We start from the raw sequence: 57671 nt of genomic DNA on the forward strand, positions 1-57671 counted from the left end.
AGCCTTCTAGTCCCAATTTTTTTTGCCAATTTAGAGAGGATTGGGGTGAGGCAGATTGGTACACCCCAGATATTGTCATTTTGAGATCAGCCTAGACAATTGCTGGTAGCGACGACAGATGTGTTGCTGGATGAGTAGATTTTAGCGATCGCGTTTCTTCTAGCCGCTAAACTATCAGACACTGAATAGTTTAGATGCATGAAAATTCGAGATATTGGAGAACAAGGTTTATTAGAAAGATTGCAGCGCTTTTGTCCGCCGGAAGTTGTGGGGGATGATGCGGCGGTGATGACCATTCAGCCCGGTCAAGAATTGGTAGTGACGACAGATTTACTGGTAGATGGAACTCATTTTAGCGATCGCACCACTTCCCCAGAAGACGCTGGTTGGCGTGCCGCAGCTGCCAATTTATCCGATCTAGCCGCAATGGGGGCACTTCCTCTAGGCATTACTGTAGGTTTGAGCGTCACTGGTGATACACCTGTCACCTGGGTTGAGCGACTCTATCAGGGACTCACCGAATGCCTGCAACAATACAACACAGCCATCGTCGGCGGCGATATTTGCCGCTCATCGGTGATTACCGTCGCGATTACCGCCTTTGGTCAAGTTTCCCCAACTCAGATCCTTCGGCGCTCAAATGCTCAGGTAGGGGATGCCATTGTCGTCACTGGCGTTCACGGAGCCTCACGAGCTGGTCTAGAATTACTGCTTCACCCAGAGTTGGGTCAACACCTCAGTGACACTGAGAAAGCATCTTTAATCGAAGCTCACCAGCGTCCCAAGCCCAGGCTAGATGTGTTGCCGCTTTTGTGGGAAATTTTAGATTCCCCATCCAAAATCCAAAATCCAAAATCTAAAATGCTAGTGGCTGGCATGGACAGCAGCGACGGTCTAGCAGACGCCATTGTGCAAATCTGCCGGTGTAGTCGAGTGGGCGCCTATGTCGAGCGCGGTGAGATTCCCCTGACTCATGCCCTTACTCAGCTCGTGCCTGCCGAACAAGCTCTGAACTGGGCTTTATACGGTGGTGAAGACTTTGAACTGGTGCTGTGCTTACCTCTAGAAAAAGCCCAGGCGTTAATAAAACGACTGGGCAAAGGAGCAGCTGTGGTCGGCAAAATTACTACCGGCTCAAACGTCTTATTAGTAGACTCCACCGGCGTCTATCCCGACCAACAACTCACCCTAAGCCAAGGATTTCAGCATTTTTAAGCTTTCCACTTCTGACCCATCAGTTCAGCCAAGTCTACAACCCGCTGACTGTAACCCCACTCGTTGTCGTACCAAGCGATAACTTTAACCAGGTCTCCGCCCATAACCATCGTCAGACTGGCATCCACAATGGAAGAAGCATCGCTACCCCGATAATCGCTGGAGACTAGCTCCAGTTCGTTGTATTCCAGAATGCCTTTCATCGGGCCTTCAGCAGCAGCTTTCAGCGCTTGGTTCACTTCATCAGTGAAGGTCTGCTTCTCGACTTGAATCACCAAATCCACTACGGAAACGTTTGGAGTTGGCACCCGCAAAGCAATCCCATTCAGCTTGCCCTTCAGCTCTGGCAACACCAAAGCTACTGCTTTGGCGGCACCCGTTGAGGTGGGAACAATGTTGAGCGCTGCCGCCCGTGCCCGCCGCAAATCCCGGTGAGAAGCATCCAGTAAACGCTGGTCGCCGGTATAGCTGTGGGTGGTGGTCATCGTGCCTTTGATAATGCCGAACTGTTCGTGCAGCACTTTGGCAACGGGCGCTAGGCAGTTGGTGGTGCAGCTGGCATTGCTGATCACAACATGCTTGTCGTGGTCATAGTCTTTATCGTTGACGCCTACCACAAAGGTGCCGTCATCGTTTTTACCGGGAGCGGTAATCAGAACTTTCTTAGCTCCAGCGTTTAAATGCTTGGATGCCCCTTCCTTGCTGGTAAAGACGCCAGTTGATTCGATAATTAGGTCAATTTCCCAATCTTTCCAAGGCAAGTTTTCTGGGTTGCGATCCGATGTGCATTTGATCGTTTTGCCGTTAACAGTGATGGAGTTGTCATCGTAACTGATATCAGCGTTAAACTTCCCCAGCATGGAATCATATTTCAGCAAGTGGGAGTTGGTTCTTGGGTCAGAAGTGTCATTGATAGCGACGACTTCTATATTGCTATTTTCCCGACCCAGCCAGCATCGCATAAAGTTACGTCCGATGCGTCCAAAACCGTTGATCGCTACTCTAATCACAGCGTCTTGCCCTCTGTCTGGTGACCTACAGTATTTTCCTGTTAATGACCCCAATCATATCGCAAAGGCTGAACAATTCTACCTAGTGGTTTGCAGCGATTCTCCTCAATCGAATTTGGTTGGGATCTCGCAAAGGAGCGTTTTTACCGGGGAGAGGACAAAAGTTGGGGCAAGAGGGCGACGAGCAGCGTGTTACATAGCATCTCGATCGCATACAATTTTGCGGCAGTTCTGAAATCCCATCGCCAGAGATTAGGGGAAGCGTAGCAAGTCGAGGCTCAAATTAACCTATTCAGAAGCTTTTGCAGATTAAATTTTGGTCAAAACTATTATTTTGTTAGTTTTTTCTCGCATTTAAGCGATTAAGCTTTTAATTTCATTGCGTATTTTCTTGTTAGTCTCTACAAAAATTCGTAGCTATTTTTAGAATGAATAGCACCTAAAAGCATACGATGAAGAATTTCAATTTTTTGCTGGCGGTAGCATTAGGAACTCTGATAAGTACAGAAATGGCAAGCAATCGGGCGCTGGCTTAGATGCCAAAATCTAATATTACCCGCCGTTCAACACCTACCGCGAAACTTGTTACTTAAGGTAGAGGTGCTGATGAGTTGTTTAAGCTACCTAGCAAGTTGCGGCGACTAGGTAAGTATAAACAAGCGAATGCGAGTAGAGCGCACGCTTCGCTATCGCAGCTTTTGACTAGGGGCTAAAACTAAAGCCAGATTATTCGCTAGGTATTTGTGAGGCTACACGCTTAGTAGCTTAGGACAGTATCCAGAAGCGATCGCCTCCCTGCTATGACGAAACCATATAGCTCCAGCCTAATTACCCGATCTTGAAGCACGATTGGTGAGTAATCCGATTCCGATGCAGATGGCGAATGTGCTATCAAATCATTTGAAATGATATCAAGAAGCGATCGCCTTCTATGACTTAGTGCTTAAAAGTGAAACTCAATGACCATCAAGTTGAATTCGCCAAATAAATAACAAAAAACGGGTTTCGGCAGAAGATCTACGGGCAATGTAAGCCCAGTATTGTGGAATGCAAGAAGAGCTGAGTGCAATGGAGGTAAGAGTTCGCCCATTCAGAGGGACGCGACAGGCATCAGACACTGTTCAGCATTGTCTATGCAATAAAAATAAAAAATAATTCATTCTTAATTTTTAATTCTTAACTCCTCCGTAGAGGTTGTGGGTGGAAATATATACTCTGACGGCTTCTGGGACTAAATAACGAATTGAGTGTCCTTGGCGACAGTAGTGGCGAATCAAACTCGATGAGATGCCCACTTTTGGCATTTTCAACAACTGCCAGCGAATAGTCAACCCTTGGGCGGCAAGCTGCTCTTGCACCTGGTGGCACAAATTCTCCTGAGGATCATCCATTGAGGCAAGTGATTTTGAACGCGGTGCTACTAACCATTCACAAGCTGGTACAAGTTCCTGACGCCGATACCAACGGGGTAAGTTTCCAAAAGCGTCCATGCCAATAATCCAGTACCAGTGGGTACTGGAGTAGAGATTTTGTAGGTCAAGCAGTGTATGAATGGCATAATCTGGACGGGTACAATTTGGCTCCACAGGCAAGAGGACAAAGGCTGGATGGTCTGCGATCGCCTGTTGCACCATTTGAGCGCGATGCTCAAATTCCACCGCCACTTTGTAGGGAGGACAACGACTCGGTACCCAAATGACCTGGTTCAGAGACGCTTGAGATAAGGCAGTTTCCGCCATCAACAGGTGTCCCCAGTGAATGGGATCAAAGGTGCCACCCAAAATTCCCAAGTTTTGCATACAAGATCCGTTGTGGCTTGTCTCCTATTCTCCAGCTTAAGCAGTAAAAATGCGGATGATCTGCTACTGTCTTGGTGTTAGTCTTTGCAAGAAGTTTCCGGACTGAAATGCATTTTGACGTGTAAAGATAAAAACCATCCCATGATAGAAGCCGCTCTTTTTAGAAATGACCTAAAGTGCAGTTAAGCGAAGAAAAGTGCATTCTGCGATCGCGCTTTTGGGATTGTGCTGTAAATCTTGACAAGGTTGTATCAGGAAAAATCAATTCTTGATATGATAGCGCGTGTTATCCGTGCAGCCTGGTGTGTGTGGTGTGTAAGGAGTTAAGATGCCGAATACTGTTGATTTTACCGGGAGGCCATTTCATTTCATCGGCATTGGTGGAATTGGAATGTCAGCTCTCGCCTACGTTCTAGCCAAGCGTAAGCTGCCTGTATCTGGATCGGATATTCATTCCAGCCATATTACTAAACGTTTGCAGGCCGTTGGCACTCATGTTTTTGGAAGTCAAGACGCCTCAAACTTGGAATTTTTTCAACCAACCGAGGACTCAGTCTACGAAGCATTACCAACGGCAGTTATTGGTATAAGCGATCGCCAGGAACCATCCTGGGAACCTGTAGAAACTGGAGCTACCCGGTCTAGTCGAGGGTCATCTGCAAAACTTAGAGCAATGGCTCTACCCCAAGTGATTTGTTCAACCGCAATCAATCCGGCAAACTCTGAATATCGGGCAGCCATTGAATTAGGCTGTCCGATTTTTCATCGTTCGGATTTATTAGCAGCTTTGATCCAGCATTACCAAAGTATTGCTGTCGCTGGTACTCATGGGAAAACCACAACCAGTAGTTTGATTGGGTATTTACTGCTACAAGCAGGATTAGACCCAACAATCGTGGTCGGCGGTGAAGTGAATGCCTGGGGAGGCAACGCGCGGTTGGGAGACGGCCCCTATCTGGTCGCGGAAGCGGATGAATCAGATGGGTCTTTATCGAGACTCTCAGCCACAATTGGCGTGGTTACAAACATTGAACTGGATCATCCAGATCACTATGAATCGCTCGAAGAGGTGATTACCACCTTCCAGATATTTGCCAAACGCTGTAAAACCTTGGTGGGGTGCATTGATTGTGCTGTAGTCAGAGATTGTCTGCAACCCACGATCGGCTACAGCTTGCGGCGAGATTCTGGGGCTGATTATACAGTCGATGAGGTGGATTATCGGGCTGATGGCACAGAGGCACAAGTCTGGGAACGGGGAGAAATTTTGGGGAAGCTCTCCTTAAAGTTGCTAGGAAAGCACAATCTCAGCAATGCCCTAGCAGCCGTGGCTGTGGGTCGTCAGCTGGGGATGGATTTTGAGGTAATTGCAGAGGCGATCGCTACTTTCGAGGGTGCCCGCCGCCGATTTGAGCTGCGGGGCGAGCGCAATGGTATCTACTTTGTGGATGATTATGCTCACCATCCCAGCGAACTTCTGGCAACACTGTCAGCGGCGCGCTTGCAAGTGTTGCCGCCGCGACGGCTTGTCGCTATTTTCCAACCGCACCGCTACAGCCGGACGCTCGCTTTTTTACCGGAATTTGCTCAATCTTTTAAAGATGCCGACATTGTGGTTCTGTGCGATATTTATAGCGCCGGAGAACCCAATTTGGGGCAAATTAGCGGTGAACAGGTCGCGGAATTAGTTGCGGCTAATCATCCGAACGTGCATTACCAACCGTCTCTGCCGTCAATCTGTAAGTTACTTACAGAAATCCTCCGACCGGGCGACTTGGCTCTGTTTTTGGGGGCGGGGAACCTCAATCAGATTATTCCTGAGGTCATGGCGTTCTATCAAAAAACTGACGAAGCCAGCCTCAAGTAATCGGTGATGACTGAATCCGTTAGCTGAATTGAAGTCGTACTTGTGAGTAAAGTAAGTTCCCAGCTAACAGATTCATTCAAAATTACTCAAAACTCATGTTGTGGCCTCAGATGTCTCGGCATTCAAAATTGTGATATTGATATGACTCTCTCTTATGATCCACCCAGCGTTGTAGACGCTTCTTCCCCCCAGAAAAAATCCCCCAAGTCTTCTTCACCCCTTTACCTACCTGGAACCGATTGTATTGTGCGATCGCAAGCTCCCCTCTCTAGCTTGACCTCTTTTCGGGTCGGAGGCCCAGCCGAATGGTATGTAGCTCCCCGCCGCACCGAAGAACTGCAAGCCAGTTTTGAGTGGGCGCGGTATCAAGAATTGTCGATCACTCTCTTGGGAGCCGGTTCAAATTTACTGGTGAGCGACAAAGGTCTTCCCGGTTTAGCAATCTGTACTCGCCATCTCCGCCACACCCACTTCGATCCGGAAACGGGTCAGGTGAGTGCAGGTGCCGGAGAACCCATTGCCCGCCTCGCATGGCAGGCAGCAGAACGCGGCTGGCAAGGGTTGGAATGGGCAGTTGGCATCCCCGGCACAGTCGGCGGCGCAGTGGTGATGAATGCAGGCGCTCACACCAGCTGTACCGCTGATATTTTAGTCAACGTCCAAGTCCTCTCACCCAGCAGAAAAGCTGAGATTTTGACACCCCAACAACTGGGATTTGCCTACCGCACCTCAATCCTGCAAGGAGGCGATCGCTTGGTGACGCAGGCAACCTTCCAACTCCAACCGGGAGCCGACCCAGCCCAAGTTATGGCAACAACCGCCAAACATCTAGAGCAACGGCGAACCACTCAGCCCTACCATTTGCCAAGTTGCGGCAGCGTTTTCCGCAATCCTGATTCCCACAAAGCCGCCTGGTTGATTGAACAAACTGGACTCAAAGGCTACCAGATTGGCGGTGCCCAAGTCGCCCAGCGCCATGCCAACTTTATTCTCAACTGCGGCGGTGCTACAGCTAGCGATATTTTCCATCTGATTCGCTATGTTCAGCAGCAAGTGGAACAGCATTGGTCTCTGTGCTTAGAACCAGAAGTGAAAATCTTAGGTGAGTTTCAGCCTGCTTAAAGGTGTCGCCAGACGCCAAGGATACTAAGATTGAAATTGGCTTGCAAGTCTATCGCATACGGCATTAATAGTTATGACACAAAAAGGATTTGGCTTTGGCTTAGGCAAAATGAAAGAACTAGCCGAAGCTTTTAAAAAAGCGCAGCAGGTTCAAGAAGGTGCCAAAAGGCTTCAAGAAGAATTGGAGCAAATGGAGATTGGGGGAGAGAGCAGCGGTGGAAGCGTTAAGGTGTTCCTCAGCGGCAATCAAGAACCTCTGCGAGTGGAAATTTCAGCAGACGCCTACAATCAGGGAGCAGATGCTCTGGCTGAACTTGTAACAGCGGCAATGAAAGATGCCTACGAAAAGTCCACTGCAACAATGCGATCGCGCATGGAAGACCTCACCAGCGGACTCGATCTGCCACTGTAACCCCTAAAGGATTTCCCAAGAATCAATCGAACGATCTTGTAAGGCAGGCGTCTCGCCTGCCACCCAGTTAATCGTAGGCAAAACGGCGATAAATAGTTCTTGGGTTGGCAATCTTTTAAGATAGGCAGAGAAGCTTCAGGAGCAGAGGAGAATTTGGCTCTACACTCTTGTTTTCTCCCCCGTTCCCTTGCTTATTGCGGTGGCTTTGCGGGCTTTATCTGTAGCTGCGGTAACTCCAAAAACGTTTTGTAGAGTCGATCTGCCAGCACCGTATTGGCTTCATCCGTCAAGTGAATGGCGTCTGAAAAAGCCTGACCGGGAAAATTCTGGTAAAGCTTGTAAAAATTCAGCACTTTCACATTTTGCGGAAAACTTCGCTGTAACTGCCCAGTCGTTGTTTCTAATTGTCCATAACCGGCTTGCACTCGCTGAGTATAGGTTGAACCGAGTTCGTTTAAAAGCTCTCGTTCTCTTAGGGAAAGATTATTCGTTGAGCGCCCGGTGATTTCTGGCTGAACTACCAAAACCAAAGGCATCTGTGCCGCTGCTGTCAGACGAATCATCTGTGTCTGGTGATTTTGATAGCGCTTAACTCGACGCTCCAGCTCAGTTGTGTTAGCTGCCAGACGTTGTGCTAAAGGGACGCTTTCCTCACTCACTGCCATACTAAGCCGCTCCACAGACGGTTGCGGCTTTAACAGCCAATATTGTGTTGCTTTCACTAAATAGGTTTGATTGAGCCAGCGCTTCATGTCCTGATTCAGCTCAAACCATAGATGCCCTGCTGCGTTGTTCAGAAAGTTTTCTACATGAGGGATATTTGTTTCGTTTTCAGTGCTGGGTAGCATTAAATCTGCATACCCATTCAAAACCACAATCGCATCGGGCTGGTAAGGCAAAATCTGGAGGGCAAACTCAGCCAGTTCGTTCCCGGAAGTATAGCCGGGAACCGCCGCATTAATGACACGATAGTTGCCTTCCCGAATCCGTAGTGGCAAGGCAAGTGCTTTCACCCGTTCTGGTTTGTAGTAGGGCAAGAAATCCGGGCGAAATTTCTCTGGGGAAGCTTTCTGCTGCTTTACCCGGATATTGAGGCTACCTTCCAGTTTATTGGCAAACGTGGTGGGGTTATTGGAACTCATTTGACCAAAAGCTGTGGAACCGCCCAAAATGAAAACCCGAATTTCATCTTTGGGTTTCGCTTTGGAAACCGGCTGGTCATCACGAAAACCCTGTTCGTTAATGCGCCAGAATTTGCTCTGCTGATTTCCTGCCAGCTGATATCCCACTGATAAACGCCGTTTGGCAACCAGACGCCCGTCATTCGGTAACCCCCCGTAGGGTTGCTGGTTTTGATCGAGGAATTTAAGACCGTAGGCGGTAACTTCTGCTGGCTCACCTTCATAGGCTGTCAATTCAGCATTTTTGCCCGCAACGCCCACAACAATCCGTGCAAGCAGTTCCAAGAGAATCAAAATCAGGGGCAGAGCCAGGAGTAGGATCAGAAGCGAAGGCGGCTGGCGGCGTTTTTGGTAAGGTTTGTAGCGGGACTTCTTAAACATTAAGTAATGAACCTCAAATGACCAACGAACAAAGGAAGTAAAAGGCGAAAAAGGGATGATTAAATGTTTGCCTTTCGCTTTCATGAGTTGCCGGTGGAGTAAGGCGGAATAACAAAGCCAAAGATTAGCTCGATCCCGGCATCCGTTATTCCACCGCGATCGCAGTATGCAACAATTTCGTTGCTAAACTTAACACCGGGGTAGATGACCACTTATGATGAATGGGTTATACCGATTGACTTTTCCCTAAATGCTGGTGCGGAATTAGGGACTTGTGAGTGGGGAAGTGTATCAATCATTAAACGTACAAAACTAGACATCTTATCATCAAATGTCCTACAAGTTATTATTCGTTTGCCTGGGTAATATCTGCCGGTCGCCTGCGGCAGAGAACATCATGAACCATTTAATTGAGCAAGCAAACTTAGAAGAACGCATTGTCTGCGATTCTGCCGGTACCGCAGGTTATCACATTGGTCGTTCCCCCGACCGACGCATGACAGTAGCCGCAGGACATACAGGAATTAAACTCCAAGGTCGGGCGCGGCAGTTTCAAAAGTCTGACTTTGAGGATTTTGACTTGATTGTGGCAATGGATCGGGAGAATTACCGCGATATCCTCTCCCTTGACCCATCTGGGAAGTATCGGGACAAGGTGCGGCTGATGTGTGACTTTTGCACCCGCCATACTGCGACTGAGGTGCCTGACCCCTACTACGGTGGCCCGGAGGGGTTTAACCAAGTCATCGATTTACTTTTAGATGCCTGTGAGGGTCTGCTACAACACGTTAGTCATGTTAATAACTAATGCCTAATCAAATTCAACAATTAGCGATTAGCGATTGACTATTCCACTAGATGATGCTCTAAGGCAAAACGCACTAGTTCGGCTCGGTTGCTAGTTTCCGTTTTTCTCAGCAGGTTGCTGACGTGCTTTTCCACTGTCCGAGGACTGAGGTGCAGCTCGTTGCCGATGTCGGCGTTAGATAAACCCTTGGTGAGTAAATCTAGAACTTCCTGTTCTCGCGGAGTCAAGTTGAATGAGTTTGAAGGAGTATGTTGGGGAAGCCGAGGAGCTTCAACTTCCTTCTCTGGTGTGGCAACAGCATGAATAAGCGATCGCCATTCGACTTGAATCATCTGCGATCGCTCTAAAAGATTGCGAATCACTGCCCCTAACTCATCCAACTCAAACGGCTTGGGCAGATATAGATCGCAGCCTAATTGGTAGCCCCGAATCCGTTCTGAGGTACTCGCACGCTCCGTTAAGAAAATCACTGGCAATAAACGAAACGCTGGGCGTTGACGGAGACGCCGCACCAGTTCATAGCCATCCATCCGGGGCATCATAATGTCTGTTACCAGCAAATGAGGATGATATGACTCAACTAAACTGAGAGCTGCTTGACCATCCTCAGCTGTAATGACTGAGTAGCCAGACATTTCCAGATAATCGCATATAGAAAGCCGAATTCCTGGATCGTCATCGGCAACCACGATGAGCAAAGGCATGGGCACAGAGGAAGAGCGTACATAACCCCTAGAATAGGTCAAGTCCATCCTAAAAGTGGGAACACTGTTCTGCCTCTTAAGGTGAAAACTGACCAATGCGTGAAAACCAACTAAAACGAAAACTCAAGCGAGGTGAGGTCGTCCTCGGCCCGTTCATCAACTGCGCCTATCCAGCGTTTATAGAAATCTGCGGACACGCAGGATTTGACTTTGCCGTGATTGACATGGAACACGGTGCCCTCAACACACTGGTTGCCGAAGACCTGTGCCGTGCAGCCGACTGCGTGGGATTGGCACCGATTGTACGCATCCGCAAGAACGACACACCGCAAATTCAACGGGCACTGGACATCGGCAGTGCCGGTGTCCAAGTGCCTCAGATAGAAACTCAGTCCGACGCGGCGGATGTTGTGCGTGGTGCCAAATATAGCCCTCTTGGTTCGCGTGGACTTTCATTTTACACCCGTGCTGGCGTGTACGCAGCAGCAGGGACGCAAATTACAAATCAGCTCAACGAAGAGTCTCTGATTGTCATTCACGTCGAAGGGATTCGCGGCGTCGAAAATATCGAAGAAATTGTCAGCGTGCCCCACATTGATGTCATTTTTCTCGGTCCCTATGACTTGTCGCAGTCCTTGGGCATTCCGGGGCAAGTGCAAGACTCGCGGGTGCTTGAGCTGATGCAAAAATGCGTCACCACTATTCGCAATGCTGGGAAATCTGCGGGCACATTTGCCGATAATCCTGAAACGGCGAAGCAGTGGATTGATGCCGGGGTTCAGTACATCGCGCTTGGTGTGGATGTCGGTATTTTCCTGCGAGCTTGCGAGGCGTTGGTAAAAGCAGTGCGAACTTAAGGTTGCCGATTCAGTAAAATCCCAGAGAAGGAAGGAATATGTAAAACTATATCTAAATTTTTACATTTCACCGAGTCGTGGGGAGGGAATATTTATCAAAAATTTGCATTAAGTTTGTATCATGAACAACCAAATTCAAAATTCTAAGTTTATGCTTAAAGAATAGTCTTCCTTAAGTAGGAAGAAAAACTGGGGATCGAAGCGTATTGGAGAAAAAACAATGCAAACGCTACCGGGATCGACGGATTTGGCTTATGCCATGATGTTTACCTTACACAAAGTCCATTCCGTAAAAATAGAAGGTTTTAAGCCATTCTTTAGCGATCTTCCTGTTGACCCTTACATCAAAAATAATTATCGTTTCAGAAGACTATCTCGGTTCAAAGTATTTGGAAATGAGTTAATCAAGCTACCGCATGGTTACTTGTTTCAAAGCAAGCAATACAATCCCTTAGTGGGTGATATCAAGCGAGAGTATGCCGAACTAGATGACGCCATTACTAAGCTTGAAGATTTCAAAAAACTTGTTTTGGCATTTATTGATTACTGCCAACTCGACTCAGAAGCCGTTGAAATAGGAGTTCATCAAATTAGAACTACCTGTTCGCCAGATAATTATGGAAACCCAGCGCCTGAAGGGATTCATCGAGATGGGACTGATTTTGTCGGCATATTTTCTGTAGGACGGGAAAATATTCAAGGTGGAGAAACCCATCTTTACAAATCCAAAAAGCATGACGCGGTTTTTTCTAAAGTTCTCCATCCGGGCGAACTGCTATTAGTCAACGATCGGGAATTTTTTCACTATACAACTCCCATTCAGCCGCTATTTCATGGTGAAGGAACAAGGGACGTATTTGTTCTGACTTGCCCCAGTTTATTGACAAATTAAACAGGAGAAGGATTTAATTTCTCAGTTTCAGATGCTGAGTGGGGGACGCCTAGGGGAATTGTTACCGCGATTGGAACCTATGGGATAGCGATCGCTTAAAGGAATGTACTGATAGCATCGGCGCGAGCAACACTACCAGCACAAAACTCCCTCGCACTACCAGCATTGTTTCGTGACTGGACTGAGGGGATGTAAAACTCAGCCACTCCCCTCTTCACGGAAGCTAGCGGACGGATCTCAATCCCCTTGATTAGAGCCATATTCAGGATCCTTCGAGTTGAAGGTTTGTCTTCGCTCTAAAATGCCAAATTTAGGATATTTGTCAGAGCCGTTTAAGTGGCGGCAACCATCAAACTGCTAGGTTCGCCCAAATTACCTTTTAAGACAACACTCCGCTGATTGGCATCAAGATGGCGCAGAATTTTGTAAATTGCCTCAATTTGATCGGAGGCACCCGCTTTCTGGGCCAAGTCAGTCAAAGAAAGGGGAGCGCCTTCCTCTTGTAGCGCCATCAATACTCGTCTTTGCAAGTCGAGAATGGCGGCGGCAGCTTTTTTACCCGCTTCTACCCCTGGCTGGTGATAAGCATTAATATTGACCAGGAAACCATAAAGTCCTACAGCCCGCTCATACAGAGCAATTAACGCACCAAGCACACGGGGATTTACCTGAGGAATCGTCACGGTGACAGAATCTCGATGGTTTTCATAGAGAGCTTGTCGGGTTCCCTGGAGTAAACCAGAGAGATAGTCGCCGGATGTGACTCCCGGCTCGACGACGGGGGAGTCACCCTGCCGGTCTTCTAAGACTTCAATGAAAGTGAGGAAGAAATTCGGGACACCCTCTCGCAGCTGCTGCACGTAAGCGTGTTGGTCGGTTGAGCCTTTGTTGCCATAGACAGCAATCCCTTGGTAGACAATATTTCCATCAAGGTCTTTTTCTTTGCCCAAAGATTCCATTACTAGCTGTTGCAAATAGCGGCTGAATAGCAGCAGGCTGTCTTTGTAGGGCAACACCACCATATCTTTTTCGCCCTTGCCGTTTCCCGCGAAGTACCAGCTCATCGCCAGTAGTGCGGCTGGATTTTTCTTAACTTGGGGCAGGCGAGTGGCAGCGTCCATTTCTTTGGCACCGGCAAGCATGGCGCGGATATCAATGCCCTGCAAGGCGGCTGGGAGCAATCCTACCGCTGACATCTCCGAGGTACGTCCTCCCACCCAATCTTCCATCGGGAAGGTTGCCAGCCAGCCTTCTGAGTTCGCCTGCCGATCTAATTTGCTGCCTTCCCCAGTGATGGCGACAGCTTGAGGGGGAAAGTTCAGATTCCGCTCGGCAAAGGCTTTTTGCACTTCTACCATGCCATTGCGGGGTTCTGGCGTTCCCCCAGATTTGGAGATGACTAAGATGAGGGTGCGGTTAAGCCGATCTTTGAGCTGGGTGAGGATACGGTCAATGCCCGCCGGATCGGTGTTGTCAATGAAGTGGATTGCTAGGGGTGGGAAGTCTGGGGCGATCGCTTCGGCGACAAACTGAGGTCCCAGCGCCGACCCGCCGATGCCAATCGAAACAATGTCGGTAAATTTTGGAGCATTGGGCGGATGAATTTCGCCACTATGGATTTTTTGGGCAAACGCTTCAACCTGCTCTAAAGTTTTGACAATCTGTTGTTTGATTTCCGGTGTGGGGGCTAAATCAGAGTCGCGCAGCCAGTAGTGACCCACCATGCGGTTTTCATCAGGGTTAGCTATTTCGCCTCCCTCCAATGCCTCCATATTCTTGAACGCCTTCTCAAACCTCGGCTGCATCGCCTCGACAAACTGATTATCAAACCGCATCCGGCTGACATCAAGGTAAAATTCTAACCCCTCATGGTAGTAGAGCCATTCCTGGTAACGTTGCCAAAGTGCAGCAGCATCCATAAGTAAATCTCAATAAGCGTGTTTTCAGTCAACACAAGTTTAAGGTAAGCTTCAGCATCACTTTTGACGAATTAGCCTGTGAATTCAGCAATTGTGCAATTCCACTCCTACCAAATCGAGATTTAGAATGGCTTTAGACTCCTGTACGGGCAGATTTATCTGGGAAAATCCACCCGATCAATCCACCCGTTACAACGACCGACTTCTACCACGTAAGCCTCCTAAAGACGCGGTTTGGGCAGAACCCGCAGAAATTTAACGAGATGCCCTGTCACTTCAATCGCAATCAGATAGTCATCTATCGTAAAGCGGTAGAAGATATTATCAGACCCGATTCCCCTGAGTTCCGGCAAGTCGGTAATTCGATCGATCCGCATGAACTCCTCAAAGACGAATTCATAGATCCGCTCTCTAGCTGCGTATTCTAAGTTCTTCAGGTCTCGCAGAAAAGACCGGGCATAGCGCACTTCTAGTTTCACAGGGCAACTGGCTCTTACTCCAAATGGCAGATACTTTTTCTTTTTACTGTGAAATTTGGATAAAAGCGCTTTTTACCAGTTGATGCCACTGGCGAACAGGAGAGAACTTAGGGGAAGTGCAACATCCGGAGAGCTTCTTCGCGGGTTAGGGTTTCCCCAGGCTGTACGGTATGCTTCGACTCTTGGATGGCTTTGAGGATATACAGGTCATAATAAATCTGTTGTAGAACTTTCCAGGCGTCATCCAAGTTGTCATCAGCGAGTTGATCGATTAACTCAGGCAGCTGAGCGGTTAAGCGTTGTAATCGACCTCTGAGAAAATTCATAATTAAACACCAGCGAACAAAGTAACATTCCCCAGAGCCTTCTTGTTAGAGGGATCTTGGACAATCTAAAGTTTAGAGTTGATAGTTTATAGTTTATTGAGTCTCACAAGCGTGGCATGGCTGGCTATCTGATTTTTTTGACAATTTCTACGACAATTTTTGCCCTGTTTAGCTTGGGTTTAAATTTACAGTGGGGGTTCACAGGACTGATTAATTTTGGGCATATTGCCTTTATGACAGTGGGTGCATACACCACTGTGTTGTTGAGCTTGCAGGGGGTTCCCCTGATTTTCGGGGTGGTTATCGGTGCTGTTTTAGCAGCGCTGTTAGGACTGTTGATCGGTTTATCAACTCTGCGGTTGCGGGAAGATTACTTAGCAATTGTGACCATCGGCGTTTCCGAATTGCTGCGTTTGGTTGTCAATAATCAGCCGTTGCCAATGGGCAAAGAATTCCGGCAAGGATCGTTTGGGGTATATGGGTATGCCTTGCCACCGGGAGATAAGCTTGGGTTGATGGTGTTGTCGCTGCTGGTATTGGGGCTGACGTTTTGGCTGCTGGAGACGTTGGTGCGATCGCCTTGGGGTAGAGTGCTAAAAGCTATCCGAGAAGATGAGCAAATTCCCAAAGCACTGGGAAAAAATGTCTTTTGGTACAAACTACAATCTTTTATGCTGGGAGGAGCGATCGCCGGTGTCGCTGGTGCTTTTTTAGCATGGCAGACGACAACGGTTTACCCGAATAACTTTGAACCGCTGACCACTTTCTACGCCTGGACGATTGTTGTATTGGGCGGTGCTGGTAACAACGTGGGCACGATCCTGGGGGCGGTGATTTTCTGGGGTTACGATAGTTTAACTCGCTTTTACTTACCTCAGTTGGTGCATCTCGATGCCTCGCGGGAAGGGGCATTTAGAATCATGGTGATTGGTTTAATCATGATGGTGCTGATGGTTTGGCGTCCACAGGGTATCTTAGGGAAAAAAGAGGAACTGACCCTTGGCAAATAACTCGCACATTCCGCCCAATCGGTTCTCTGAGGGGTCTTTAAACGGTGGCGGCAAGCATCTCGAAGCAAGCCCAAATTTAGTGGAAGCAGACCAAAAACCCCAACCCTCAGAAATCTCTTTATTAGCTGCCAGCGGACTCTGTAAAAGCTTCGGCGGAGTTCGGGCTGTCGATAATGTTGAGATTATGGTTCCTCTTGGCAGTATCACGGGACTGATTGGCCCGAATGGTGCTGGCAAAACGACGCTGTTTAATCTCCTATCAAACTTCATTCATCCAGACAAAGGGCGGGTGATTTTTGACGGCGAACCGATTCATCAGTTGCAGCCATATCAAATTGCTCAGATAGGAATGGTTCGCACATTTCAGGTAGCGCGGGTGCTATCGCGGCTTTCGGTAATGGAAAATATGCTGCTGGCAGCTCAAAAACAAACGGGGGAAAACTTTTGGAAAGTTTGCTTTCAACCCCATGTGGTGGCGAAGGAAGAACGGCAGCAGCGAGAAAGAGCCACGATTCTGCTGGAATCGGTGGGGTTGGCAGCGAAGGCGCAGGATTACGCTGGGGCGCTATCTGGAGGGCAACGCAAGCTGCTGGAAATGGCACGGGCGCTGATGACGCAGCCGAAGCTAATTTTATTGGATGAACCGGCGGCTGGAGTGAATCCGACGCTGATTAAACAAATCTGCAACTACATCACCCAATGGAATCAGGAGGGCATGACCTTTTTGATTATTGAACACAATATGGACGTAATCATGTCCTTGTGCGATCGCGTCTGGGTTGTCGCTGAAGGTCGCAATCTTGCTGTGGGGACTCCCATTGAAATTCAGCGCCATCCACAAGTTTTAGAAGCTTACCTGGGGCAATAGAGCAGCCTATCATGTCCCATTGGCTTGCGGTAATTATCCAGACGTTAGTATTGCTCTTGAGTGGCGCGGCACTTTTCTTGAGTTCCTGGATTGTGGTTCCAGCGCCCACGATGTCCCTACTGCCATTAGGGGTGGGGGCACCAGAAGTGAGTCCTTGGTTGGTGGTGCTAAACGCGATCGCTAGTCTGTTGGCACTGGTGATGATACGTCGCACTCCGTGGCAATTTCTGGCTTTGGGTGCTAGTTTGTTGGCACTGCTTTTGAGTGTCTTGCCACTGTTGCAGATGCCAGCAACACAACAGCATCTAGCAGTGGCAATGCAAAACGGTCTCGGCGATTACAGTGTAAATTTGCCCAATCGTCAGCAAAAAGGGATGCGCGAACAACCGTTCGTGCTGGCTGATGTGTTTCGAGGCATCAATCCGGGTGAGAGTCGCTATACCTCTGGCATCGTCTTTTCAAAACCAGACGGTGTCCCGTTGAGCATGGATCTCTACCGACCGCCACAAGTCGGCAATTATCCAGCGCTAATTATCATCTACGCTGGGGCATGGCGGAGCGGCGACCCCACCCAAAACGCTGATTTTAGCCGTTATATGGCAGCGAGGGGCTATAGTGTCTTTGCCATTGATTACCGACACACGCCGCGCTACCGTTTTCCGGCGCAGCTGGATGACGTGCGTGCTGCCTTAGCCTTCATCCACCAACACGCCGCTGAGTACGAGGCTGACCCAGAACGGATTGCAATGGTTGGACGTTCTGCTGGCGGACATTTGGCAATGCTGGCGGCTTATGAGCCGGATGCACTGCCTGTAAAAGCAGTGGTTAGCTACTATGGCCCGGTTGATCTGCCTGGAGGCTATGCTAACCCGCCACGTCCCGATCCCATCGATACGCGAGCGGTTTTAGAAACATTTATGGGTGGAACGCCTGCTACAATGCCCGATCGGTATCGTCTTGCTTCACCGATTAGCTATGTTAGGCGATCGCTACCGCCAACTTTATTTGTACATGGAAGTCGCGATCATCTAGTGCAATTAAAATTTATCCAGCAAATGCATCAACGCCTGCGTGCAGATGGAAATATATCTGTTTTGCTTGAAATTCCTTGGGCTGAACACGCTTTTGATGCTGTCTTTCAAGGGCTTAGCAGCCAGCTAGCGCTCTATCATACTGAGCGATTTTTAGATTGGGCACTGCGTTAATTAAACAATGACAATGTTCGCTAATTTTGATGTGGCTAAAATTGATACCACTGAAGCTAGAATCAATTTGGTCAAGGCGGGATCTGGTCCGGCGCTACTGATGCTGCACGGCTATCCCCAAACCCACGTTATGTGGCATAAAATAGCACCTCGTCTAGCTGAGAATTTTACAGTAGTGGCACCAGATTTGAGAGGCTACGGCGACAGTTCTAAGCCGGAAGGCGAACCGGAGCATCGGAATTATTCAAAACGAGCGATCGCGCAAGATCAAGTCGAGGTAATGTCAAAATTAGGTTATGAAGAATTTTATCTAGTCGGTCATGACAGAGGCGCACGAGTCGCTCATCGCATGGCTCTCGATCATCCTAACCGAGTTGAGAAACTGGCATTATTAGATATCGCGCCCACGCATAAAATGTACGCGACTACCGATCAAGATTTTGCCACGGCTTACTACCACTGGTTTTTTCTCATTCAACCCGATGACTTACCGGAAACTTTGATTGGAGCTAATTCTGAATATTACCTACGCACCTGTTTAGAAAGATGGAGTCAGGATTTTTCTGCCTTTGTTCCTGAAGCCTTGGCTGAGTATATTCGGTGCTTTAGCGATCGTGCTGCGATTCATGCCACCTGCGAAGATTATCGCGCCGCTGCTACCATCGATCTGGAACACGATAACCTAGATATAGAACAAAAAATTCTCTGTCCGGTGCTGGCTCTTTGGGGTGGAAAAGGAATTATTGGACGCAAATATGATGTTTTAGAAACCTGGCGCGAACGAGCAATTGATGTACGCGGTAAGGCTATCAATTGCGGTCATTTTCTACCCGAAGAAGCGCCAGAAGAAACTTATCTTGCCCTCTATGAATTCTTGGCAAGTTGAAAAACAATTTCCGGCTCTATAGCACTCCTAAATGATTCTTGAAGGCGAGATACCCGACTTCTCTAAAAAGTCGGGTATCTGAAGCGCTGGCTTACAACTAAAATAGGATTGCTATAGTGCAAATTTATATTCTCATCCTGCAAGAATTGCTACATTGATTCCCAAATATTTAAAGAACTTATGCAAAAATTAGTTGCGGGGCTGGTTTTCGGAATGCTTGTCCTTGGCGCTGGAGGCTGCGATTTGATCCCTAATCCTGATGGCTACATTCCGCCAGCCGAAGAATCGCTAGCCACCCCATCCCCCAGACCGGCTAGTTCTCCCAGTACTTTCCTAACCTTGGAAGAGTATACTCACCAACTGATCAATCAATATCGAAAGTCCCAAAATTTGCCACCTCTGACGCTAGATGCTCGAATTAGCAAAGAAGCGAGGGCACATAGTCAGGCAATGGCAAATGGTGAGGTTCCTTTCAGTCATAATGGGTTTGAGCAGCGAGTTAAGGCAATTGGTAAATCGATTTCTTATGGCGCTGCTGCTGAGAATGTGGCGTACAATCAAGGCTTTAGCGATCCAGCCAAGCAAGCAGTTGAAGGTTGGCTAAAAAGTCCCGGTCATCTGAAAAATATTCAAGGTCAGTATGATTTAACTGGGGTGGGTGTTGCCAAGAACGCAAAGGGCGAGTATTACTTAACCCAAATTTTCATTAAACGCCGCTAAGGAGAGAGAATTGGAAGATTTTCAGGTATGCGATCGCGACCTTTCCGAGGAGATATTGTCTCAATATCTGCAAGAGTCAGCGATCGCTGTGGATACTGAAACGATGGGATTGTTACCCCAGCGCGATCGCTTATGCTTGGTGCAACTGTGCGACGCCCAAAACCGAGTTACAGTCGTGCGAATCGCCAAAGGACAGATAGACGCTCCCAACTTAAAACAACTCATGGAAGCCACCAATGTCCTAAAACTATTTCACTTTGCCCGTTTTGATGTCGCCCAACTACGGCACAATTTGGGCATCCACGTAGCTCCCATTTTTTGTACTAAAATTGCCAGCAAGCTTGCTCGCACCTATACTTCCCGCCACGGTTTGAAGGATTTGGTGCAAGAGCTAGAAAAGGTAGAACTTGACAAAACGGCTCAAAGTTCAGACTGGGGAAATGCGGCAAATTTGTCCGAAGAACAACTCCGCTATGCAGCGAATGATGTTCGTTATCTACTCAGCGTGCGACAAAAACTAATTGCAATGTTGCAACGCGAAGGACGCTGGGAAGTGGCTCAGCAATGCTTTGAATGTTTGCCCACGGTTGTCACTTTGGATTTGCTGCAATATAAGGATATTTTTGAACACTAAGAAATGAAAATTAAATAACTTACACTCATTCACGTCCTGTTGGGGCATGGTACTGCCCATTAGTGTCAACTTAAGCTTTGGTGACTGGAAGTCGCGGCTAAACAAACTAAGTCCGCTTGGCGGGGACTAAGGAAAAATCATAAGTTTTAAACCTGTTCTCGGTAGGTGCGAGTCTCTATAGCTGCGGTTTCAACCGCCAAGCCAACCTTAAGTTGACACCAATGGGTACAAACACGCCCCTACACAAGGAATAGGGGGTTAATAAATCCACGTTCCTAAGCTATTGGCTATTAGCCATTCACGATTCGTTAACAACTAGTACTGAGAATCGTCTCAACTGGATAGCCTACTGCTTTCCATGCCGCCACACCACCTCTGATTTCAGACACTTCTTGATAACCAGCTGCACGCAGTTTTGTAGCACCAATTGCTGTTTCTTCATCGGTTTCACCGTAAATGTAGATATCGCGGGTGAGTTCCAAATTGGTGAGGGCGCGATCTACTAATTCGTTCATCGGCATGGGGATGGCTCCCATGATGTGGCTAATATTAAATTGGCTGCGATCGCGCACATCAATAATCGTCAAAGCCGGTTCACCCCAATCTAGCCGCGCTTTCAGGTCATAAACACGAGATTGGGCTTGCAGCGTTGGCGGTGACGGAATAATCCAAAAGAACTTATTCATCGTTGGCTATCATCTTCTATGGCGTTGTCTGAAATCTAACAATAAGTTTTAAGATTTGCAAATTTTTATAGATGAAGTCTTTACACTTATCAAAATTTATGCCTATTTATATAGGTGAAATTACCTAAAAAGGATAGGCGTCAAATTTGGCGATAAATTACAGAAAGAAACCTAAAATTTTCTTTCTCCGTATTTACTGATTACCAAGTATTTTTTAAAATGTATGTTTTCTATAAAATTTTAATCTTATTGAACGCCAAATAACCTTGAATAAAGGCATTTTAATAGAGTTATAGGAAAATTTTTCACAAAAACCTGAAATCTTTAGCCGCGATTCAAAAAAAAGAGCGGTTTAGGCAAATATTCTTGATGTAAAACGCTGCAATAAGATTTAAAATATAGGATGTTTAAGGATTGCCATAAAGTAAAAACGTTAAATTATATCAAATCCGTTTTATTATAAAATAACTTCACCCCGCTTGCGGAGTGGGGTTAGGTTCCAAGAATTGCCGGTAATCAACCAAATTTGATATTAGAAATATTGCCGGAAGAATCTAATAATTTAGCAAACATTAAATTTAAAATATTTAATGTTTGCTAAATTATTAGATTTTGAAATTATTATTCATTCTGCTTATTGCTTCTGAAATCACGGTTGCCGTGTTAAGATCGCTATCGGCTAGATGAGCTTTAGTAGTGGTGCAATAAAATGGAACTCAATGAACTGTTAACCTTAGCGCTGATGCTCAGTCCCGGTCTTTTACTGTCAATTTTGATATTGGTTGCCTTTGCGGCTGGCGGCTAAGACTATGCGTGGATTTTAGATGGGAAATCTGAAACCGGAAGCCACTTGACTGGTTGCTAACTATGCGATCGCAAGTTGGTAATGGAATGGACAAGTTTAATCGAAGCGATCGCCTAAAATGCCAAAAATAGGCGATAACTTCTCATAAAGACAAGACTCTCTCTTGAGCTAGAGACAGAAGTGCGGTGGATGACATATCGCTGATAAGTTGACTGGATTTAATCAGCGAATTTTTCGCCGTTAGAAGGTTTGTGAGACAGGGAAGAAGAACCAGTCAACGCTTCATCCAGATGCATCCGTTGTTCGAGCTGACGTAAGAAATAGCCAGTCATCATTGCTGACGCCAACAGACCTGCTAAATTTTCTCTGTCGGTCGTAATTTGAACGTTAAAATTCTCTGAGGGAAGCATTCCCACCAGTCCCTGAACGTTCTGCGAGATGATTTGCTTAATGTCAGGCGTGACAGATTTTGCAACCCGCGCTAAAACTTCTGGAGATTGGTGCTGAATATATTGGAGGAGCTGATTGACTTGTGCATCTTCAGGCTCGCGGTCGAACAATTCAGGGTTAAACACCATTGGAATAAAAAGATTTGAGTAGCTTCCTTTCTACTGTAAACGATTGTGTTGTTTGGCTACTCCCTACTATTGCTTATCAGATGTAAGCCGATAGAGAGATTTTAAATAAAAGATGCTTTCTTAAACATCAAGTGGCTGGTTTTACGGTGCATCCTGCTGAGTCAGTTGGGGGAGTTGTTCGACTTCAAAATATTGATGAAATTTTTCTGTAACCTGTAACCAGTAGGAGCGACCATCGGCTTGTGGGCGCTTGCTGATAAAACCCCGTTCGACAAGTTCCTGAACGTGCTGATAAGCTCCCGAACCGCGCAAATCGACCAACTCAGATTGGGTAATGGGACCTTTGAGGGCGATCGCTGCCAGCGTCCTCAAGGCTCCCACACCTAAGTCTAGCGGAACTAACGCCTCCACCAAACCTTGAAAGGGCGATCGCAATTGTAAGGTAAAGCCTTCGGGCGTTTCCACCACTTCCAGGGCGCTATCCCGATGGGCATAGTCAGTCATGAGTTCAATGAGGGCATCTTCGGCGTTATGGCGATCGCATCCAGCATATTCGGCAATTTCGCTAACCGAGATCGGCTTACCCTTGAGATAAAGAATGGCTTCAATTTTCGAGGCGAGGCGAGGCATCATTAGTCATTCGTCATTAGTCAGTGCATTCGTCATTCGTCATGGGTAAGAGACTCTGAACAAAAGACGAATGACTAAATTGGTTAGTCTAGCTGGCGTCCTGTGAGTTCAACGAAAATATCTTCTAGATTGGACGGGCGAACCATCATACCAGTTTTATCGGGTGCGGCGTCAAGATAAGCGTTGGCTTGTTCCAGATTGGGGAAGAATTTGTATTCCCAGCGATCTCCTTGTTGTTTCATTACCAACCCTTCGCCGTGTTTAGAGCGCAGCTGTTCCAAGGTACCTAGTTCAATCAACTGACCGGCATCCATGATACCAATGCGATGCGCCAAAGGCGCTACCGCTTTGCTACCGCACAAATATTCAGCGACCTCAATTTGACCCTTGCTGGGTTTTGTCAATGTGGTCAGCATCCGAATTGTAGTGGATTTTACCGCACCGTTGGGACTGAGGAGTCCAAACATCTCTCCAGATTTAATCGTAAAGGAGAGGTCGTTGACAACGGGGACTTTGTTGTAGAGTTTGCGGACGTTCTCAAGGGAAACAGCAGTCATAGGAATTATTAAAAATTAAAAATTAGGAATTATTAAATTTTCAAGATTTAATTCGCTGTTTTCTTCATTTTTCTCCATTTCTTGTACAGATTGCCAACCAGCTTGCCACTGCGAGGGATTTTTTAGCAGCTTGGCGTTGACCCAGAAACGCACGTTTGGGTCGCAGGAAGCGACCATTTCTGCAAAGACAAACTTGCCTTGATTTTTGCGATTAACTACTTGAAAATGTCGCCATCCCCACGTTTTTTGCTGGGCTGTCCATTTGGAACCAACTAGGTAGGGAAACTTCTGCTTTTTCTGCATTTACTATTCAATCAAATATTTTTCCAGCCAAACCCACCAAATCATCTTGCTAATTTTTTGGCGCTTCTAAATTAGGCGTTTTTGCACAGCGTTATTGGGACAAATTTGCTCTTAATTTTATGCAAGCAACAGACGGATGAAGAAGGGAAGGGTGCGATCGCTTTCCCCACGCCTCACAAGCGCGATCGCACCCTACTACTGGCTTTACTCAATGGGGTGTTTTGAATCACTCTCAGCCAAGTAAACATTTTCAAGAGATTCTCTAGTCGGGTCAAGCTGCTCTTGTGTCGTTTCCGCTGGCGATTCGACTTCGCCTTCTTCAATTTGCTGCTGGAATTCTAGCAACGTCTCATACATTTCTTCGTTAATGTTGAATATCGGTTCATCTGGCATGAATTAATCTCCATTTAAAAATTGTGGCTTTAGACTGTTCCCGATTCTCCCTGAGAGGTAAGCTGGGCGATCGCTTGCTGGAATTCTTCCACAGAGTTAACGGTAATTGCCTGCTTCAGAAGCTGTTTTAGCAAAGCTGGATCTTCTATGCTATTGACGCTCTCGACTATTGAGCTAGGCACCGTTTCAAACCGCGTCTCCAGAACTTCGATGACATTCTCTCTAGAAGTTTGTACGATTCCCTTGCGGATGCCTCTGCGCTCAATTGGCGTGATAAATGGCATTCTCCTTTCCTCCTCGTAACGATTCAGTGTTTCTTCAAAACCAAACTGCAATTCCTCTGGTAGCACCATCATCCACTCAATCAACCGGAACAACTCTAGAATGTTTTCCCGGCTATACCCCCGTTCGTACAGACCTCGAACTAGGCTCAATTTCCACTGTAACCGTCCTTCGGGATTGCGGCGCGTTGCCTGTGCTTTTAGATGAGCCATGATGATGACGGCAAAAGGATTGGTGCTTTGCTCTAAACTTTGCCACTGTGCTTCATAGTCCAACAGTTTGACAGTGGGAAACTGCAAACTAACTCTTGCACCCCAAATTTCATAGTGATAACTCTGGGGACGCCAAGACGCTTGTTCGTCTGCTAAAACTGCTAAGCTGGCAACTTGCCGCCGGTATCGGTCAAAAAGGCGGTAATTATAGACATACATCCGTTCGGCAAAATTAGCATCGACTTTGCTTTGAATTTCGATGTGAATCAGTACCCAAGTTTCTTCGCCGTTTTGTCGCCAGACTTTTACCAGTTTATCGACTCGCCGCCGCCCCAGTTCTGCATCTCGGACGACTTGTTGCAGTTCGGTATCGAGAAATTCGTAGCCCTGCGACCAGTTAATGTCAGCATGAGCTTGCGGGAAGAAGAAAGCCATGAAGTCGGTAAAATAGTTCTCCAAGGCTTCCTTCCAAGGGCTATCGTAATCAGCCTGGGGGTTGGTCATGATTCAAGGTCAAGATTAGCGATCGCAACTGGCTCAACTGGATCGGCAAGCTCAAACCGGAAGACGCGAGAATAAAAGTAAAATTCCCCATCAATAGCGCGTTTGATATTCTCGGCGCGGCGAAAACCATGCTGTTCGCCCTCAAAAGGAACATAGGCGACAGGCAATCCTTTGGCTCGTAGCGCTTCTACCATCATCTCCGCTTGGTTGGGCGGGACAACTTTATCTTCTAGCCCTTGAAAGAAAATAACCGGACAAGAGAGACTGTCAGTAAAGTGGATAGGCGATCGCTCTTGATAAATATCTTGCCGCTGTGGGTAAAGACCAATCAGCCGATCCAGATAGCGCGATTCAAATTTGTGGGTATCTCTGACTAGCGCCTCTAAGTCGCTGACGCCGTAGTAACTCGCACCTGCCTTGAAGACATCGCGGAAAGTCAGGGCGCACAGAGTCGTGTAGCCACCCGCACTCCCACCAGCGATCGCCATCCGGTTTTCATCCACCAAGCCTTGCTGCGCCAGATACCGCGCCCCATTCACGCAATCATCCACATCCACAATCCCCCACTGCCCATCCAGCCGCTGATGGTAGGCGCGTCCATAGCCGGTGCTGCCGCCATAATTGACATCTAGATAAGCAAATCCGCGACTTGTCCAGTATTGAATCCGCAAGTTCAGCTGGCTAGAGGTGGCTGCTGTCGGTCCTCCGTGGCTTTTTACGACTAAGGGCGGCAATGAATCTTCTGGTGCCGTATAGTCGCGGTTTTGGGGCGGATAGAAGAAGGCGTGAGCGGTTAATCCGTTCTCGGTAGGAAATTCAATCGGTTGCGGGATAGACAAATATCCGGCGTCAATTTCTAACTGACTCGATCGCTGCAACACTTCTATCTGCCGCGTAGCCATATCCATTTGGATAATCGAGCTAAATTTGGTCGGTGAACCCGCAATGAACCCCACACGACCCGCAGATGCTTTTAGAGAGGAAATCTCAGTGTAGTCCGTCTCAATTTGCTCCAGCTTTTTTGTCTGTGTGTCGAGACTCGCCAGATGCCAAATGCCTTGCTGAGTGTAGGTGCAGATAATGCGATTAGCAGATTCAAAGGCATAGGTGGACATCCCAAAAACCCACTGCGGAAGCCCAAATTCAGCCTCCATCTCGCACAGCGGTTCAACGTCTTTGCCCCCCTTACCAAGGGGGGTTAGGGGGGATCTGGATTGCCATCTGTAGAGATTCCACCAGCCACTGCGATCGCTAACAAAGTGTAAGATGCCATCCGGCGACCATTCAGGCTGAAAAATCGACTCATCAACGCCACCAGCAACCCGTTGGCTTTCACCCAAGGAACCATCCGCCTTCATCTGTGCAACCCATAATTCCGTCCCATCCCAAGGCAGATTCGGATGATTCCAAGTTAACCAAGTCAGCTGAGAACCGTCAGGACTGAGGCGTGGAGATGAGTAAAAGTCGTTTCCAGACACCAACACCCGAATATCGTCACCATCTTCCAAGTTGATGCTAACCAAGGTATTGACTGGTTCGCGATCGCTACTGGTGTAGTCTTCGCGCACAGCATACATCCGCCCCTGTTTCCGGTCAATTACTCCATCTGCATAGCGGAAAATTCCTTCTGGTGTCAGCGGTTGCGGTTCTGCACCTAAAGTCTGCCGATAAAGGCGCTGATCCGCAAAATTGGAAAAATAAATAGTGCCATCAGCGACGCAGAAGGCACCGCCGCCGTATTCATTGACGCGGGTGCGGACGTTGAAGGGAGGTGGCGTGACATCAATGGTTTTCCCCTCTGGGGTACGTCGCACAATCACACTCCGTCCGGCTTCTGCGGGTCGCCCCTCAATCCAGTAAACATCCTCGCCATCAAGGGCAATCTGCCCCACTCCAATTGTTTCAGAAACAATTAAGTCAGAGGTGATGGGCGATTTCCAGGAACCATAAGGTGCTACTTGTGCTTGGGTCATTTTTTTACTCCAACGGGGAAATATCGATGAATGTGTTTACTTTAGGGCAAAATTACTTTCTTCCTAGTATTAGATTACTGGAGTTTAGTAGGCTGGTTCCTGGGAACGAAACCCAGCAAAAGGGTTGGGTTCCGCTATCTTTCAACCCAAGCTACAGATTCAGTAATTTGGGTCAGAAAGAAAGTTTGCCAAGAGACGAAATGTGGCATCTCTATCACAATCCTATTTGAGTTTTGAGATGCTATCGGTTCAGATACCCGACTTCTTAAAGAAGTCGGGTATCTCGTATTCACGAATTATTGAGGACTACTCTACAAAGTCTATATAACAATCCTATTTAAGTTTTACGCAAGTATTCGCCTTAGTGTAGAAGACTTGCGGTTATCGCGTCTCTACAGGAGTTCTCGAATCATTTAGGATTGCTATAATCCCAAGAAACTCTAGTGAAATTTTATCTCCAACAGCTTAACTTCTATTCAGGAGGAAACTGCTGCTCATTGACGATGGTAAACTCCGAAGAAACTGAGCCGTAGGAACGAACTTTGTCAAGGATTTTTACTAATTCCCTTGAACCCTTCCGGGTAGAAATCTTCTGTCGAGACCTTTTTTGAAAATTAAATACTTCTATGGGACCTGGTTCGCTAGGATTCTCGCAGGCAAAAACTATCTCGGAAGATGAAATAAATCCTAAATAGGAATTGCTTTCAAATCCTTCACAATTAGAAAAAGCCAATATTTTATAACTGTTAAGAGTATCTACAATTAGATGATTAACCCAAGAGTTATTCAATCCATCGAAAACATCTAATCTTAGCACTAAATATCTATCGTCTGGGGAAAAAGAAACCGGATTGGCAATAACGTAGTTATGAATATTGTTACTTAAGCCAAGAATGTCTCCTAGCCTTTTTTCACTCAATATCCCCTCCTTTTCAATTACTAATTCTCCAATAACTTTATCGGCCGTGTTGGGATTACATTTAATCAACAAGTTGTCGTTTCTCCGACTGTTGAATTGACCAACTCTGCTAATATTCATATTCAGATAAACTGAATTGATGCCATTCGGTGAGGTCAACTTCTGGGATTGATAGCTAACTTGCGTAGAACCCTGACAATTTCCATTCAATCTGCTAATAATTTCCCGACTTAAAGTGGCAAAATCGGAATCTTGAGCCGATAATTTATTAACATAGCTCGAAAGAAATCCCAGAATAATTGCAATATAAATTAACGTTGATTTTAGCGATCGCATCCGAAATTCTCTCCAAAAGCAGCTAAGTCGTTCGCAGACGGCTATCATGCTGCCAGTTCTAACTCTAAAACGATTATCCTGACAACCGGATGGCAGAGCATTGCGGCGATCGCGCGTTCGTGAAAGCGGGTGTTCCTCTAAATGTGGCTCAAAGTGGCTCAAATACCATCTGAGGAACCAGCAGATAGCCAGTTTCTGAGGCAAGCAGGCAGCCTATACCCAAAAAACGACCATCTTCATCGTGAAGCCGCAACTTTCCCTCTTCAGCGCCCGTCAAGGCAGGAAAGGAAAGGGGGCGAAAAGGAATGCGCTGACCTTGGCACCAGGCTTTAGCGTCTGTTGCTTGTAAGGTGACAGCTGGGAGATGCCCCAAAGCCGCCGACGCTAGAATTGGGTGAAACGTTCCTTGTTTGAGCTGTTCTTCCAATTCTTCAAAAGTCAGGCTATCTGCTAGCTGGAAGCCGCTACTCTCAGTGCGAGTCAAGGCAGCCAGGGTGCCGCCGGTTGCACACGCCGAACCTAAATCGCGAGCGATCGCTCTAATATAAGTTCCAGGGCCACAAGCGATCGCTACATCTAATTCGGGAAAATCGCGATCGCGCCACTCCAATATTTCTAGCTTATAAACTTCCACTTCTCGCGCTGGAACTTCAATAATTTCACCCGCCCGTGCCCTATCGTACAGGCGTTTTCCCTCAACTTGAATGGCGCTGTAACTGGGCGGCACTTGCTGAATTTTCCCCTCAAATTTCTTTAGCGCTGCTTTCACTTGTTCTAAGGTTAATTCTGGCACTGGCTGGGCGCTGATAATTTCCCCTTCCAAGTCATCAGTCGCCGTGCTTACCCCCAGTCGAATCGTCCCCCGATAAGCCTTATCCTGCCGCAAATATTGCAACAGCCGCGTCGCCTTACCCAGCGCAATTGGTAACACCCCAGTCGCAGCCGGATCTAAAGTTCCCGCGTGTCCCACACGCTTGAGGCGCAAGAGTTTTCGCACCTTGGCGACACAATCGTGAGAAGTGAATCCAACTGATTTGTTTAAGTTAAGAAATCCTTGCATTTAATCCTATAAGTTTTTAATTAGTGGCACTGCCACAGAAAAGCAACTTGTTCCTTATGTTTGGGGCATTGGATGAGATATCCTGCGCCCATATCTCCCCATGTATAAAGAATATTATCTTCTGAATCAATTTGAAAAATAAATTGATTCATTTTGTAGTTACAGCTAGGACATGGATATTTAGAAGATTGTACCCAACCAGGATCTGTGTAGCCGCAATATTCCATTCGCAAAGGTGCTTTGTGTTTTCCTTTGTGTCTTTGCGTTTTTGTGGTTCATTCTTCTTAAACTTTAGCGCTATAAGGTTCGCTCGACATACTTTAAGGGGTGGGAGATGGGATTGGCTGAGCGGCAGAAGTATTGCTGACTCCCTTCAACTGTTCCTCTGTCAAGGACTGAATCAAAATCAAAGGGATCTCATCTTTACTGATAGATTGAGCGTAAGAAGCATTCAGATATCGTTGATATTCTGGCTCGTTAGAAACATAGGTTTTAAAAAAAGCTAAACTCAATGCTTTCACATATCCAAAAGCAGTCACGGGATTTGGTCCCGCAACTTGCGGAGGAATCTTGACTATACCAGTACCTTCAAACGCTTCTCCTAAAGTGGAAAAATGCGTTGCCTTTTTCATCAAAACCAGATATTTGTTGGGTGTTGTCAACCAGGTGAAGGGTTGAATTTGTTCTGATAAAGCGGGTGCAGCGGTATCGTTACTGCTGGAAAATAACATCACCGGAATTTTGATGTTGCTCAGCTCAGTTTTTCCGAAGATGCTACTATCAACTGGATTGATCGCGATCGCTGCCTTAATTCGCTCATCCTGCAACTGATAATCAACTTGCGGCAACAGCAGCGCCCGACATTGGAGCAACAGCGACAGATTCAAGGAATTATCTATGGCAGCGCAATCTTTTTGGAGTTTCTCAAAATTAATTTCTGCACCAGCCAGCGCCAACGCCGTGTAGCCGCCAAACGATTGACCAAGGACGCCGACTTGTTGCATATCCAGTCGCCCTCCATAAGTAGCTGCCAGTTGATCCAGCAAATATTTCATATCCAGAGGACGGTCAACCGCCTCGCTGGGAGGAGCCGCATCGCTCGTCAGACCGCTAATCAGAGCCTGCAATTGCTCGGAATTACTGCCTGGATGCTCTGGTAGAGCCACTGCAAATCCATAGGAAGCTAGGTGTTTCGCCAGATAGCCATAGGATAAGCGATCGCTTCCCAGCCCGTGAGAGATTACAATTACGGGTGCGGCTCGTCCGCTCAACTGAGGCAGATAAACATCGACTGGGAAGGTACGGCTGCGGCTGAGGTCATTGAGCGTCAGCGTTTGCATTTCCCAGCTTAGGGGTCCTGGTTCCTGTAAATCTCGCCCTGCGGGAATATTAGACGGTATTGCCAGTGGTGACGCCTGAAATGGCAACTGAGTTGATGACTGAGTTGAGATTTCAGCCAAGGCTTGCTGTTCAACGGCAGCGATCGCTCCTTGCGTTTTCCCGATCAGGTTGCTCAGATCGTCAATAATCTCAAACCCCCGATCCGAATTAATCCGAATTGCGTAAGTCGGGAACTTTCTCAGTACATTCAGTGGCGTCAACCCTTCCGGATCGGCAGCAGCTTGAATTAAAGCAGCTCGAATTGCATAAAAACCCGGTTGAAACGCTTTTGTTTGAATAATTTCGCCCACTCGTCGCAGCAGAATTTCCCCCTGCGGCGTGTAGAGAAATTGAGCCACTGCCACCGGATTCACATTCGCACGAGTTTGCAAAATCCTCCGTAACTGCTCCATTTGTTCTGGCTTGAAAAATTGAGCATAAAACCCTAAATCCTGATTAATTTTGCCTTCTCTGGCATATTCTTCCAGCGCCGAAACGGGAAGAGATAACTGTATAGGTCCATAGGAAATAAATATTTCTTCAGCACTCAAAACTCGACTCGGCATCAAAGTCGTTACAGAAGGTAAAACCATTCCCAGGCAGAGACTTGGAAGACTTAAAAGCAGGCGTTTAATCAAAGGATTGGTAATCCGGGGTGCAGGCTGTCTTTGCACCCCACTTTCCCAGCCTTCTTCCCTTTTCCTTTGCCTAAAATGCCTCCTCGAAAGACTCAATCCCGTCCCATCTTTCATCTGTTTCCCGTTTTTGTAATCTCTGACAACGTTTAACATAGAGGCTAGCCGCTTTATCCTGATTATTTTGCTCTAAGACGTTCTTGAAAATTTGCTCCGCAGAGGCATACTTTTTACTGTAATAGAGATGGATTCCCCATTCAAAGGAGCTTCTGGTTTTGCTTTTTAGTTCTAAATTCTCTAAGCTAACACCATCGAAAACTTCAAAAATAGGCGATAAATCTTTACGACCTTTAATATGGACTTTATCCAAAAACCTATAATTATATTGGGTGGGATCTTCTAAACCCAGCAAAGTCTTTTCACTAATAATAATAGAAGCTCCGTAGACTTTGGTCAAATCTTCCAGGCGAGACGCCAGATTCACAGCATCTGAAATCACTGTCCCTTCCATACGCTGTTCATCTCCAATCGTGCCCAGCATCAAACTGCCGCTATGGACGCCAATGCCGATAGCAATAGGCGGTAAATTGTTTTTTTGGCGTTCCACATTATACTGCAAGACTTGTTTTTGCATTTCAATCGCTGCCCGCAAAGCATCTTCAGCGCTTTCCGGAAAAAGCGCCATCACCGCATCTCCGATATATTTATCTATAAAGCCATTATTATTCCGGATAACTGGACTCACCCGACTCAAGTAAGAATTAATAAAATTAAAGTTCTCTTTGGGTGACATCGCCTCTGAAAGGCTAGTAAAGTCACGAATGTCAGAAAAGAGAATTGTCATTTCTTTCTGTACTTGGTCGCCCAGCTTTACATTAACAATACTTTCTTCTCCCAGTAAACTAATAAATTGCCGAGGCACAAACCTACCATAAGCAATATTTATTTTGGAAAGCTCAAGATGAGTCTTTATTCGCGCTATCAGTTCGTGTTTTGAAATAGGTTTAGTTAGATAATCATTGGCTCCAGAACCAAAAGTTTCTAATAAATTAGCAACGCTATGCGCTTCTGTCACAATCACAATCGGTAATTCATTCGCGGGGAAAGTTTGGCGAATTATTTTGCAAACTTCATAGCCTGACATCTTTGGCATCATTACATCAAGTAAGATTAAGTCAGGCTTTAAACCTTGCTCAATGGCTTCTAAAGCAGCTATACCATCCCTTGCTTGAAAAACGGTATAATTTTCCAAATAGAGATAATTGTTAAGAATCTGAAGATTAACCGGATCGTCATCTACAATTAAAATTTTAAAGTTTCCCTCTTGGGGTGCAGGTTGTAGGTAATTTTGTAACCTTTCAACCTGGAAGTTTTCAATCTTAAACTCCTTCAAACTGACCTCTTGGAAAGGAGTTTGTTGTACAACTTCTAACTTTTCTGACAGCGGTAGCGTAAAAGTAAACCGCGAACCTTTTCCTAGGGTGGACTCTACGCGAATTTTGCCGCCATGCAACTCCACCAGTTGTTTGGTAACTGCAAGCCGGATGCCCGTTCCCACGTAAGGTCTAATAATAGATTCTTCGGTAAGTTCAAAAGCATCAAAAATGGTGTCCAGTTTACTGATTGGAATACCGCTGCCGGTATCTGCAACCGTAATTTCCATGTAATTATCCACAACCAATGACAACACTTCTACACCACCTAGATCAGTAAATTTAATCGCATTACTAACTAGATTATGCAAAATTTGTTGAACTCGATTTTCATCGGCATATACCAGTGGGGCTGTAGGATCAATTTGATTAATCAAATGCAAAAATTTGATATCTGCGAAAGGTTTAGAAAGAGTTAAAACAACATCAATAACTTCTCGCATTCCCACTGGCTTGAGTTTTAATTCCAGCGTTTTATGTTTAAGTTTTTCTAAGTCAACAATATCGTTAACCATATTTGCTAGCCGCTGACCGCTTTGAACAATCATTAACAAATTTTGCTCTTGGATTTCCGATAGTTGTCCAGCCGCTCCCTCTAAAAGAGAGTCGGCAATGCCGATTATTCCATTTAAAGGGGTTCGTAGTTCTTGGGAAGTATTGGCTAAAAATTCATCCTTTAGTTGGTTTATTTGCAATAAATCTTTATTTTTAGATTCCAGATTTTGGGCATAATCCCGTATCTCAGTTACCATCGAATTAAAGGCATCTGCCAGTAGTCCCAGCTCATCTTTGCTTTTAACATCTATAAAGATGTCAAAGTTGCGATCGCATACTTTCTGAGCACCTTCTAGTAACTGTTCAATCGGGTATCCCAACCAACGCGCCAGCAAAAATGCGACTAGCAGTGACAGAACTAAACTAATACTGATAATACTAATGCAAATATACCGTAATTTCTGGACTTGATTGATTTCGTTGGTACCGTCGTACTCCAAAACTAAAACAGCGATTACTTGCTCTTGCTCATCTTTGATGGGAATTGCTGCTTTCAGAAAAGTCCCAACTTTATCAGTGTAAAATTTTTTCCCTGCTTGTGCTTCCCCTTCAAAAGCTTGTTGCAGTTCTTTTTGATCAGTTGCGTATATATTACCAATAGAGTTTTCTTTCTGAGCTAGTGTGTTTTCGTAATCGGTATGAGCTAGAAATTTTACAATTTGATATTCAGGTGATTCTGGTATGCTAACGATAAGATAGGTTGAGCGAATGAGCGGAATATCGACTGTGGCTTCCGGTTCCTGTCTCAAAAATCTCACTGGAAATACTTTTCTCCGGCTGCTATTTCTGATTTTTATCAAAATTTTCACAAGGTCTTGATAATCCTGGGATTTTATATATTCTTGGGCAATTTTAGGCAGCAAGGAAGCAGTGATTTCTCCAGGTTCTAGCGTCCTTATTTTTTCGCTGACAGGCAGAGAATTTTTTTCAAGAGACTGGCGAAGCCGCTGAATTCTTTCTTTTTCGTCTTGCTCTAATAAAGATGCTCCTTGACGACCTACATCTTTAAGCCGTTCTGACATCTGGTTCAAAACAATTTGGTTTGTTTTTGAGTAGAAAAAATAAACGCTAGTGCTAGTGACTCCAACTGAAAGAAGCGAGATAGCCAGTCCTATTTTCACCGCGAAGGGAAATTTCATATTCGGGATTCTAGAAAAGTTATATTTCTGTGATATTTCTAATCATTTTTCTGAATCACCCATTACCTTAGTAAATATACTTAATCGGCTTAAGGTTATACTAAAAATTTTAAGTGTAATCAACCTAACCGACATACATCAGTTTGTTAATTCTTGCAACCTAATTTCTGGGTAGGGGAAACAGGCTGAGCATTCCGCTCACTTTTTTGACTGGGAGGAGACAAAGCGAACCTTTACCATACCGACGCCTTTATTGTGGTTGATTTTGTCTTTATTGTGGTTGATTTCTAGGTTGAAAAGATATTTTTCGAGAATTGGGGGTGAAAGAGACTGGGAAGCATAAATTTGGGATTTACAACTCTTTATTAAGCTGCTGAGCAGAAAAAACATTTACCCTTGAAACCCGTTAATTTCTGCAAAAATGGGTTGCTAGCCCGAAGGTTTTACCCCAAATGTCGCCGGGAACCCGCCTAGTTACTCATGAACTTGTCCTTACAATTGACAAAACTCCTGAACCCTTGAAAAATCGTAGGTTGGGTAACGCGATCGCGTTACCCAACAAACTGCACCAGTGCTGAGTAACGTTGCCTCAAAGGGAGCCTACACATCCGAGATTTGGATAGTCTTTCAGCTACAATCCTCTGCCACAGCTAAGTCGATAAAAATCTGGTAGGGTTTTAAAACGGTATAACAAGAGCCAAGTTGAGTCAAAACGACGCGATACGTTAGGACTCACGCTACAAGAACGCATTTTACTTCACTCATCGGGGATAAAAATGGAAGCATTGAAAGGACGAGATTTCCTAAGTCTGGCAGACCTCAGTGCTGAGGAAATGAAAGAACTTTTGCATTTGGCAACCCAGCTGAAGACGCATCAGCTAAGTTGGCGCTGCAATAAGGTGTTAGGGCTGTTGTTTTATAAAGCGTCTACACGGACTCGCGTCAGCTTTTCAGTGGCAATGTACCAACTGGGCGGTCAGGTGATAGACCTTAATCCTAATGTTACCCAGGTGAGCCGGGGAGAACCGTTGGCGGATACAGCACGGGTGTTGGCTCGGTATCTAGACATCCTAGCGATTCGGACATTTGAGCAGCAGGATCTGCAAACTTTTGCGGACTATGCCAGGATTCCGATTATCAATGCGCTGTCGGATTTAGAGCATCCCTGTCAGGTTTTAGCTGATTTGTTAACTGTTCAAGAATGCTTTGGAACGCCAGATGGGCTGACTTTGACTTATCTGGGAGATGGCAATAATATGGCTAACTCGCTGCTTTTGGGCGGCGCGTTGATGGGGATGAATGTGAGAATTGCTACACCTGCGGAGTATCAACCCGATGCGGCAATTGTAGAGCAGGCGAAGAAGATTGCACAGGGGAACACTGAGGTCACAATTACTAACGATCCCGAAGCTGCCGCCAAAGGTGCCCACGTGCTTTATACCGATGTTTGGGCAAGTATGGGGCAAGAGGAACAGGCGGATGCCAGAATTCCCATTTTTCAACCTTACCAGGTGAACGAGCAGCTGTTGAGTATTGCCGATCCTGATGCAATTGTGCTGCATTGTTTACCTGCTCATCGGGAGGAAGAAATTACCGATGCTGTCATCGAAGGTTCTCAGTCGCGGGTTTGGGATCAGGCAGAAAACCGAATGCACGCGCAGAAAGCTTTGTTGGTCAGTCTTTTGGGAGCAGATTGATAATTTGTTAATCGCTAATCGCGAATGGCTAATAGCTAATTGTTTAAAAACCATGATTCTATTAACCACTGGACAGACGTAGATTTTAGTAGTACGAATGTTCTATAGGACGTAGATTAGTATCCCCCTATTGTTTTATGGAACCCCTAACTGATGCTCAACAGCAACTTTATAATTGGCTGGTGGAATATATCGGTCAATATCAACACGCGCCTTCAATTCGGCAGATGATGTGGGCAATGGAACTGAAGTCGCCAGCGCCGGTTCAGAGTCGCCTGGAACACTTGCGTGCGAAAGGCTATATTGACTGGACGGAAGGAAAAGCCCGCACGATTAGAATTGTGCGCTCTGGTGCGGGTGGAGTGCCGGTTTTAGGAGCGATCGCTGCCGGTGGTCTTGTCGAACCTTTCACCGATACTCTCGAACAGTTGGATTTGTCTTCCCTGTTTCGTCAGCCAGATTATTATGCCCTTCGGGTGGTAGGAGACAGCATGATTGAAGACCAAATTGCCGAAGGCGATATGGTGATCATGCGACCCGTACCCGAACCGGATCGGGTGAAAAATGGCACGATTGTGGCAGCACGAGTCGAAGGACACGGGACAACTTTGAAACGCTATCACCGTCAGGGAGAGCAAATTACGCTCAAACCCGCGAATGCCAAATACGACCCCATTAAGGTAAAGGCTAACCAAGTGGAGGTGCAAGGTGTCTTGGTAGGCGTCTGGCGCGGCTATGATGCTGCCATAAAATCGGTATCTCGAAGGCGATAGCACTGTTCGCGTTACCATGCCGCTAAGTCTCCGGGAAAAGGTTTCTCTCTATGGGATGATGTCTCAAGTCACAGGAGTTATCTGAGCTAGGGAGCAGCCTTTTTAGTCGTGAAAGCAACTCAACCCTTCTTGCAAGTTTTCCAGAGTCGCAAGCTGGCGTCTCTGCTGTTATTAGGTTTTTCGTCAGGTTTGCCCCTTTATCTAACTAGCAGAACTCTGCAAGCTTGGATGCAAGACGAAAAAGTGGATTTGGCATCAATTGGGTTGTTCAGCTTAGTTGGCTTGCCTTATTCGCTCAAATTTCTCTGGTCGCCGTTGCTCGATCGATTTGTACCGCCTTTTTTAGGACGGCGGCGGGGTTGGCTAGTTTTAACTCAAGTAGGGCTGTTGTTCGCGATCGCGGCAATGGCCCTCCAGCAGCCACGAAACGCCCTGCAATTTCTCGCCATCAATGCCTTAATCGTTGCTTTTTTGAGCGCGACTCAGGACATTGCCGGTGATGCCTACCGTACCGATGTGCTAGAAGTACGGGAATTAGGTATAGGTGCATCAACTTGGGTTTTAGGCTATCGAATTGCCATTCTGGTGACGAGTGCCGTAGCGCTGATTTTGGCAGATCGAATCCCTTGGTCAGGGGTGTATCTACTGATGGCAGCTTTAATGGGAGTCGGGCTAATTACCTCTTTCTGGGCACCTGAACCGAAAGGAAATAGCGATCGCCCACCAACCTCTTTGACTGATGCCGTATATCTACCTTTTGAAGAATTTTTTCGGCGACTAGGACTTGGTGCAGGTAGCCTCACTCTGCTGTTTGTCTTGCTCTACAAAGTGGGTGATGCCTTAGTCGGAAATATGGCAACCCCATTTTTGCTAGCGATAGAATTTACCAAAACTGATATTGGGGCAATCCAGGGCGGCATGGGCTTCTTAGCCACAACCGTTGGTGTAATCGGTGGCGGACTCATCGTGACTCGGATTGGCATCAATCGCTCCCTTTGGCTCTTTGGTGCCCTGCAAGCATTCAGCAATCTCGGCTATTTTGCCCTAGCAACCGCAGGCAAAAATTACTCTTTTTTAGTGCTGGCAATTAATCTCGAAAATTTATGTGCCGGATTGGTAACAGCCGCCTTTGTTGCCTATTTAATGAGTCTTTGTAATCAACGCTTTTCCGCCACTCAGTTTGCTTTACTCTCCAGTTTGATGGCAGTATGCAGTATCATTCTTGCTGCTCCTGCCGGACACTTAGCAAAGGCGACAGGTTGGCCTGGGTTCTTTCTAATTTCTTTAATTGCAGCTTTACCTGGATTATTGCTGTTGCCCTTTGTTGCTCCCTGGAATCCGCGCTTTGTGCCAGAAATACCTAGAGAGGCACTAGATGATGAAGACGATGACTCTCAACAGTTGTAGGATAGAAACAGAAAGCTTAACAAATCTTAAGCACAATTCTTAGAAAAGTCTTTTGCTATGACTATCCTTCGTCAGTACATTGCTCCATTGATTGCGGTGTTGATCTTTTTTGTGGCGCTGGTGGCAGTTAGCGCCCGCATCTTTTTACCATCTGATATGGCAGCACCCGCACCTATTGAGGAAGTCGATTCCCCAGGGGAACGCGCTCAGGCACCGGCATCTGATTTTAGCTTGGGAATGATGGATTTAGGATTCATCTCTAATCTAAAATCGATAGTCTAAAATGCCCTGTCTGTTATTGCCTGGTTATCAGCTGCGCGAAGGATCGAGTCTGAATCGAGCAAGTCTCGTGAAATTCATGCAGCTGACTTACCAAGAGCTTTTTCCAGAACAAAAAGATTTTTCTCATCTAGCGGAAACGGTTGAGCAATACTTTTCTAAAAAAACACCTCTGTGGTGGGTTGAACTAAAGGAGGAAGGAGGAATAAAAAAGGAGGAAACAGATTCTTCGATTCCTGGCTCATCCGTTCATCATCCTTCCCAAGTGGCTTGTCTTTGGCTGGGGAATGCCGTGGATCAGGTAACAGGCGATCGCCATGCCCACATTTTTTTGCTCTATGTCTTGCCAAAACACCGTCGGCGTGGTATAGGAAAAGCTTTGGTCAATCATGCCGAAGACTGGGCGCGGGCAAGAGGCGATCGCCAAATGGGTCTGCAAGTCTTTCAAACCAATCAACCCGCTTTGAATCTTTACCGCCGCCTCGGCTACCAAACCCAGTCTTTGTGGATGCTGAAACCGCTGTTTCCTGAGACACCGCAGCCATAAGGAAGACCAACAAAGCTATTTTCTTTTGGGCCGTCCAAAGCCTTTTGCCTGTTTCTTACCTTTGCCCTTAGAAGCTTTTTCAGGCACACCAGGAACGCTTTCCGTCTCTGGCAATTCCTGAGCTTCAGATGTTAAAGAAGGGTTTATTTGCGTCTGCGGCTCGGCATTTTCCTCAACAACATCAGCGGCAACAAACTGTTTCCCACAGTCTTTACAAACATATCTTTGCTTGTTTTTATAGTGCCCATTTTTCCGAACCTCAGTAGCGCTGCATTTGGGACAGATAATCTGAGGCGTCTCCATTTCTGGGGCTTCTGAGGCGGTTGCGGGTGCTGATTCTACAGCAGGTTCGTTCTGGTCGTCTGCTTCTGGCTGCTGGTTGAAAACAGCTACCACTGCCTCAAACGCCGATGCTGCTCTATCTAATAGAGTAGGCTGAGGGGCGTCTCGTTCATCGTTGGGAGCGATCGCCTCCTCCGGCGACTCACCAGCAGCCATCTCCTCATCTGGTTGAGCTGACACTGGAGCTTCGGCGGTTGGTGTTTCGGTTTCGACTTCCGATTCCCTGGGGATATCTTCGACTGGAACGGGTGTAGCCGCTGATGTTTCGGCTTCGGCTTCTGGAGGTGCTGGTTTTAGAGCAGGCTCTTTTTGGTCGGCATCTGGTTTGTCGAAAACAGAAACCACTGCCTGAAGCGCCGCCGCCGCCCTGTCTAATAGAGTCGGTTGTTGGGGATCTTTTAGTTCCTCTTTGGGAGCGATCGCCTCCTCTGGCAACCCAGCCTCAGCAGCAGTCGTCTCCTCAGGTTGAGCTGACACTTCCGGTGCCGCCGTTGGAGTTTCAGAGATTGCTTCAGAGATTGTTTCTGGGACGGCGCTGGGCGTCTCCTCGACTGGTTCGGGTACGGGTGCTTTAGCTTCCGTCTCTGGAACTGAACTGGGCGGTGGCTCAACTTCCGGTGCCGCTGCTGGAGTTTGGGCTTCTGCCTCTGGAACTGAACTGGGCCGTGACTCTACTTTCGGTGCTGCGACAGCTGAGGAAGCCGTAGAACTCGCGTCTACTGGCTTCTCCCAGTCAGATACTGGAGTGGTAGGCTGCCAGTTGGGGTCAGGCTGGGGAATTTTGAATGCTATAATTTCCGGCGGTTGCGATCGCGTTAGTTTGGCAGGAGCCAGTCGGCTGATGCGATCGCCGAGATTTTCCGCGATCGCATAGGTCACGGGAAGCACCGTCGCTTTCGAGACTGCCTCCCGCACCAACCCGGTAACGTGTTCGGACGGATCGGGGGCAGGTCCAGAAGCAGGTGGAGGAGCAGATGGCACTGACGGTGATAAATTGACCTGCGGCAATGGCATCACCGGCTGCTGAGATGGGTGGGTTGGTCCCAAGGCGGGAACGAATCGAATGGAACGAACCATCCGGCGATATGGCTCTAGGTGGTCTGTCACATTACTCCCCCTGTTATCAAGCATCACAATAGAAGGCTCTTGGTGTCGTGTACTATACCAAATTCAACTTTTTGATCGGGTCTAGCAACTCATAATGTTAGTTTTCTTAACTTTCGTGCCTCTCTCAAGCAGGCATTGCCAGTAGAGACTAGAGGAATGGGAGCGGTAGTGGTACTTTATTCAAATATGTATGACGACGATGACGATTTGAGCTTACTCGATCCAGAGATAGAGCTAGAAAGCCCCCTGGATCAAATAGAGCCGCTCGATGCCGACGGGGAGAGCCAGCCTAAACCAGATCCAGAAGCGATGCTGGCACTGTTGGTGGCTCCTGAAACGCAGCAACGGATGCTAGCAGCACGAGCTTTCTGCGAACTACAGGATGAACGGGCGATTCCTCATTTAATCCGCTTGCTGAGCGACCCCTGCCCGTTGGTGCGGGTGAGCGCTGCTTATGGGCTGGGGCGCAATCCCAGTTCTACAGCCGTAGTGCCATTGATTACCCAGCTCAACCACGATTGGAATGGCTACGTCCGCAAAGGCGTTGTTTGGGCTTTGGGAAACTGCCGCGATCGCCGCTCCTTAGAACCCCTCACTGACGCCTTAAAAACCGATATTTCTGCCGTGCGTCTGTGGGCAGCCAGTGGGTTAGCTCAAATGGCTGAACTGGGCTACGAAGCCATTGTGGCATCAATTCCACCCCTGATTGAAGCTTTAAGGCAAGACGCGATCGCCGCAGTCCGTAGCAACTGTGCCTGGTCGTTAGGACAACTCTGCCGCGAAATGCCTTCTAATGCCGTCTACGCCGGTGCCATTGATGGATTAATTGAGGCATTCGCAGAAGATGAAGAGATGGGTGTCCGAGAAGATGCTAAAGCGGCACTTTTGAGAGTCGGCGATCCACGAGGTCTTCAGCTAATTGAAACCTTAGAACAGGAAGGACTGGTTTAAGCGGACAAAATTACGCTGGAGAACTGCGGATTTCATCCAACTTTGCCCGCACCGCTTGCATATCCTGCCACATCAACCATTTGGGGCTGCCCGGTTCGCGGGCAGGATTCCGCAGCAGGTAGGCTGGATGGAGAATCGGCATACACAGGCGTCCTTCCCACTCGATCCAAGTGCCGCGAATTTTAGTAATGGCTCTTTTATCGCCAGTCAATCCTTTCACTGCTGTAGCGCCCGTTAATAGAATAATTTTCGGGTCTACCAGGCGAATCTGTTCCCACAAATAAGGTTTGCAAGCGGCGATTTCATCGGGGGTGGGTACCCGATTGGCGGGGGGACGGCACTTATTAATATTGGCGATGTAGACATCCTGTTCTGTATTTAGCTGCACCGACGCGAGTATTTTCTCTAGCAACTGTCCCGCTTTCCCGACAAATGGCAAGCCGGTTTCGTCTTCATTTCGACCGGGCGCTTCCCCCACAATCATGATGGGTGCCTGGAGATTGCCGCGTCCAACTACAGCGTGTGTACGGGTGTCTCCCAATCGACAGCGATGGCATTGGTTGCAATGCTCACTCATCTGAGCCATTGTTTGATAGGTGCCAGCAGGAATGGGAATTTTGGCACTTGTAGGAATCAGTTCTGGTGCTTGAGGCTGGGGTGTGGCAGATTCGCTAATCCCTGAAGTGTCAAAAAGGCTGAGTTGGTCTTCGCTGGGCATGAATTTGGCGGCTAGTCTATTGTTTTTCCGAAATAATCTTAACAATATTGACACTCCGCTGACCTAAGCCGGAAGGTCGCCCTTCCGACTTAGGTCAGCATGGGGCTTCCGCCCTCTGAGCTTCCGGTTATTCTCAGGCTAAAGGTGGCTTCACACTTTCCCTTTGATAGTTCATACTTTGGATGGACTCTCGATTCCTGACTTATTTGGCGAAAATCAGCCATTATAGAGGCGAGCGCACTGCCAACTTCTGGAGGGTGCCATGTCATCTGTCCCCATTTTTCGCGATCGCATTACTGCCGGTGAGCAGCTAGCTCAGCCTATTCTGGCAGAGATTAACCAGCTCCAAGCTCAAGGATTGAGCGTTCAGCCTATCGTTTATGCACTGCCTCGCGGCGGCATTCCTGTGGCTGTGCCGGTGGCACGCTGTCTGGGTTGCCCGGTGGATATCATTGTCGCTAAAAAAATTACTCGTCCCGAAAACCCAGAACTGGCTATCGGTGCTGTCACGTCAGATGGGCACGTCATCTGGTACCAGCCAAAGCGATCGCGTAAAGATGAAGAAAATAATCAGCTGCGGGAAACGGCGCTGCACCAAGCCCAAGAAAAAGCTGCGGCGCTATACAGTCAGCTTTCTCCTAGCTGCTTGTCCGTGAGTCCTCGCGGTGCGATCGCTATTTTGATTGACGATGGCATTGCTACCGGCATGACAATGGCAGCCGCCGCTTATGCTTTGAAAGCCCAAGAACCCGCTGCTGTTTGGGTTTGTAGTCCAGTGGCACCGATAGGATTGAGTGATTGGCTATTATCTTGGAGCGATCGCGTTATTATCCTCCAGACGCCCGATCCTTTCCTCAGTGTCAGCCGCTTCTATGAAGAGTTTCCCCAAGTTGAGACAGAAGAAGCCCTCGCTGACTTGCAGCAGCACAATCAGCAGATTTTCCCCGGCACTCTCCCGCCAGATGCGCCTCTGAGCAGATAGCCAAACTGTTTAATTTTGATTATCTTAGCTAGTAGTCCGGCATTGATAATTTTTTTATTAGCGATTAACTAACAGTTAATTGCTCATCGTTAATGGCTCTTTTAACAACTAACAACTGATCGATGAGACCTTTACAATTTTGGTGGCGCACTTTAGTTTTTTCTAGCCAGTACAATCCACCTTGGTTCGTTGAGTTGCTGATGACTGGGTTAGCCATCGGTTTACTGATGAGCTGGGAAATTACCAAAGACTGGCCTTATTTGGTTTTAAGTTCAAGCTACGCAATTGGAGCTGCTATGTCAATGTGGGTACGCGAAAGTCTCATGCCCTCGCCCCATTTACGGATAATGCAGGTTCTCGCAGTCCTGTTACTAATCTATAGTTTTTGTAGCTTTTCTGACTTAGCTGTTTACCTAAAGTAATCTGGGGCTTAAATTTAGATTCTAAAATCTAAATTTCCACACCATTTAATATTTTAAATTATGCAAATTCAAAAAACTCAAGCGATGCACCCGCCTAAAAAATCAGCTAAGAGTCAAAGATGCTAACAAATAACAAATGCCTGGTGAAGAATTAGCCGATTTCCTAGGGGATCGTAGGCATAGATTTCTCTGCCATGAGAAGCTATAAAAATTTCTCCTGGTGGTGGGTATCCGAGGGCGGTTAGGTGAGAAATTGTCCCTTCTAAGTCAGTCACTTCTAAACACAAACTCATTCCATTTTTAGCTGAGTTTTCAAACTCTGAGAAGTGCGTTTCCTTGGGTCTAAAGATTCCTAGTCGCAATCCAGGTAACTGAAATTCAGCGTAAATATTTGGGATGTATGGATTCGGGTTTTGGCTGAGCAAATTGGTATAGAAAAGCACCAAAAGTTCAATGTCAACGGTTGCCAAAGTGACGAGTGCGGTGGTGCATTGGAAAATCATATTTGCCAGTAATCGCTTGGAAAAAAGGCAGGGCTGTTTCATTCTCTAAAAGCTATAATCTGCCAGCCAGGGGTTGAAACCCCTGTCTCATAGCTAAAGTCGTCTAAAGACGACTGTACATTAGTATTTGAGTCGTCTTTAGACGACTTGGGCTTTTAGCCCGTGGACTTAAGTCCCTGGCGGGTTTCAGGAGAATGAAATAGCCCTGGAAAAAAGGTTAAGCCTTAATAAAGTAAATAACCTATCTAGAGACAGGTGAAAATAAACTAACAAAAATATTAATTCTGAGAAGAAATGAGAGAAATCAGCCGGGTAAGCCCATGCCAGATGCACATGATGATAACGCAGCGGAGAATCGTCGCCAAGAGATTCTGAACTGGAAGCGCAGGCAGTTTCTGCAACGACTCGGCGTTTTGGGAGTCGGAGTAGCGATCGCCGATCGGATCTTGCTACACCCACACCAACAAGTCAATGCTGAGACGAATCTATCGCCAACCTCTCAGGCGACACCGATAAAACCAGGCGAAATCCCGCGCCGAAAACTCGGACGTACTGGCGTAGAAGTTTCGGCGCTGACACTTGGCGGCTTTCATCTAGGGGTTCCGAAGGACGAACAAGAAGCGATCCGGATTGTTCAGGAAGCGCTGGATGCTGGTGTCACCTTTATGGACAACGCCTGGGAATATAACGAAGGCGTCAGCGAACAACGGCTGGGTAAGGCGCTGCAAGGTAGGCGGGATAAAGCTTTTGTGATGACAAAAGTTTGTACCCACGGACGCGATCGCCAAGTCGCCATGCAGCAACTAGAGCAATCTTTGCGGCGTCTCAAAACGGATTATATCGACCTGTGGCAAGTTCATGAAGTCGTCTACGACAACGACCCGGAAAGGCATTTCGCTAAAGGGGGTGTCATCGAGGCTTTAGATGAAGCCAAGCGGCAGGGTAAAGTTCGGTTTGTCGGCTTCACAGGTCACAAAGATCCGGCAATTCACCTGAAAATGCTTTCCTATGATTATCCCTTTGATACTGTGCAACTGCCGCTGAATTGTTTTGACGCCAGCTTTCGCAGCTTTGAGAAGCAAGTTCTCCCAGAACTCAACAAGCGCGGGATTGCCGCTATTGGCATGAAAAGTCTCGGCGGTGGGGGCGAACCGATTAAAGCAGGCGTTGTCACCGTTCAAGAAGCGCTACGCTATGCTATGAGCCTTCCCGTGGCGACGACGGTGAGTGGGATTGACTCGCTACAAGTGCTGCGCCAGAACTTGAATATTGCCAGGGGTTTCACGCCGATGACGGCACAGGAAATGCAAGCAGTGCGATCGCGTTATGCGACCTATGCTGCTGATGGGCGCTTTGAACTTTACAAAACCTCAAAGAAGTACGACGGGCCACCGGGTAGAGAACAGCACGGATTTCCACCTAAAGAGCAACTCGAAACTTGAAGCGTTACGCTAGCTTTTAGGAGGGTTCTCTGATTGATTAAAGACAGGTGGTAATTGGAAAATTTGGAGTGATGAGTTTTGAATAAAGCATTTTAAAATCAAAATTAAAAACGCGCTACGAAGAGCAAAACTCTCTATTTACTACCCCTCTTGCCTGCATCAGCACTGCCCACCAAAACTAAAGTTTTGAGGAAAACTGCTATGACTGCTACGCTATCTATGCCCAGTTTTCTGGAGTCGAATCTTGGTAAAGAAGCAGAAGACCTCCTGACTCACAAAGCGAAGGTTTCCAAAGATTTACTGCATCTGCCGGGACCTGATTTTGTAGACCGAATTTTTGCCGCCAGCGATCGCAACCCGCAAGTGCTGCGGAGTCTCCAGCAACTGTATTCGAGTGGGCGTTTAGCCAATACTGGCTATCTTTCCATCCTGCCAGTAGACCAAGGGATCGAACACTCAGCCGGGGCTTCTTTTGCACCCAACCCGATGTATTTCGATCCTGAGAATATCGTCAAACTAGCGATCGCTGCCGGTTGCAATGCCGTTGCCACCACTCTGGGCGTTTTGGGCATGGTTTCTCGCAAGTATGCCCACAAAATCCCCTTCATTGTCAAAATTAACCACAATGAATTACTCACCTACCCCAATCAATTCGACCAGATAATGTTTGCCTCCATTGAGCAAGCTTGGAATTTGGGGGCAACTGCGGTCGGGGCAACGATTTACTTTGGTTCGGAGGAATCCACCCGCCAAATTCAGGAAGTCAGCCAAGCTTTTGAACGCGCCCATGAATATGGGATGGCAACCATCCTTTGGTGCTATCTCCGGAACAACGCTTTTAAGCAAGACAAAGACTATCACGTAGCAGCGGATCTCACGGGTCAGGCTAATCACTTGGGCGTGACCATTCAAGCAGACATCATTAAACAAAAGCTCCCTGAATGTAACAACGGATATGTGGCGGTTGCCAAAGTCACGGGTCAAAGTTACGGCAAAACCAACGACCGGGTTTACACCGACCTGACGACCGACCATCCGATTGACCTCACCCGCTACCAGGTGCTGAATTGCTACTCTGGTCGCGCTGGATTGATTAATTCTGGAGGTGCGTCGGGTAAAAACGACTTTGCCGAAGCCATCCGCACCGCCGTAATTAACAAACGGGCTGGGGGTACTGGATTAATTTCCGGTCGCAAAACCTTCCAGCGTCCGTTTGAGGAAGGAGTGAAGCTATTTAACGCTATCCAAGATGTTTATCTGTCACCAGATGTAACCATTGCTTGAGCGAATAAGCCCGGAGTCTGTTAAGGTACAACGACACTAAAATGGAAAACTTTGTGTTTCCTTAGTGCCACCCGTGCCTTGGTGGTGAATCGTCAGGATGCAGGTAAGAACCAGGAATCAGTTGAAAAAGTAAAAAAAATGGCAACAGTAGAGCCTGATTGCAGGATACTCTGAAAGACTAGAGAGTTACCAAGTGCGATCGCGATGAGCTAAGTTACTTTGGCAACAGCTCTCTAAGTTAGTCTCAAGAGTGGGGTAAGGATGAAGCTGGCAGCACGAGTGGAGCAAGTACAGCCTTCTTTAACATTGGCGATCGCCGCCAAAGCCAAGGCAATGAAGGTGGATGGAATTGATGTTTGTAGTTTCAGCACTGGGGAACCAGATTTCGACACCCCGACGCATATCAAAGCCGCTGCCCAAAAAGCTCTAGACGAGGGCAAGACCAAGTATGGGCCAGCTGCTGGGGAACCGAAGTTAAGGCAAGCGATCGCTCACAAGCTGCAAACTGATAATGGACTCGGCTACACGGCTGAAAATGTCATCGTTACCAACGGTGGCAAGCATTCTCTCTATAACCTGCTGATGGCGCTGATTGAGGCGGGGGATGAGGTGATTATCCCCGCTCCCTACTGGCTGAGTTATCCGGATATGGTGATTCTGGCGGGTGGGACTCCGGTGATTGTCCAGACGGATGCCTCCAGTGGCTATAAAATTACGCCGGAGCAACTGCGCTCATCTTGTACGGATCGGACTAAGCTATTTGTCCTCAATTCCCCTTCTAATCCTACCGGCGTCGTCTATACGCCAGCAGAGTTGGCAGCGCTGGCAGAGGTGGTGGTGGAGAAAGATATTCTGGTTGTCTCTGATGAGATTTACGAAAAGATTATCTATGAAGGAGTGCAACAGATTAGTATTGGTTCGCTGGGGCGAGAAATCTTTGAGCGCACCCTCATTAGCAACGGGTTTGCTAAAGCTTACTCAATGACGGGTTGGAGAATCGGCTATCTAGCGGCACCCGTAGAATTGATTAGAGCAATGAGTATTATCCAAGGGCACAGCACCTCGAATGTGTGTACGTTTGCACAATTTGGCGCGATCGCTGCCTTGGAAAGTTCTCAAGAGTGTGTGGAACAAATGCGCCTCGCCTTTGCCGAACGGCGACAGGTTATGCTAAAGCGCCTCAACGCCATTTCTGGACTCAGTTGCGCCAAGCCTGACGGTGCTTTCTACTTGTTTATCAATATCGGCAAGACGGGTTTAACTTCTCTAGAATTCTGTAATGCCTTGCTAGAATCTCAGCAAGTTGCTGTCATTCCGGGGATTGCTTTTGGTGCCGATGACCACATCCGCTTATCTTATGCGACGGATATGACCTCGATTGAGAAAGGAATGGATAGATTAGATAAATTTGTGCGATCGCTAGTTTAGTCTAAGGTTGGCGACAAACGATCTCGTAACTCAATGACTGACAAAATCGGCAAAGTGGCACCCGCGAAACCCTGAGAATCGCGGGTAACAATGGCATCAAGACGCTCGGCGAGCGCACAAGCTAATTGGAGTGCATCTTCAAAATCTCTCAAATTAGATGCGATCGCTCTCTCCAGTCTCAGACGGTCAACAAGGCACACTTCCATAACTTCTATAGCAATCCTAAGTGAGTTTTAATTTCTCTTTTCTTTCTCTGCGCTCTCTGCGTCCTCTGCGGTTCGTTATTCTTCACTAATCAAATAGGACTGCTATAGTGTCTCAATTACAGCAAGTCTCGCCCGTTCAAGGTTCTGTGTCTGCTTTCTAACAATGTAGAAGATATCAGTTACAGTGGTTGCTGTCACATACCCCTGAATCTGCCCTGAGTAGATAGCCTGGAATAAAGCGTCGGCATCCCTGATAAAAGGGTCTCGCTCTAGCAGAAAATCTAGAACAATGTTGGTGTCCACCAAGACCATCATTTTAGATATTTCTCCACTAGACGTTCTTCTAACATTGCCTCAACTTCGGCATCAGTCGGGGGTGGCGCATCGGTTTTCGCTAGTCCCCGCATCCGCTCTATTGCGCCTTTGCGATCGCGGGGGGGTCGGAGTTCGTGTCGAAGCGACTCGACGAGCGCACTCACCAATTCCAAGCGATCGCTCACCGATAATTGATATGCTTGATTTTTTAATTCTTGCAAAGACATGGTTGATCTTTCCTCAAATATTTCCTGACAACTTTAGTGTAGGCGGAAGATAGCGATCGCGTCCGGATGTTAACGCTGTTCGGCAATTTAATCTCTAAAAGCGATCGCTTTGTCTAGCATTGGGTACGGGCAAAATACGGGGACGCTGCTTCTTGTGATTTGCATCACATAAACGGAAGATAGCGATCGCATTCTATTTAGATTGTCGTCACTCAGCCGAGTGCGCCTTATTACTCTTATTTATTAGTTTCATCACTCATTAGGCTGATAAATGTCACTTTTTTTGCAGACAGTTATCACTTATTCCGACATAAGCCGTAGTGCATAGTAATAATAAGAATACAGAATCTCACAAACGGAGATAAATAAAATGTTAGCTACTTCTAATTTTTTATATTCTCACAGCCGCTACCACGGTGATGTAAAACCAGAAAATTTGGTTTTTAATGCAAATCTACAGGAATTTGCTCAACGAGTGACTTATATCAGCTGTCTGGCAAGTAATGGAAAAATTCCTCTAGAGAAAGCCTTCCAAGACGTTGAAATGCTTTGGAAACAGTTGGAAGATTCAAAAAAACAACTGGGTGTGGGCGAACATCCCTTCCCAGCAGGAGAAAGAAACACTTAGTTATTAGTATCGGTGAGAGTACTTTCACCGATATAGCAATCCTATTTGATTTGCGAACCCCTGTAGAGACGCGATTAATCGCGTCTCTACACTTAGGCGAATACTCGCGCACAACTCAAATAGGATTGCTATACTAAAAGCGCCTGCGATCGCGAAGCGCTCCAAAAAGTCAGTTCGCACTCTCAAAAAACTGTTTTTTTTATTTTAGTTTTTCGTAGGCAGCTAAAATAATCTTTTCTGTTTCCTCCCAACTAATACATTTATCCGTCACCGAAACCCCATATCTTAATTCCTCTAATTGGCTGGGAATGGGTTGATTTCCTTCGTACAAATTCGATTCTAGCATCATGCCAACGATCGATGAATTCCCCTCCAATATTTGTTGAATAACATTTTCAAAAACTGCCGACTGTTTTTTGTAGTCTTTATTTGAATTTCCGTGACTACAGTCGATGACAATTTTTGGAGGTAAATTAGCTGCTTTTAATTTTTCCTCCGCAATTTTTACATTCGCCGCATCGAAGTTAGGCTGTTTGGCACCGCCCCGTAGAATAATATGACCGTAAGCATTTCCTTTCGTTTTAAAAATGCTCACCTGTCCCATCGGATTAATCCCTAGAAAATGGTGAGGTTTTCTAGCTGATTCCAGAGCATTTAAAGCTACTTGAACGCTACCATCAGTACCATTTTTAAAACCCACAGGCATTGAAAGTCCGCTTGCCATTTCGCGGTGAGTTTGCGATTCGGTTGTGCGTGCCCCAATCGCCGACCATGCAATTAATTCGCCAATATATTGCGGGACTATAGGATCGAGAGCTTCTGTAGCAGCGGGTAATCCCAATTCAGTGATTTTGATTAGCAAACTCCGTGCGGTTAATAAACCCTTTTCTATGTGGAAAGAATCATCCATATCCGGATCGTTAATTAATCCTTTCCATCCCACAGTAGTTCTGGGTTTTTCAAAATACACTCTCATGATCAGCAGCAGCTTATCATTGACTCGGTCAAAAAGATTTTTTAGCCTATAGGCATATTCTTCAGCCGATTTTATATCATGGATAGAACAAGGGCCAACAACAATAAATTTTCTACTATCTTTCCCATCTAGGATATTCTCTATTTCATTCCTAAAGTTTAAGACGGTTTTTTCTGCCTCATCTGTTAAAGGTAATTTTGATTTAAGTTCATTTGGAGTTAAGAGAATATGTGACTCTTCAATATGAGTGTTGAATAATTGGGTTTCCATCGGGTAAAATTCCTGATTTTTGTAGGCGCTAAGGATTGAAGTCCAAATGTAATGTTATAGAAAGGCTGAAAAAATTTATCTAATTTAGATAAAAAAATTAATAAAAACACGGAACCCTAGTTGCAAGCATTCCCCACAGCACACCCTGCTGAAGCGATCGCTACCTGGACGTACCCGCACCCAAGCTGAGAGCGATCGCTCTGGATGCCCTAAATTAGGGTAATAAAGCCAAGATTAGGATAGTCAAATGACGCCTGAACTCAAAAAGCAAGCGCTTTCAGTGCTGAGGCGATCGCTCAATAATCCAGCAGCAGACTTTCGGGATGGTCAATGGGAAGCTATTGCAGCCCTAATCCAACAGCGATCGCGTTTACTTGTAGTTCAACGCACTGGCTGGGGCAAAAGTCTCGTCTATTTTTTAGCGACTCGTTTACTGCGCGATCGCGGTGCAGGTGCCACTCTTCTTATTTCACCCCTGCTTGCCCTCATGCGGAACCAAATTGCCGCTGCTGAACGAATAGGAATTAGAGCCGCTACCATCAACTCCAGCAACACAGACGAATGGGAACTTGTAAAAACTCAGTTGCTAGCAGGAAATGTCGATATTCTGCTAATTTCCCCCGAAAGATTGGCAAATGAACAATTTCGGGAAACAGTTTTGTTACCAATATCTCAACGAATTGGGTTATTTGTAGTCGATGAAGCACACTGTATTTCAGATTGGGGACATGACTTTCGCCCTGATTATCGACGCATTGTGCGAGTTTTACAAGCACTTCCCCAAAACATTCCCGTCTTAGCTACAACCGCCACGGCTAATAATCGTGTCGTCAATGATATCGTCACCCATCTGGGACAAAACATCAGGGTTTTTAGAGGACTTTTAACCAGAGAAAGCTTACATCTGCAAAACCTTTATCTGCCACAACCAGCTGCGAGAATAACATGGTTAGCCCAACATCTTCCCACCTTACCTGGAAGCGGTATTATTTATACTCTTACTGTTAAAGATGCAGAACGAGTTGCCACTTGGTTACAGTCGATGGAAATTCCTGCTAAAGCCTATCACAGCGCTCTGGATAATGAAGAACGTTTAAAATTAGAAGACCAACTGCTCAAAAACGAAATTAAAGCATTAGTCGCAACTACAGCACTGGGAATGGGTTTCGATAAACCCGATTTAGGATTTGTGATTCATTATCAGCGCCCTGGTTCTGTAGTTCATTATTATCAACAAGTCGGACGTGCTGGCAGAGCAGTAGATCAAGCTTATGGCATCCTCCTCAGCGGTAGTGAAGACGAAGATATTACTAATTATTTCATTCAAGCAGCATTTCCTCCCCAGGCTCACGTCCAGCAAGTTTTGAGTGCATTGAATCAGGCAGAAGATGGTCTGTCTGTGCCAATGTTAGAGCAACAACTAAATCTTTCTAAAGGACAAATTGACAAAATATTAAAAATCCTGGCGCTAGAGTTTCCCTCACCAATCACTAAGCAGGGAAGCAAGTGGTATGCTACCGCAATTACCTATCAACCTGACACTGAAAAAATTGCCCGCTTGACACAAATTCGCCGCAATGAACAAGCGCGAATGCTGGACTATATGCAGAGTCAGGAATGTTTAATGGCTTTTCTGGCTAGAGAGTTAGACGATCCAAATCCAGTTGCTTGCGGCAAATGTGCTGTATGTTTGGATAAACCTCTGTTGCCAGAAACTTACTCGCAAGAAATCGTCAATCAAGCGATTTTATTTCTCCGTCGTAGCGACCAAATTATTGAACCCCGCAAGCAAATACCATCAAACGCTTTGTCATCTTATGCTTTGAAAGGAAGAATTGCAGATAATCTTCGAGCAGAACAAGGAAGGACTTTGTCTTTGTGGGGTGATGCTGGTTGGGGAGAAATGGTCAAGCAAGGCAAATATCGGGATAATAAATTAGATGATGCCTTGGTGCAAGGTGCTGTAGAGATGATTCAGAGATTCCAACCCGAACCTTTTCCCACTTGGGTAACTTGTATTCCTTCCCTCAATCGTCCAAACTTAGTGCCGGATTTTGCCCAACGACTGGCAGATAAACTAGATGTGCCTTTTGTGCCAATTGTGAGGAAACTTCGCCAGAATAGACTCCAAAAAGAAATGAACAACAGTTATCAACAAGCTCACAATTTAGACGGGGTATTTGCAGTTGATAGCTGGACAAGAATGGGCAAAGCTGTTTTCTTGATTGATGATATAGTTGATTCCGGTTGGACTTTCACTGTAGTAGCGATGCTCTTGCGTCGTGCTGGCAGTGGTAAGGTTTTCCCACTCGCACTAGCTCTTAATTCACTTAGCGCAGAAGCTTAACTGATGTCAACTCATGTGCTGATGCCAGATACTCAAGCGATTTTGTTGTTGTGTGCCAGCTTTGGTCAAAATCGACAAACAGAGCCGCAACCTTTGACGCTGAGCGAGTACAATAACTTAGCTAGTTGGCTCAAGGAAAACAAGTTGCGTCCAGCTGATTTGCTAACACCAATTGGTAAAGACCAATTGCCAGAAATTACAGGGATAAAGTTAAACCCTAACCGTCTTATCGCTCTGCTAGAAAGAGGTGTCATGTTAGGGTTAGCTGTGGAAAGTTGGATTAGTCAAGGACTCTGGATATTAGGGCGTAGTGACGCTGAATATCCCAAGCGTCTGAAAAAGCATCTGAGGCATTTAGCACCCGCAATTCTCTATGGTATTGGCAATATAGAATTACTCTCGATTGGAGGGCTAGCGGTAGTCGGTTCTCGTGATGTGGATGAAGAGGGAATCAACTATACCCATAGAGTTGCCCAGACTTGTGCCCAACAAGGCATTCAGATTGTTTCTGGTGGAGCGCGAGGGGTGGATCAAGTGGCAATGCTAGGCGCTTTAGAAGCAGCCGGGACAGCTTTGGGGATGCTGGCTGATAGCTTGACTAAAGCTGCTGTTGCCAGCATGTATCGCTCAGCTATCCGGGAAGGTAGACTCACGCTAGTTTCTGCCTACGATCCTGACGTTGGCTTCAATGTGGGTAATGCAATGGGGCGAAATAAGTATATTTATGCCTTAGCTGATTATGCCCTAGTTGTTAGCTCCTCGTTTGCTAAGGGTGGCACTTGGGCGGGTGCTGTCGAAGCGTTGGAAAAGCAAAAGGATCTTCCAGTTTTTGTCCGGCTAGAAGGAACTATTCCTGAAGGTAATCAGCAGTTAATTAATAAGGGGGCAAAGTCGTTTCCTAAACAACCCTGGAATGATTCATTGAGAACGCTTTTGGATTCGGCAATTAAAGCTAATAAGACTGAAATAGAATTAACTACAACTAATATAACAGTATCCCCGATTGATGAAACCAAATCTATAAGGGCATTGCAGAATGATGTAGAAGCGATCGCTATCAACGATCTACCCTCTGAACCAGCTACAACTGCTCTGGGTGAAGTAAATCAATATTGCCCTCAAGACATTTATGAAGCTGTTATACCATTCATCTTGAAAAGCTTAGAGCAACCAAAGAGTGCAAAGTCTCTGGCAGAATGTCTGGATGTAAGACCAGGGCAGATACAAGATTGGTTAAAAAGAGCTGTTGCAGAGGGGAAGGTACTCAAAACAAAAACCGGGTATCTTGTGAATCAAGAAGGCTTTCAGTTGTCTTTATTGCCTTAAACCAACTGATTAGGCTATGATTAATAATCTATGTATTGATAGCTGAATCTATTCTGTATTTTCTACTAACTTTATACAAATAACTTTTATATCAGATGACTAAAAAAACTCACGGGGTGATTGCTGCTGGACATCAAAAAACTGCCGAAGCTGGAATTGAGATGCTCCGATTAGGGGGGAACGCATTTGATGCGGCAGCGGCGGCAATCCTAGCCTCTTGCGTTACTGAAACTGCCCTGACATCTGCCGCTGGTGGTGGTTTTCTTTTAGCCCATACTCAGGATAACCAAAATATTTTGTTTGACTTCTTTTCTCAAACGCCACGGCAGAAAAAAAGTCAGGAACATCTTAATTTTTATCCAGTTGGAATTAATTTTGGCGATGCAGTCCAAGAGTTCCATATTGGTCTTGGCTCAATGGCGGTGCCAGGAAACCTCAGCGGCGTTTTCCACGTTCATCAAAAATTGGGTAGATTACCTTTTAAGGTAGTTGCTGAACCTGCCATTCGCTATGCAAAGACTGGTGTCGAACTAAATGATTTTACCTATTACTGTTTGACAATCCTCAGCCCCATTATGCTTGCCTCTAAAGAGATGCAGCAAGTTTTTGCCCCAGATGGCAAACTTGTGCAGCCTGGAGGAACAGTCTTGATGAGTAATTTTGCTGATACCTTAACTTATTTAGTTGAAAGTGGAATTAGAGAATTTTATGAGGGTGAAATTGCTCAACGTTTAGTCAAAGATTGTCAAGATTATGGAGGTTACTTAACCTTAGAAGACCTTAAAAATTATCGAGTAATTGAGAGAAAGCCTCTTGTTATCAATTACCGGGGGAACACCTTCTTAACGAATCCTCCACCCAGTTCTGGCGGCATTCTGATTGCTTTTGCTTTAGAACTGCTTTCAAAAGTTAATTTGGCTGATATGGAGTTTGGCAGTTCTCGCCATTTAGAAATATTAGCTCATGTGATGCGTCTAACAAATGAAGCGAGAAAGGATAGATATAACGCTTATACTCATACAGAAGATATTGCCGATACTTTTTTATCATCTGAACATTTAGCTATCTATGAAGATCAATTAACTGAAGTTGTCAATAAATGGGGCAGCACTACTCATATCAGTGTGGTCGATAGCGAAGGTAATGCGGCGAGTGTTACCACTTCCAACGGAGAGGGGTCTTCTTATGTGATTCCGGGAACTGGCATCATGGTTAATAATATGCTAGGAGAAGCCGATTTAAATCCGCATGGATTTCATAACTGGGAAGAAAATACTCGGATTTCTTCAATGATGACTCCGACTATCGTGCTTAAGAATAATCAACCAGAGATTGTTTTGGGTTCTGGTGGATCGAATCGGATTAGAACCGCAATTTTACAGGTAATTTCCAATATTATTGATTTTCAAATGGACGTTGATACAGCGGTGAATAATCCTCGCGTTCACTGGGAAAATGATATTTTTAATCTTGAACCAGGCTTTAGCGAAGAGGAACTTAAAAAGCTGATGCTTCCGGGTAGTAATGAATTAGTTTTTTGGAAACAGAAGAATATGTTTTTCGGTGGCGTTCATAGCGTCATGGAAAATTCGCAAGGATTGATAACAGGCGCAGGCGATCGCCGTAGAAGTGGAGTCATCGCCACCTGCTAAAATTGTCTCTATCGCCACATTTCACACCCGCGCAATCCTTGTGGCGTTTCGTACTCAACCGCCACATCTTTCACCACAGCAGCGGCTGGCCCTTTGTGACACCATTGAATTATCTCTTCAACATCTGCCTTGCTTCCTTCAAAAACAGCTTCTACACGCCCATCAGAGAGATTCCGCACCCAGCCGCTGACGCCTAGCTGGATCGCTTCATCCAACGTTGAAAACCGAAAACCAACTCCCTGAACGGTTCCTGACACGATTACGTGGACGCGGATTTGCCCTGGCGGGGGTGATGAATTCTGCATCAATTTTTCCCTGTCTACGACAGCTTTTTAGCTCAAAACTATTGCCTGGGTTCATTTTAAACAGGAATGGCGTCAGCTATTGAGCTAATGCTATTTAATTTTTTGACTAACAATATGTTTTTCAACGCCAAGGGTGCAAAGGTTTACGCAGAGGTACGCAGAGTTTAAACTTACTTGTATGTACCTTTTGTGCTACGTTTTTCATTTAGACAAATTTTTTTATGCTATTGGCGATTTTTGACCTTTCCGAGAAAGCTACTTAACGAAAAAGGCTCTCGCTAGCAGAATTTTATTTTAGAAAAATATCTATCTGAGGAAATATTTTTAATGGTTGATGCGTATATTAGTAATGTGCCAGCGATCGCAGCGCTATTTGAGTTTTCGGTAGATGCGATCGCGCTTTCCCCAACTCTAGGAATCGTCCATCGCTTAATTACAGCCGTCTCTACAATTCCTGATGCCCAGGCTTGGCTATATTCCGCTGCATTGGTACTGATATATGCCCTAATTTCACTACCTATCGGATTCAAACTGGGTTTTCTAAAACTTGATGTAGAAACATCTTGGCAAATCATTGTCGGCGTAATGGCACGTTGTCTGTTGTCTCCCGCCATATCTGAGGAGTTATTTTTTCGCATCTTACTACTCCCTCATCCCACAGAAAATGCTACCCCTGCTACTCTGTGGTTGTGGGGATGTATCAGTTTGGTAATGTTTATTATCTACCATCCCCTCAATGCTGTAACTTTCTACCCAGATGGACTCCAGACTTTTTTTAATCCGATTTTTCTATTCTTGGCAGCACTTCTAGGCGTTATTTGTACCCTTGCCTATTTTCAAAGTGGTTCTCTATGGATGCCGG

At 46.4% G+C, this 57671-nt stretch carries 55 protein-coding genes and 2 pseudogenes (1 of these 57 cut by a window edge); 30 read left to right on the plus strand and 27 right to left on the minus strand.

The genetic code is table 11. The annotated features are described in order from the left end of the window. Positions 1-198 precede the first annotated feature (198 nt). The gene (gene thiL, locus ACFW2W_RS20405; RefSeq protein ID WP_378182410.1) at positions 199-1215 is read left to right on the plus strand and encodes a thiamine-phosphate kinase; all 1017 of its coding nucleotides are present in this window, start codon (positions 199-201) and stop codon (positions 1213-1215) included. On the opposite strand, the gene ACFW2W_RS20410 is transcribed toward thiL, so the two are convergent. Then, the gene (locus ACFW2W_RS20410; RefSeq protein ID WP_378182413.1) at positions 1212-2225 is read right to left on the minus strand and encodes a type I glyceraldehyde-3-phosphate dehydrogenase; all 1014 of its coding nucleotides are present in this window, start codon (positions 2223-2225) and stop codon (positions 1212-1214) included. The genes thiL and ACFW2W_RS20410 overlap by 4 nt on opposite strands. 1169 nt (positions 2226-3394) lie before the next feature. Next, the gene (gene nadD / locus ACFW2W_RS20415) at positions 3395-4024 is read right to left on the minus strand and encodes a nicotinate (nicotinamide) nucleotide adenylyltransferase (protein WP_378182416.1); all 630 of its coding nucleotides are present in this window, start codon (positions 4022-4024) and stop codon (positions 3395-3397) included. Between the two features lie 328 nt (positions 4025-4352). On the opposite strand from nadD, the gene murC reads away from it, so the two are divergent. From murC to ACFW2W_RS20430, 3 genes are all read left to right on the plus strand, one after another. Further along, on the plus strand, positions 4353-5891 hold the full coding sequence (murC, locus tag ACFW2W_RS20420) for a UDP-N-acetylmuramate--L-alanine ligase (RefSeq protein ID WP_378182419.1): 1539 nt from the start codon (positions 4353-4355) through the stop codon (positions 5889-5891). Between the two features lie 141 nt (positions 5892-6032). Further along, entirely contained in the window at positions 6033-7013 is a 981-nt protein-coding gene (gene murB / locus ACFW2W_RS20425; RefSeq protein ID WP_378182422.1) for a UDP-N-acetylmuramate dehydrogenase, read from the plus strand. A gap of 73 nt (positions 7014-7086) precedes the next feature. Further along, positions 7087-7425 carry a YbaB/EbfC family nucleoid-associated protein gene (locus ACFW2W_RS20430; protein WP_190410563.1) on the plus strand — a complete coding sequence of 113 codons (339 nt, stop codon included), beginning with the start codon at positions 7087-7089 and terminating at the stop codon, positions 7423-7425. A 191-nt stretch (positions 7426-7616) separates the two neighbouring features. Here the strand turns inward: ACFW2W_RS20430 and ACFW2W_RS20435 are convergent, their stop codons facing one another. Then, positions 7617-8987, minus strand: a complete 1371-nt coding sequence (locus ACFW2W_RS20435; RefSeq protein ID WP_378182425.1) for an SGNH/GDSL hydrolase family protein — start codon at positions 8985-8987, stop codon at positions 7617-7619. Between the two features lie 331 nt (positions 8988-9318). Between ACFW2W_RS20435 and ACFW2W_RS20440 the strand changes: the two genes are divergently transcribed. Beyond that, positions 9319-9795 carry a low molecular weight protein-tyrosine-phosphatase gene (locus tag ACFW2W_RS20440; RefSeq protein WP_378182428.1) on the plus strand — a complete coding sequence of 159 codons (477 nt, stop codon included), beginning with the start codon at positions 9319-9321 and terminating at the stop codon, positions 9793-9795. Between the two features lie 38 nt (positions 9796-9833). Here ACFW2W_RS20440 and ACFW2W_RS20445 read toward each other — a convergent pair whose 3' ends face one another. Continuing rightward, positions 9834-10499: a response regulator transcription factor gene (locus ACFW2W_RS20445; RefSeq protein WP_378183031.1), complete on the minus strand. Its 666-nt coding sequence runs from the start codon at positions 10497-10499 to the stop codon at positions 9834-9836. A gap of 95 nt (positions 10500-10594) precedes the next feature. On the opposite strand from ACFW2W_RS20445, the gene ACFW2W_RS20450 reads away from it, so the two are divergent. Next, positions 10595-11356: an HpcH/HpaI aldolase/citrate lyase family protein gene (locus tag ACFW2W_RS20450; RefSeq protein ID WP_378182431.1), complete on the plus strand. Its 762-nt coding sequence runs from the start codon at positions 10595-10597 to the stop codon at positions 11354-11356. A gap of 220 nt (positions 11357-11576) precedes the next feature. Then, positions 11577-12248, plus strand: a complete 672-nt coding sequence (locus tag ACFW2W_RS20455) for a 2OG-Fe dioxygenase family protein (RefSeq protein ID WP_378182434.1) — start codon at positions 11577-11579, stop codon at positions 12246-12248. Between the two features lie 95 nt (positions 12249-12343). Here the strand turns inward: ACFW2W_RS20455 and ACFW2W_RS20460 are convergent, their stop codons facing one another. From ACFW2W_RS20460 to ACFW2W_RS20475, 4 genes are all read right to left on the minus strand, one after another. Continuing rightward, complete coding sequence (locus ACFW2W_RS20460) at positions 12344-12508, minus strand: hypothetical protein (RefSeq protein ID WP_378182437.1); 165 nt, start codon at positions 12506-12508, stop codon at positions 12344-12346. A 72-nt stretch (positions 12509-12580) separates the two neighbouring features. Next, positions 12581-14167, minus strand: coding sequence for a glucose-6-phosphate isomerase (locus ACFW2W_RS20465; RefSeq protein WP_378182439.1), 1587 nt, complete (start codon positions 14165-14167; stop codon positions 12581-12583). Between the two features lie 221 nt (positions 14168-14388). Further along, a complete protein-coding gene (locus ACFW2W_RS20470) occupies positions 14389-14646 on the minus strand; it encodes a cytotoxic translational repressor of toxin-antitoxin stability system (protein ID WP_378182442.1) in 258 nt (85 codons plus the stop codon). Between the two features lie 107 nt (positions 14647-14753). Then, entirely contained in the window at positions 14754-14972 is a 219-nt protein-coding gene (locus ACFW2W_RS20475; RefSeq protein ID WP_378182445.1) for a hypothetical protein, read from the minus strand. Between the two features lie 116 nt (positions 14973-15088). On the opposite strand from ACFW2W_RS20475, the gene ACFW2W_RS20480 reads away from it, so the two are divergent. From ACFW2W_RS20480 to ACFW2W_RS20505, 6 genes are all read left to right on the plus strand, one after another. Continuing rightward, positions 15089-15982, plus strand: a complete 894-nt coding sequence (locus ACFW2W_RS20480) for a branched-chain amino acid ABC transporter permease (RefSeq protein WP_378182448.1) — start codon at positions 15089-15091, stop codon at positions 15980-15982. A 79-nt stretch (positions 15983-16061) separates the two neighbouring features. Continuing rightward, a complete protein-coding gene (locus tag ACFW2W_RS20485; protein ID WP_378183034.1) occupies positions 16062-16850 on the plus strand; it encodes an ABC transporter ATP-binding protein in 789 nt (262 codons plus the stop codon). An 11-nt stretch (positions 16851-16861) separates the two neighbouring features. Continuing rightward, on the plus strand, positions 16862-18055 hold the full coding sequence (locus ACFW2W_RS20490) for an alpha/beta hydrolase fold domain-containing protein (RefSeq protein ID WP_378182450.1): 1194 nt from the start codon (positions 16862-16864) through the stop codon (positions 18053-18055). Between the two features lie 13 nt (positions 18056-18068). Continuing rightward, on the plus strand, positions 18069-18941 hold the full coding sequence (locus tag ACFW2W_RS20495; protein ID WP_378183036.1) for an alpha/beta fold hydrolase: 873 nt from the start codon (positions 18069-18071) through the stop codon (positions 18939-18941). Between the two features lie 180 nt (positions 18942-19121). Next, positions 19122-19661 carry a CAP domain-containing protein gene (locus ACFW2W_RS20500; protein ID WP_378182453.1) on the plus strand — a complete coding sequence of 180 codons (540 nt, stop codon included), beginning with the start codon at positions 19122-19124 and terminating at the stop codon, positions 19659-19661. Positions 19662-19671: 10 nt separating this feature from the next. Further along, the gene (locus ACFW2W_RS20505; RefSeq protein ID WP_378182456.1) at positions 19672-20295 is read left to right on the plus strand and encodes a ribonuclease D; all 624 of its coding nucleotides are present in this window, start codon (positions 19672-19674) and stop codon (positions 20293-20295) included. A gap of 308 nt (positions 20296-20603) precedes the next feature. Here the strand turns inward: ACFW2W_RS20505 and ACFW2W_RS20510 are convergent, their stop codons facing one another. From ACFW2W_RS20510 to ACFW2W_RS20530, 5 genes are all read right to left on the minus strand, one after another. After that, positions 20604-20981 carry a rhodanese-like domain-containing protein gene (locus ACFW2W_RS20510; protein ID WP_378182459.1) on the minus strand — a complete coding sequence of 126 codons (378 nt, stop codon included), beginning with the start codon at positions 20979-20981 and terminating at the stop codon, positions 20604-20606. Positions 20982-22004: 1023 nt separating this feature from the next. Further along, positions 22005-22364, minus strand: coding sequence for a DUF760 domain-containing protein (locus ACFW2W_RS20515; protein WP_378182462.1), 360 nt, complete (start codon positions 22362-22364; stop codon positions 22005-22007). A gap of 141 nt (positions 22365-22505) precedes the next feature. After that, a complete protein-coding gene (gene scpB / locus ACFW2W_RS20520; protein ID WP_378183039.1) occupies positions 22506-22994 on the minus strand; it encodes an SMC-Scp complex subunit ScpB in 489 nt (162 codons plus the stop codon). A gap of 83 nt (positions 22995-23077) precedes the next feature. Further along, on the minus strand, positions 23078-23551 hold the full coding sequence (locus tag ACFW2W_RS20525; RefSeq protein ID WP_378182465.1) for an ATP-binding cassette domain-containing protein: 474 nt from the start codon (positions 23549-23551) through the stop codon (positions 23078-23080). Positions 23552-23566: 15 nt separating this feature from the next. After that, positions 23567-23854 (minus strand): TIGR02450 family Trp-rich protein, encoded by a 288-nt coding sequence (locus ACFW2W_RS20530; RefSeq protein WP_378182468.1) that lies wholly within the window; start codon positions 23852-23854, stop codon positions 23567-23569. A gap of 81 nt (positions 23855-23935) precedes the next feature. Between ACFW2W_RS20530 and ACFW2W_RS20535 the strand changes: the two genes are divergently transcribed. Then, positions 23936-24079: a hypothetical protein gene (locus tag ACFW2W_RS20535; protein WP_378182471.1), complete on the plus strand. Its 144-nt coding sequence runs from the start codon at positions 23936-23938 to the stop codon at positions 24077-24079. Here the strand turns inward: ACFW2W_RS20535 and ACFW2W_RS20540 are convergent. The 7 genes from ACFW2W_RS20540 to ACFW2W_RS20570 form a co-directional block, all read right to left on the minus strand. Continuing rightward, positions 24059-24247, minus strand: coding sequence for a hypothetical protein (locus ACFW2W_RS20540; RefSeq protein ID WP_378182474.1), 189 nt, complete (start codon positions 24245-24247; stop codon positions 24059-24061). The genes ACFW2W_RS20535 and ACFW2W_RS20540 overlap by 21 nt on opposite strands. A 29-nt stretch (positions 24248-24276) precedes the next feature. After that, positions 24277-25245, minus strand: coding sequence for a transposase (locus ACFW2W_RS20545; RefSeq protein WP_378182476.1), 969 nt, complete (start codon positions 25243-25245; stop codon positions 24277-24279). Continuing rightward, positions 25242-27218, minus strand: coding sequence for a prolyl oligopeptidase family serine peptidase (locus ACFW2W_RS20550; RefSeq protein WP_378182479.1), 1977 nt, complete (start codon positions 27216-27218; stop codon positions 25242-25244). Before ACFW2W_RS20550 ends, ACFW2W_RS20545 begins: the two co-directional genes overlap by 4 nt. Positions 27219-27690: 472 nt before the next feature. Then, positions 27691-28677, minus strand: a complete 987-nt coding sequence (locus ACFW2W_RS20555) for a hypothetical protein (RefSeq protein WP_378182482.1) — start codon at positions 28675-28677, stop codon at positions 27691-27693. After that, positions 28622-29533 carry a tRNA pseudouridine(55) synthase TruB gene (gene truB / locus ACFW2W_RS20560; protein ID WP_378182485.1) on the minus strand — a complete coding sequence of 304 codons (912 nt, stop codon included), beginning with the start codon at positions 29531-29533 and terminating at the stop codon, positions 28622-28624. Before truB ends, ACFW2W_RS20555 begins: the two co-directional genes overlap by 56 nt. Positions 29534-29853: 320 nt before the next feature. Then, positions 29854-31587, minus strand: a complete 1734-nt coding sequence (locus ACFW2W_RS20565; protein WP_378182488.1) for an alpha/beta hydrolase — start codon at positions 31585-31587, stop codon at positions 29854-29856. Positions 31588-31621: 34 nt separating this feature from the next. Then, the gene (locus ACFW2W_RS20570) at positions 31622-34558 is read right to left on the minus strand and encodes a response regulator (RefSeq protein ID WP_378182491.1); all 2937 of its coding nucleotides are present in this window, start codon (positions 34556-34558) and stop codon (positions 31622-31624) included. An 893-nt stretch (positions 34559-35451) separates the two neighbouring features. On the opposite strand from ACFW2W_RS20570, the gene argF reads away from it, so the two are divergent. From argF to ACFW2W_RS20595, 5 genes are all read left to right on the plus strand, one after another. Continuing rightward, positions 35452-36372: an ornithine carbamoyltransferase gene (gene argF, locus ACFW2W_RS20575; protein WP_378182494.1), complete on the plus strand. Its 921-nt coding sequence runs from the start codon at positions 35452-35454 to the stop codon at positions 36370-36372. Positions 36373-36509: 137 nt separating this feature from the next. Then, positions 36510-37145 (plus strand): transcriptional repressor LexA, encoded by a 636-nt coding sequence (gene lexA, locus ACFW2W_RS20580; RefSeq protein ID WP_378182496.1) that lies wholly within the window; start codon positions 36510-36512, stop codon positions 37143-37145. A gap of 108 nt (positions 37146-37253) precedes the next feature. After that, positions 37254-38552 carry an AmpG family muropeptide MFS transporter gene (locus tag ACFW2W_RS20585; protein ID WP_378182499.1) on the plus strand — a complete coding sequence of 433 codons (1299 nt, stop codon included), beginning with the start codon at positions 37254-37256 and terminating at the stop codon, positions 38550-38552. A gap of 57 nt (positions 38553-38609) precedes the next feature. Next, positions 38610-38834 (plus strand): hypothetical protein, encoded by a 225-nt coding sequence (locus ACFW2W_RS20590; protein WP_378182501.1) that lies wholly within the window; start codon positions 38610-38612, stop codon positions 38832-38834. 1 nt (position 38835) lies between these two features. Next, the gene (locus ACFW2W_RS20595; protein WP_378182502.1) at positions 38836-39378 is read left to right on the plus strand and encodes a GNAT family N-acetyltransferase; all 543 of its coding nucleotides are present in this window, start codon (positions 38836-38838) and stop codon (positions 39376-39378) included. A 183-nt stretch (positions 39379-39561) separates the two neighbouring features. On the opposite strand, the pseudogene ACFW2W_RS20600 reads toward ACFW2W_RS20595, so the two are convergent. Continuing rightward, positions 39562-39681: pseudogene (locus tag ACFW2W_RS20600) on the minus strand (IS1 family transposase); the annotation flags it as partial. A 1332-nt stretch (positions 39682-41013) separates the two neighbouring features. Here ACFW2W_RS20600 and ACFW2W_RS20605 point away from each other — a divergent pair. Next, on the plus strand, positions 41014-41778 hold the full coding sequence (locus tag ACFW2W_RS20605) for a HEAT repeat domain-containing protein (protein ID WP_378183042.1): 765 nt from the start codon (positions 41014-41016) through the stop codon (positions 41776-41778). Between the two features lie 10 nt (positions 41779-41788). Here ACFW2W_RS20605 and ACFW2W_RS20610 read toward each other — a convergent pair whose 3' ends face one another. Continuing rightward, the gene (locus ACFW2W_RS20610) at positions 41789-42496 is read right to left on the minus strand and encodes a uracil-DNA glycosylase family protein (protein WP_378182504.1); all 708 of its coding nucleotides are present in this window, start codon (positions 42494-42496) and stop codon (positions 41789-41791) included. Positions 42497-42758: 262 nt separating this feature from the next. Between ACFW2W_RS20610 and ACFW2W_RS20615 the strand changes: the two genes are divergently transcribed. Both ACFW2W_RS20615 and ACFW2W_RS20620 read left to right on the plus strand, forming a co-directional pair. After that, positions 42759-43478, plus strand: a complete 720-nt coding sequence (locus ACFW2W_RS20615; protein ID WP_378182506.1) for a phosphoribosyltransferase — start codon at positions 42759-42761, stop codon at positions 43476-43478. Between the two features lie 122 nt (positions 43479-43600). After that, the gene (locus ACFW2W_RS20620; RefSeq protein WP_378182509.1) at positions 43601-43900 is read left to right on the plus strand and encodes a hypothetical protein; all 300 of its coding nucleotides are present in this window, start codon (positions 43601-43603) and stop codon (positions 43898-43900) included. A gap of 122 nt (positions 43901-44022) precedes the next feature. Here the strand turns inward: ACFW2W_RS20620 and ACFW2W_RS20625 are convergent, their stop codons facing one another. Then, positions 44023-44403: a hypothetical protein gene (locus ACFW2W_RS20625; protein ID WP_378182512.1), complete on the minus strand. Its 381-nt coding sequence runs from the start codon at positions 44401-44403 to the stop codon at positions 44023-44025. Positions 44404-44723: 320 nt separating this feature from the next. On the opposite strand from ACFW2W_RS20625, the gene ACFW2W_RS20630 reads away from it, so the two are divergent. From ACFW2W_RS20630 to ACFW2W_RS20640, 3 genes are all read left to right on the plus strand, one after another. Continuing rightward, positions 44724-45845 (plus strand): aldo/keto reductase, encoded by a 1122-nt coding sequence (locus ACFW2W_RS20630; protein WP_378182515.1) that lies wholly within the window; start codon positions 44724-44726, stop codon positions 45843-45845. Between the two features lie 201 nt (positions 45846-46046). After that, positions 46047-47129 carry a class I fructose-bisphosphate aldolase gene (locus tag ACFW2W_RS20635; protein WP_378182518.1) on the plus strand — a complete coding sequence of 361 codons (1083 nt, stop codon included), beginning with the start codon at positions 46047-46049 and terminating at the stop codon, positions 47127-47129. Between the two features lie 261 nt (positions 47130-47390). Continuing rightward, complete coding sequence (locus ACFW2W_RS20640) at positions 47391-48557, plus strand: pyridoxal phosphate-dependent aminotransferase (protein WP_378182521.1); 1167 nt, start codon at positions 47391-47393, stop codon at positions 48555-48557. Here ACFW2W_RS20640 and ACFW2W_RS20645 read toward each other — a convergent pair. Next, positions 48554-49078 (minus strand): annotated as a pseudogene (locus ACFW2W_RS20645) (PIN domain-containing protein). The gene ACFW2W_RS20640 and the pseudogene ACFW2W_RS20645 overlap by 4 nt on opposite strands. Further along, positions 49075-49305 (minus strand): hypothetical protein, encoded by a 231-nt coding sequence (locus ACFW2W_RS20650; RefSeq protein ID WP_378182524.1) that lies wholly within the window; start codon positions 49303-49305, stop codon positions 49075-49077. The pseudogene ACFW2W_RS20645 and the gene ACFW2W_RS20650 overlap by 4 nt, the downstream one beginning before the upstream one ends. Before the next feature lie 370 nt (positions 49306-49675). Here ACFW2W_RS20650 and ACFW2W_RS20655 point away from each other — a divergent pair, with 370 nt between their 5' ends. Beyond that, the gene (locus ACFW2W_RS20655; RefSeq protein ID WP_378182527.1) at positions 49676-49933 is read left to right on the plus strand and encodes a hypothetical protein; all 258 of its coding nucleotides are present in this window, start codon (positions 49676-49678) and stop codon (positions 49931-49933) included. A 199-nt stretch (positions 49934-50132) separates the two neighbouring features. On the opposite strand, the gene ACFW2W_RS20660 is transcribed toward ACFW2W_RS20655, so the two are convergent. Then, positions 50133-51179, minus strand: coding sequence for a 3-deoxy-7-phosphoheptulonate synthase (locus ACFW2W_RS20660; protein WP_378182530.1), 1047 nt, complete (start codon positions 51177-51179; stop codon positions 50133-50135). 247 nt (positions 51180-51426) lie between these two features. Here ACFW2W_RS20660 and ACFW2W_RS20665 point away from each other — a divergent pair, with 247 nt between their 5' ends. From ACFW2W_RS20665 to ggt, 3 genes are all read left to right on the plus strand, one after another. Beyond that, positions 51427-53526, plus strand: coding sequence for a RecQ family ATP-dependent DNA helicase (locus ACFW2W_RS20665; protein ID WP_378182533.1), 2100 nt, complete (start codon positions 51427-51429; stop codon positions 53524-53526). A gap of 3 nt (positions 53527-53529) precedes the next feature. Further along, positions 53530-54852, plus strand: coding sequence for a DNA-processing protein DprA (locus ACFW2W_RS20670; protein WP_378182535.1), 1323 nt, complete (start codon positions 53530-53532; stop codon positions 54850-54852). Positions 54853-54947: 95 nt separating this feature from the next. Next, positions 54948-56504, plus strand: coding sequence for a gamma-glutamyltransferase (gene ggt / locus ACFW2W_RS20675; RefSeq protein WP_378182538.1), 1557 nt, complete (start codon positions 54948-54950; stop codon positions 56502-56504). A gap of 8 nt (positions 56505-56512) precedes the next feature. Here the strand turns inward: ggt and ACFW2W_RS20680 are convergent, their stop codons facing one another. Beyond that, positions 56513-56809 (minus strand): acylphosphatase, encoded by a 297-nt coding sequence (locus ACFW2W_RS20680; RefSeq protein WP_378182541.1) that lies wholly within the window; start codon positions 56807-56809, stop codon positions 56513-56515. A gap of 327 nt (positions 56810-57136) precedes the next feature. On the opposite strand from ACFW2W_RS20680, the gene ACFW2W_RS20685 reads away from it, so the two are divergent. Beyond that, positions 57137-57671 carry the 5' portion of a type II CAAX prenyl endopeptidase Rce1 family protein gene (locus tag ACFW2W_RS20685; RefSeq protein WP_378182544.1) on the plus strand. Its footprint extends 71 nt past the window's final position, so only the first 535 of its 606 coding nucleotides appear in the window; it begins with the start codon at positions 57137-57139; the stop codon falls past the right edge of the window.

This window comes from Coleofasciculus sp. H7-2 (assembly GCF_042747725.1).
Lineage (GTDB): Bacteria > Cyanobacteriota > Cyanobacteriia > Cyanobacteriales > FACHB-T130 > FACHB-T130.

Bases quoted from the DNA above. Each gene is read 5' to 3' on its own strand.
- ACFW2W_RS20530 (WP_378182468.1), bottom strand. From the start codon at position 23,854: ATGCAGAAAAAGCAGAAGTTTCCCTACCTAGTTGGTTCCAAATGGACA.
- ACFW2W_RS20605 (WP_378183042.1), top strand. From the start codon at position 41,014: ATGTATGACGACGATGACGATTTGAGCTTACTCGATCCAGAGATAGAG.
- argF (WP_378182494.1), top strand. From the start codon at position 35,452: ATGGAAGCATTGAAAGGACGAGATTTCCTAAGTCTGGCAGACCTCAGT.
- ACFW2W_RS20670 (WP_378182535.1), top strand. From the start codon at position 53,530: ATGTCAACTCATGTGCTGATGCCAGATACTCAAGCGATTTTGTTGTTG.
- scpB (WP_378183039.1), bottom strand. From the start codon at position 22,994: ATGCCTCGCCTCGCCTCGAAAATTGAAGCCATTCTTTATCTCAAGGGT.
- ACFW2W_RS20440 (WP_378182428.1), top strand. From the start codon at position 9,319: ATGTCCTACAAGTTATTATTCGTTTGCCTGGGTAATATCTGCCGGTCG.
- ggt (WP_378182538.1), top strand. From the start codon at position 54,948: ATGACTAAAAAAACTCACGGGGTGATTGCTGCTGGACATCAAAAAACT.
- ACFW2W_RS20610 (WP_378182504.1), bottom strand. From the start codon at position 42,496: ATGCCCAGCGAAGACCAACTCAGCCTTTTTGACACTTCAGGGATTAGC.
- ACFW2W_RS20495 (WP_378183036.1), top strand. From the start codon at position 18,069: ATGTTCGCTAATTTTGATGTGGCTAAAATTGATACCACTGAAGCTAGA.
- ACFW2W_RS20615 (WP_378182506.1), top strand. From the start codon at position 42,759: ATGTCATCTGTCCCCATTTTTCGCGATCGCATTACTGCCGGTGAGCAG.
- ACFW2W_RS20490 (WP_378182450.1), top strand. From the start codon at position 16,862: ATGTCCCATTGGCTTGCGGTAATTATCCAGACGTTAGTATTGCTCTTG.
- ACFW2W_RS20665 (WP_378182533.1), top strand. From the start codon at position 51,427: ATGACGCCTGAACTCAAAAAGCAAGCGCTTTCAGTGCTGAGGCGATCG.
- ACFW2W_RS20570 (WP_378182491.1), bottom strand. From the start codon at position 34,558: ATGTCAGAACGGCTTAAAGATGTAGGTCGTCAAGGAGCATCTTTATTA.
- murC (WP_378182419.1), top strand. From the start codon at position 4,353: ATGCCGAATACTGTTGATTTTACCGGGAGGCCATTTCATTTCATCGGC.
- ACFW2W_RS20640 (WP_378182521.1), top strand. From the start codon at position 47,391: ATGAAGCTGGCAGCACGAGTGGAGCAAGTACAGCCTTCTTTAACATTG.
- ACFW2W_RS20620 (WP_378182509.1), top strand. From the start codon at position 43,601: ATGAGACCTTTACAATTTTGGTGGCGCACTTTAGTTTTTTCTAGCCAG.
- ACFW2W_RS20550 (WP_378182479.1), bottom strand. From the start codon at position 27,218: ATGACCCAAGCACAAGTAGCACCTTATGGTTCCTGGAAATCGCCCATC.
- thiL (WP_378182410.1), top strand. From the start codon at position 199: ATGAAAATTCGAGATATTGGAGAACAAGGTTTATTAGAAAGATTGCAG.
- ACFW2W_RS20430 (WP_190410563.1), top strand. From the start codon at position 7,087: ATGACACAAAAAGGATTTGGCTTTGGCTTAGGCAAAATGAAAGAACTA.
- ACFW2W_RS20510 (WP_378182459.1), bottom strand. From the start codon at position 20,981: ATGAATAAGTTCTTTTGGATTATTCCGTCACCGCCAACGCTGCAAGCC.
- ACFW2W_RS20525 (WP_378182465.1), bottom strand. From the start codon at position 23,551: ATGACTGCTGTTTCCCTTGAGAACGTCCGCAAACTCTACAACAAAGTC.
- ACFW2W_RS20680 (WP_378182541.1), bottom strand. From the start codon at position 56,809: ATGCAGAATTCATCACCCCCGCCAGGGCAAATCCGCGTCCACGTAATC.
- ACFW2W_RS20500 (WP_378182453.1), top strand. From the start codon at position 19,122: ATGCAAAAATTAGTTGCGGGGCTGGTTTTCGGAATGCTTGTCCTTGGC.
- nadD (WP_378182416.1), bottom strand. From the start codon at position 4,024: ATGCAAAACTTGGGAATTTTGGGTGGCACCTTTGATCCCATTCACTGG.
- murB (WP_378182422.1), top strand. From the start codon at position 6,033: ATGACTCTCTCTTATGATCCACCCAGCGTTGTAGACGCTTCTTCCCCC.
- ACFW2W_RS20630 (WP_378182515.1), top strand. From the start codon at position 44,724: ATGCCAGATGCACATGATGATAACGCAGCGGAGAATCGTCGCCAAGAG.
- ACFW2W_RS20445 (WP_378183031.1), bottom strand. From the start codon at position 10,499: ATGCCTTTGCTCATCGTGGTTGCCGATGACGATCCAGGAATTCGGCTT.
- ACFW2W_RS20455 (WP_378182434.1), top strand. From the start codon at position 11,577: ATGCAAACGCTACCGGGATCGACGGATTTGGCTTATGCCATGATGTTT.
- ACFW2W_RS20660 (WP_378182530.1), bottom strand. From the start codon at position 51,179: ATGGAAACCCAATTATTCAACACTCATATTGAAGAGTCACATATTCTC.
- ACFW2W_RS20435 (WP_378182425.1), bottom strand. From the start codon at position 8,987: ATGTTTAAGAAGTCCCGCTACAAACCTTACCAAAAACGCCGCCAGCCG.
- ACFW2W_RS20545 (WP_378182476.1), bottom strand. From the start codon at position 25,245: ATGACCAACCCCCAGGCTGATTACGATAGCCCTTGGAAGGAAGCCTTG.
- ACFW2W_RS20625 (WP_378182512.1), bottom strand. From the start codon at position 44,403: ATGATTTTCCAATGCACCACCGCACTCGTCACTTTGGCAACCGTTGAC.
- ACFW2W_RS20475 (WP_378182445.1), bottom strand. From the start codon at position 14,972: ATGAATTTTCTCAGAGGTCGATTACAACGCTTAACCGCTCAGCTGCCT.
- ACFW2W_RS20635 (WP_378182518.1), top strand. From the start codon at position 46,047: ATGACTGCTACGCTATCTATGCCCAGTTTTCTGGAGTCGAATCTTGGT.
- lexA (WP_378182496.1), top strand. From the start codon at position 36,510: ATGGAACCCCTAACTGATGCTCAACAGCAACTTTATAATTGGCTGGTG.
- ACFW2W_RS20450 (WP_378182431.1), top strand. From the start codon at position 10,595: ATGCGTGAAAACCAACTAAAACGAAAACTCAAGCGAGGTGAGGTCGTC.
- ACFW2W_RS20650 (WP_378182524.1), bottom strand. From the start codon at position 49,305: ATGTCTTTGCAAGAATTAAAAAATCAAGCATATCAATTATCGGTGAGC.
- ACFW2W_RS20595 (WP_378182502.1), top strand. From the start codon at position 38,836: ATGCCCTGTCTGTTATTGCCTGGTTATCAGCTGCGCGAAGGATCGAGT.
- ACFW2W_RS20480 (WP_378182448.1), top strand. From the start codon at position 15,089: ATGGCTGGCTATCTGATTTTTTTGACAATTTCTACGACAATTTTTGCC.
- ACFW2W_RS20590 (WP_378182501.1), top strand. From the start codon at position 38,610: ATGACTATCCTTCGTCAGTACATTGCTCCATTGATTGCGGTGTTGATC.
- ACFW2W_RS20465 (WP_378182439.1), bottom strand. From the start codon at position 14,167: ATGGATGCTGCTGCACTTTGGCAACGTTACCAGGAATGGCTCTACTAC.
- ACFW2W_RS20540 (WP_378182474.1), bottom strand. From the start codon at position 24,247: ATGCCAGATGAACCGATATTCAACATTAACGAAGAAATGTATGAGACG.
- ACFW2W_RS20515 (WP_378182462.1), bottom strand. From the start codon at position 22,364: ATGGTGTTTAACCCTGAATTGTTCGACCGCGAGCCTGAAGATGCACAA.
- ACFW2W_RS20460 (WP_378182437.1), bottom strand. From the start codon at position 12,508: ATGGCTCTAATCAAGGGGATTGAGATCCGTCCGCTAGCTTCCGTGAAG.
- ACFW2W_RS20655 (WP_378182527.1), top strand. From the start codon at position 49,676: ATGTTAGCTACTTCTAATTTTTTATATTCTCACAGCCGCTACCACGGT.
- truB (WP_378182485.1), bottom strand. From the start codon at position 29,533: ATGCAAGGATTTCTTAACTTAAACAAATCAGTTGGATTCACTTCTCAC.